The sequence below is a fragment of the Heliomarina baculiformis genome, from assembly GCF_019966545.1.
Classification (GTDB): Bacteria; Pseudomonadota; Alphaproteobacteria; order Rhodobacterales; family Rhodobacteraceae; genus Heliomarina; species Heliomarina baculiformis.
This window is the reverse complement of sequence record NZ_JAIMIC010000019.1, coordinates 1-45,475: the sequence shown is the minus strand read 5'-3', so window position 1 is coordinate 45,475 and position 45,475 is coordinate 1. Positions and strand designations below refer to the sequence as shown.

The window sequence follows — 45,475 nt, the reverse complement described above, 5'->3', positions numbered from 1 at the left end:
ACAATCCGCGCCGCCGCCATTCAGCACTGGGCTGGAAAAGCCCAGTCGCTTTCGAGCGGAAGGTGGCCTAAACGAGCACCGGGGGCGGCACAAAAACGGGACAGGTCCACCGCTCATCCTTCTCGACCTTGAGTTGCTCCCGATATTCGTGGGTGAGGTGCAACTCGTTTAGCTTGAGCGAGACGTATCGCTCATTGATGGACAGGTTCATGGAGGCATTGGCCGAGTCGATTTGTTTTGCAGCGTTCAGGATCCTCTTCTCCATAGCGACTACGTTGTTCCAACGCGTGTTCGCGATCGCCGCCTCGCATTCGTTATTGAAGGCGCGCACCGTCAGTCGCATCTGACGGTTGATCATTGTCTGCCCCTTGGAGAGGCTGCCATCGACGGTCCAATCGGTCGGGCAAATAGCGGCAGTCTTCTGCGACACCATTGCCTTTTGCTTCTCCCGGATCTGCTTAATCTGCTCCTTGAAGATCTCGCTGTCCCCGAAATCGAAGTGAGGCTCATAGACACCGAGTTCTGCGAAGGCGAGGCGCTCGTCATACACCGCGACTTGGTGCTCGAGCTTCTTCATGGTCTCGCGCTTGCTGGCGTAGCTGGATCGCAGTTCGTCGATATTCTTCGCGAACTCTTCAGCTTCAGCTTTCAACCGTCCGACCTCGGCTTCCATATCGATGATCGGCGAGTATTTCTGCTCGATCGCCTGCCGTTTCTCCTTTTCCTCCGCGAGGATCCGGGCGCGGTCTTTGGCGGCCCTGGTCTTCTCCTCATTGAGCTGGCGACCGAGGCGCTTTGCCCGCCGTCGTGCGGCCAGGAATAGAATGAGAAAAAGTGGAAAACCGATCAGGAACATCAGCACGGCGATCGGTAAAGCTATATTGGGGTCCAATTCTGGCATCAGGCACCTCTTTCTCGAACTTGGAAATGAGGCACATAAAACCCAGTCAAATCAAGACCGAAGCCGCGATTGAAGATTACGTGCGCTTCCTGCAGGCGCCATGCCGGCTTTCCACGGTGAGCTGCAGCTCAAGTTCTTCCTGCGGAGAAGGAAGCTTCTGTCTCGGTTGATGGGCAATGCACGCCCACCGAGACCGAGATGCAAGGCTCGTTAGTTTTGCAGACGCTGTCCAACGCGCCCTGCGCGAACCAGTCCAAGAAACCGCGAAGGCCTGGATTTCGCGCTAACCTTTTGAAAGTCATATAAAAAGCGGCCTCACCCCGAGCTTAGCAAGCGAAAAACTATGCGCGCGGCGAAAAACTACGCGCGCGCCTACAGCCGTTCAGAAATCGAGGTTTTCGACGTTCAGCGCGTTCTGCTGGATGAACTCTCGGCGGGGTTCGACGACATCGCCCATGAGCTTGGTAAAGAGATCGTCGGCCTCGACCATGTCATCCACCTTGACCTGCAGCAGGGTGCGGGCGTCCGGGTCGAGCGTGGTTTCCCAGAGCTGATCCGGGTTCATTTCGCCAAGTCCCTTGTAGCGTTGCAGCGACAGACCCTTGGCGCCTTCGTCGAGAATGGCCTGCAAAAGGCCAAGCGGGCCGTAGATCACCTGGTTACGGTCGCGGCGTTCCAGCGTGGCCGGGGAGCCATAGATGTCTTGCAGGCTTTGGGTAAAGCTGCCGGTCTTGCGCGCCTCGCCCGAGCGCAGCATCGGACCGTCGAGCGTACGGACCTCTTCAACACCGCGCAGGATGCGGGCCAGACGGATTCCGTGGTCCTGCGTAATACGCCCCTGCCAGCCGCGTTCGTATTCGGCGGCGATCACGTCGAGCCGCTTGGCCACCTTGTCGGCCACGGCCTGAAGATCGGCATCCACGGCGCCGGGCACAAAGGCCCCGGCAATTGCCGCCTGTTCAAGGATGTGACGGGGGTAATGGGTCGGGAAGGCTTCGAGGACCCGACGGAGCTGGCGTGCCTCGTCGATGACGCGGACCAGATCCTGACCTGTGATTTCCTCGCCCGAGCCCAGCCGCAGAACCGCGTTCTCGACGCCCTGCTGGATCAGGTAATCGTCCATCGCGGCTTGATCCTTGAGATAGACCTCGGACTTGCCACGGCTCACCTTGTAGAGCGGCGGCTGCGCGATATAGAGGTAGCCGCCTTCGATCAGTTCCGGCATCTGCCGGTAGAAGAAGGTGAGCAGCAGCGTCCGGATGTGTGCGCCATCCACGTCGGCGTCGGTCATGATGACGATCTTGTGATAGCGCAGCTTGTCGATGTTGAATTCATCGCGCCCGATCCCGGTGCCAAGCGCCATGACGAGGTTGCCGATTTCCTGGCTGCCGAGCATCCGGTCGAACCGGGCCCGTTCAACGTTGAGGATCTTACCCTTGAGCGGCAGGATCGCCTGCGTGCCCCGGTCACGTCCGGTTTGCGCCGAGCCGCCGGCGCTGTCACCCTCGACAAGGAAGATTTCGGTCTTGGACGGGTCTTTTTCCGAGCAGTCCTTGAGCTTGCCGGCAAGGAAGTTCACGTCCATCGCGGTCTTGCGCCGGGTCAACTCGCGCGCCTTGCGGGCGGCTTCGCGGGCCAGCGCGGCCTCGATGATCTTGCCGACGATGATCTTTGCCTCGTTCGGATTTTCCTCGAACCACTCGGAAAGCTTTTCGTTGACCAGACCTTCGACGGCGGGACGCACCTCGGAGGAGACCAGCTTGTCCTTGGTCTGAGAAGAGAATTTCGGGTCGGGCACCTTGACCGAAAGCACGCAGGTCAGTCCCTCGCGCGCGTCATCCCCGGTAAAGGAGACCTTTTCCTTTTTCGCGATACCGCTGGACTGCGCGTAGGCGTTGATCGTCCGGGTCAGGGCGCCCCTGAAACCGGCCATATGGGTGCCGCCATCGCGCTGCGGGATGTTGTTGGTAAAGGGCAGGACCGTCTCGTGGTAGCTGTCGTTCCACCACATCGCGACTTCGACGCCGATGTCGTCTTTTTCGCCGGTGATAAAGATCGGCTCGCTCATCACGGTGGATTTCGACCGGTCGAGATATTTGACGAATTCCCGCACGCCGCCTTCGTAGAAGAGCTCCGAGCGGAGCGGTTCCACGGGGCGCTCGTCGACCAGGATGATGCGGACGCCCGAGTTGAGGAAGGCAAGTTCGCGCAGGCGCTTTTCCAGCGTCTCGAAGGAGTATTCGAGGTTCGAGAAGGTATCGGTCGACGCGAGAAAACGGACCTCGGTCCCGGTCATGCCCTCTGCGTCGCCGACGACTTCGAGATGCTTGACCGTGTCGCCGCGTTCAAAGCGGGCCACGTGCTCTTTCCCGTCGCGCCAGATGCGCAGTTCCAGCCAGTCGGAGAGCGCGTTCACGACCGAGACACCCACCCCGTGCAGACCGCCGGATACCTTGTAGGAGTTCTGGTCGAATTTGCCGCCCGCGTGCAGCTGGGTCATGATGACCTCGGCGGCGGAAACGCCTTCTTCCTCGTGGATGCCGACGGGGATTCCGCGTCCGTTATCCATTACTGAAACGCTGGAATCCGCATGGATCCTGACGGTCACCGCGTCCGCATGTCCGGCCAGTGCCTCGTCGATGCCGTTGTCGACGACTTCGTACACCATGTGGTGCAGACCCGAGCCATCGTCCGTGTCGCCGATATACATGCCGGGCCGTTTGCGGACAGCTTCTAAGCCTTTGAGAACCTTGATGGAATCAGCGCCATATTCTTCCGGTGCGCGGTCGGTCTCGGACATCCGAAAATCCTTTTGTCATTTTGCGATTTTATACCCGGTTCTGGGGGGATTGTCACGGGCTGACCACAATATTTGGTGTATCTCCGGACGTTACGGCGCGCCCTTCCAGATAGTCGATTCAGGTGCGGTCGTCGCGTGATGGGGGCTCTGCCCCCGATGCCCGTTCCGGGCATCTCCCCCGGGATATTTTCTGACCCAAAGAAGGACCAAACGAGCGCTTTAGGCTGGGTCCTGCAGCGAGACGCCGGTGGTTTCCGAGACATGCAGATGTTGTGCCCGCGATCCCAGTTCGTCGAAGAGTTCAGCGCCGGTTCCGGTCATCCACGCCTGGGTTCCGAGGGCGCATATCTCGTCGTAGAGCGCGGCGCGGCGATCCGCATCGAGATGGGCTGCGATTTCGTCGAGAAGCAGGATGGGCGGCGCGCCGATCTGTCGCGACAGGGCGCGCCCGTTGGCGAGGATGAGCGACACCAGCAGCGCCTTTTGTTCGCCGGTCGAGCAGTCCTTGGCCTCGATCCCTTTTTCGGCATAGACGGCGTGAAGATCGGTTCTGTGCGGTCCGACCAGTGTCCGTCCGGCGGCCATGTCACGGAACCGGCTTTCAGCGATGGCCTCGGCAAGATCCTTGACGCTTTCGGGCATGCTGCCTTCGGACTGGGTGAGGTCGAGCGCCGCCGCCGGAAAACGCGTGGTGCCATCCTGTTGCGCGGCGTCGAGTTTCAAAAGCGTGTCCCGGCGGTTGCGATGGATGAGGGCGCCCGCCTCGGCCATCTGCCGTTCAAGGGCCATGTACCAATGGGGATCGCGGACCATGTCCTTGAGCAGCCGGTTGCGTTCCCGCATGGCTTTTTCGTAGTCAAGAACGATCTGGGCGTGGCCGGGAACAAAGCTCAGCACGGCCCGGTCGAGAAACCGCCTGCGACCTTCCGCACCTTCGATCCACAGACGATCCATGGACGGGATAAGCCACAGGACCCGGACTATCTGGCCAAGGGCGACCTGGCTTGCCTGTTTGTCGTCTATTCTGACCTGCCGCGCAGCCCCGTTTTCCGACCATGTCCTGATCTCGTGGGCGGCGCCGCCGGAGAGCACATCGGCCGTCAACTGCCATCCGATTGGATCGGGACGCCGGGCCATGTCGCTTGCGCTCGCGCGGCGCAGCCCACGACCAGGGGAAAGCATCGACAATGCCTCAAGGATATTCGTCTTCCCGGCCCCGTTTGCCCCGAAAATCGCGACCGGGCGTTCGTCGACGCGGATCCTGGCGATCTTGTGGGACCGGAAGTGCGACAGGGTCAGGGAGGTCACTGCCAGTGGCTTTTCGGGCGCCATCCGTCCCCCTTCTTTGGGTCTTAAAATATCCCCGCCGGAGGCAAAAGTTTTAGACGCGCATCGGCATGACGACGTAGACCGCGCTCTGATCGGTTCCTTCGCGCATCAGCGTCGGATCGCCTGCCGAGTTGAACATGAAAACGGCGTTCTCACGGTCGACCTGGCTTGCGATTTCCAGCAGGTATTTCGCGTTAAAGCCGATCTCGAGCCGTTCGTCGGAATAGGCGACGGCAAGCTCTTCCTCGGCGGCGCCGCTGTCGGGGGCGTTCACCGACAGGATCAGACGGTCTTCTTCCAGCTGCAGCTTTACCGCGCGCGAGCGTTCCGAGGAAACGGTGGCGACGCGGTCAACGGCCTTGGCAAAATCAGCCGCGTCGACTTCGAGCCGACGGGTGTTGCCCTGCGGGATGACGCGTGTGTAATCGGGGAATGTACCGTCGATCACTTTGGAGGTCAGCGTGATGTCCGGTGTCGCAAAGCGGACCTTTGTTTCCGAAACCGAGACCGCGATTTCCATGTCGTCCTCGTCGAGCAGCTTGCGCAGCTCGCCCACGGTTTTGCGGGGAACAATCACGCCGGGCATCTGTTCGGCGCCTGCGGGAAGCGGGGCGTCGATACGGGCAAGGCGGTGGCCATCGGTCGCGACGCAGCGCAGCGCCTTTCCGTCTTCGCCATCGGCCACATGCATGTAGACACCGTTCAGGTAGTAACGGGTCTCTTCGGTCGAAATGGCGAATTTCGACTTGTCGAACAGGCGGCGTAGCACCTCGGCCTTGGCGGAAAAGTTCGACTCGTATTCCGAGGTCGCCATGACCGGGAAATCTTCTTTCGGCAAGGTGGCCAGCGAAAAGTTGGACCGGCCCGCTTCGACCGTCAGACGGCCTGCGGCGGTATCGGCGTTCAGGCTGACAAGGGCGCCGTCGGGCAGCTTGCGCACGATTTCATGCAGGGTCGTCGCGGCCACGGTGGTCGCCCCGGCGCGTTCGACCTGTGCAACGGCCTTATCCACCACTTCGATATCGAGGTCGGTGGCGCGGAAATAGACAGAGTCACCCTCGGCTTCGATCAGCACGTTGGCGAGGATTGGAATGGTGTTGCGGCGCTCGACAACCGATTGCGCCTGAGACACGGCCTTGAGCAATGTGCCACGTTCGATGCTGAATTTCATGTCCTTCGATCCTCTGCAAAGGCCGGGAAGGGCAAGTTAGCGGTTTGGCCCCCCGGCACAAGGCCTTTCCTGAGTTTGTCTGTTTTAAAGGAAAGGGCGTCAAGGGGGGCAGCGATGCGATTGCGGCGAGTATGGCCAAATCGCAAACATTCTGCGGCGTTACCGCGAATTTGCCCGCCCGGACGCGTGTTCGTGGTCTTGTGCAAATGCCCCGGCGCGGGCCGGGGCCTGCAAATCAGGCCTCGAGCGCGCGGCGCAGCATTTCAACGTCTTCGGCGATCTGACCGTCGGACGCCTTGAGCTCTTCGATGCGACGCACGCCATGCATGACGGTGGTGTGGTCGCGACCGCCAAAACGGCGGCCGATCTCCGGCAGGGAGCGGCTGGTCAGCTGCTTGCAGAGGTACATTGCCACCTGGCGCGGGCGCGCGTAGGAGCGCAGGCGTTTTGGGCCGATGATGTCGGACAGGCGGATGTTGTAATATTCCGAGACTTTGCGCTGGATTTCCTCGACGGTGATCTTGCGTTCCGAGGCGCGCAAAACATCGGCGAGACAGTCCTGCGTCAGCTCCATGTCGATCTCGCGGCCGACGAGCGAGGCGAAGGCGAAGAGACGGGTCAGCGCGCCTTCGAGGACACGAACGTTGGTCGAGATGCGATGGGCGAGGAATTCGAGCACGCCATCGGTGACTTCGAGTCCGGGGTAGGTCTTTTTGTAATTGTCGAGTTTCGACTGGAGGATGCCGAGGCGCAGCTCGTAATCGGTCGGGTGCAGATCGACGACGAGGCCGCATTGCAGGCGCGACTGGACGCGGTCTTCGAGATCCTTGATTTCACCCGGGGCACGGTCGGCCGAAATGATGATCTGTTTGTTCTGGTCGACCAGCGCGTTGAAGGTATGGAAGAATTCTTCCTGCGTGCTGTCCTTGCCGGCGATGAACTGCACGTCATCGACCATCAGAACGTCGACCGAGCGGAACATGTGTTTGAAATCCATCATCTTGCGTTCGCGCAGGGCCTGGACAAAGCGGTACATGAACTGTTCGGCCGATAGGTATAGGACGTTCAGCTCGGGCTGGCGGGTCCGTAGTTCCCAGGCGATGGCATGCATGAGGTGCGTTTTTCCAAGGCCGACACCGCCGTATAGAACCAGCGGGTTGAAGGTGACGGGACCGCCTTCGCTGACGCGGCGTGCTGCGGCATGGGCCAGTTCGTTCGGCTTGCCGACGACGAAGTTGTCAAAGGTGAAACGGGCGTCCAGCGGCGCGGCGCCGAATTCGGGAGCCTGATCGTCCGAGGCGGTCGCGGCCGCAGACGGGGCCGACGGCGCGACGGCAGGATCGACGGGCTTGGCGCGCTGCTCGGGCGCCGTGCGGCGCTTGGGCGAATTTGCCGGGACCTGAAACTGGATGCGCTGAACGTCCTCCCCACAGGAGTTCAGTTCGTACAGGATAAGGTCGGAAAAGTTCTGGCCAACGTAGTTGCCCATGAAGTTCGTCGGCACATGAAAGACGGCAACGCCATCGTTCACATCCGAAAATTCAAGCGGTTCGATCCATGTTGTATAGTTATTCTGACCGACCGTCTTGAGCAGCTTTTGTCTGAGTTGTCCCCATTCTTCTTGTCTCATCTTTGCCTCATGCATCCCAAATTTCGAGGCCATTCGACCTCTTATCTCTTGTTGACCGGCGCAGAAACCGGCGGGACTCATGCACAAGCGGGGACACCGCTGACAAAAGCATGACAGCGCGTCGTCGTCGTATTGCGGCAATGACAACAAGCAAACCGAACCCGTCCGCCCAACACTGGACGGGTCATAACCGGTGCAATCATCGACGCACTATTTTACACGACAGGGTCACAATAACGATGGGCAGCCATCGTTCATGACACACTGAAAAAGCCGGATGAAATCCGTCAATTCAGTTGAGTCTCCGGCGTTTTGACCCGTTGCAGACTGGGCCTTGGTCCGGAAACAACCTGTCCCCCCAAGCATATGAATCGCTCGCTTAGTGGTAGCAATTCTGACGGCAGACCGGCAACGAAACTATGTTATTGACTCACTCTTTTCTCGGCAGAGAATCTCTTGGCCCCATGGAAACCGGCGGAAGCCGTCCGGAACCAAAAAAGGCGCTGCCGACGGCAACGCCTTATAGTCATTAATATTTCACAAAAACTTGAGCGGTTGATCGCTCAACTCAGCTGAGAGCTTTCACGCGGCTCGAAAGACGGGACATCTTCCGGGCGGCTGTGTTTTTGTGCAACACACCCTTGGTGACGCCGCGCATCAGCTCGGGCTGGGCGTCGCGAAGGGCAGCAATTGCCACTTCCTTGTCGCCGGAAGCGATCGCTTCCTCGACTTTACGGAGGTAGGTGCGAATCCGCGAACGACGGGCTTTGTTAACGGTAAAGCGCGATTCGTTCTGACGGGCGCGTTTCTTGGACTGCGGTGTATTGGCCATGTCGGCTCCCTCACATCGGGACGGTTGAAATCAAAAGCGCAAAACGTCCCGACACCGGGTTTTCATCGACCGGTCGAATCCTGCCAGAGCGGGCATCACGCGCATGTATCGGCGGCGTATAGGTCAGTTTTACAGGAAAGGAAAGCCATTTTCGCGAAGATCGCGGCGCAGGCCCGGCGGATGCCGGGGGCGGCGGTGCGCCCCCGGTCACTTACTTGTCGCGGAACTGCGGTTGCCGCTTTTCAAGGAAGGCACCCATGCCTTCCTTTTGATCTTCGGTCGCGAACATCGAGTGGAACAGGCGGCGTTCGAACAGGATGCCTTCGCGCAGGGTGGTCTCGTAGGACCGGTTTACCGCTTCCTTGGCGGCAAGGATGCTCGGCAGCGATTTCTCCGCGATCTTGTCGGCGGCGGACATCGCCTCTTCCATCAGTTTCTTGGCGGGCACGACCCGGCTCACCAGGTTCGCGCGTTCGGCTTCCTCGGCCGTCATGAAACGCCCGGTGAGGTTCATATCCATCGACTTTGACTTGCCGACATAGCGCGTAAGACGCTGGGTGCCGCCGATCCCGGCGATGACGCCGAGGTTGATTTCCGGCTGGCCGAACTTGGCGGTGTCGGCGGCGATGATGAAATCACAGGCCATCGCCAGTTCACATCCGCCGCCAAGCGCATAGCCGGCGACGGCGGCGATGATGGGCTTGCGGATCGCGAGGATTCGGTCGCTGGTATCGGCGAACAAGTTCTCGCTGTAGACATCCGCAAAGCTCTTTTCGGACATCTCCTTGATATCCGCCCCGGCGGCAAATGCCTTGTCCGAGCCGGTTATGACGATGCAGCGCACCTTATCATTGCCATCGGCCTCTTCCAGTGCATCGCATAGCTCGCCCAACAGCTGGGTATTCAGCGCATTCAGGGCGTCCGGGCGATTGAGGCGTATTTGGCAGATGTGGTCTTCTGTAGCGACGGTAATCGTCTCAAAGGCCATGAATCTTGCTTTCATTGTTCCGTTGTGAAACCGAGCCTTACCACTTGAAGCAATCACTTCAAGCTATCTTTGGCATTGCGCACAGAAGAACGACGATCTTCCCGATTGCACGATTCGCTGCACATTTGAGCGACAATCGGGGGTGCGGCAGGGCTGGCCCTCGCGTCCGTAGACGTCAAAGGAATGCTGAAAATATCCAAGTTCTCCATCGGCTTGGCGGAAGTCGCGCAACGAGGAACCGCCTGCCTGAATGGCATCCGTGAGCACCTGCCGGATGATCGGGACAAGCGCGCCGACACGCGCGGCCGAAATTTTCCCGGCTTTTCTGCGGGGTGAAATTCCGGCACGGAACAGCGCCTCGCAGACATAGATATTGCCAAGTCCCGCGACGATGCGCTGGTCGAGCAGGGCCGATTTGACCGGGGTGTTGCGTCCGTGAAACGCCCTGATCAGATGCGCTTCGTGAAAATCGTTGCCCAGCGGTTCGGGCCCGAGCACGGCGAGCAGCTTGTGGGAATCGGCGCTGGCGGTGTCCATCAGATCCATCGCGCCAAAGCGGCGCGGGTCGTTGAAGGTAATGCGCGCGCCGTTGTCCATATGCAGCACGACGTGGTCGTGCTTTTCCGGCATCGGGTGCTCATGTACGAACCGGCCCAGTGGATCGCCCGACACCATCATCCGACCGGACATGCCCAAGTGCACCAGCAGCGTCTCGCCCGAGCTCAGATCGGCAAGGATGTATTTCGACCGCCGCCGCAGCCGTTCGACGCGTTTGCCCGACAGTCGCACCGCCATATCCGGCGGGAACGGCCAGCGCAGGTCCGGCCGGTTGACCTCGGCGCGGGCGATGATTTCCCCCTCCATCACGGGGGCAAGGCCGCGACGGACTGTCTCTACCTCTGGCAATTCGGGCATGGTGCTCTTTCTTCTGGCAAGGGGGCGCATTGTGCCGCCCGGCAACGCCCTATAACAAGGGCCAAACTTTAGCGGCGGCAAGACCCATGACAGACGAAACCGACAAAACCACCCATTTCGGACGCGAGACCATCCCCGAGGGCGACAAGGCCGGGCGGGTGCAGGGCGTCTTCAACTCGGTCGCCAGCAAATACGACATCATGAACGACGTGATGAGCGTTGGCATCCACCGGGTCTGGAAAGACGCGATGATGGACTGGCTCGCCCCGCGCCCCGGGCAGCGGCTGCTCGACGTGGCGGGCGGTACAGGCGACATTTCCTTCCGTTTTCTCAAGCGGGCCGGGCATGGTCATGCCACGGTGCTGGACCTGACCGAGCCGATGTTGGTGGAGGGGCGCAAGCGCGCCGAGGCCGCGAGCATGGCGGACAGCCTCGACTGGGTGGTGGGCGATGCGATGGCGCTGCCCTTCGAGAACAATACCTTTGATGTCTACACGATCAGCTTCGGCATCCGGAACGTGACCCGCCCGCAGGAGGCTCTGGACGAGGCGTTCCGCGTGCTGAAACCGGGTGGACGGCTGATGGTGCTGGAATTCAGCCAGTTGCCGAATGACGGGCTGCAAAAGCTCTATGACCTCTACAGCTTTAACGTCATCCCGCGCATGGGTCAGATGATTGCCGGGGATCGCGAAAGCTATCAGTATCTCGTCGAATCGATCCGCAACTTTCCCGATCAGGAGACATTCCTGTCGATGGTCCGGTTGGCGGGCTTTGAACAGGCGAAATACCGGAACCTGAGCATGGGAATCGCGGCGCTGCATTCAGGGTGGAAGATCTGATGGGTCTGGCTGAGCTGGTGGCTGCCTGATGCGCGGTCCGCATAATATCATCCGCCTGATCCGTACCGGCGCCACGATGGAGCGTACCGGCGCGATGGGCGTGATCCTCGATGCCTATGACGCGCCGCCCATGCTGCGCGTTGCCGCGCGCACGCTGGGCAAACCTTTCATGTGGCTGGGCTACAAGGGCGACCCGTCGATGCCGCCCGCGACCCGCGCGCTGACGGCGCTGGGCCCGGCCTATATCAAGTTCGGCCAGATCCTGTCGACGCGGCCCGATCTGGTGGGCAATGACCTCGCGGTGCAGCTGCGCGTCCTGCAGGACAAGCTGCCGCCCTTTGAGATGGCCGAATCCCGCGCCCAGATCGAAAGCGAGCTGGGCATGTCGGTCGACGAGATCTTTTCCGAGTTCTCCGAGCCGATCGCCGCAGCCTCGATTGCGCAGGTGCATCAGGCACGGCTGGCAGATACGGGCGAAAAGGTCGCGGTCAAGGTGCTGCGCCCGAATATCGAGCGTGCCTTTCGCAAGGATGTGGACGCATTTTACTTTGCCGCGCGCATGGTCGAGCTTTTCGCGCCGGGCGCGCGGCGGCTGCGTCCCATGGAGGTGGTGGAGCATTTCGACGGCGTCGTGCGGGGCGAACTTGACCTGCGGCTCGAAAGCGCGGCAGCTTCGGAATACGCGGCCAATACCAAGGACGATCCGGGCTTTCAGCTTCCCTCGATCAAGTGGAATTTCTCAAGCCGTCGGGTGATGACGCTGGGCTGGGCCGAAGGGGTGCCGCTTGGCGACAATGACGCGCTGGATGCGGCCGGGCATGACCGGCGGGATCTGGGCGAACGGCTGCTGCGGCTGTTCCTGCTGCACGCCCTGCGCGACGGGTTCTTTCACGGCGACATGCATCAGGGGAACCTCAAGGTCGCACCCAATGGCGATATCATCACCTATGATTTCGGCATCATGGGCCATATCGATGAATACACCCGCCGGGTCTATGCCGAGATCCTGTTCGGTTTCATCCGGCGAGACTACAAACGCGTGGCCGAGGTGCATTTCGAAGCGGGTTACGTGCCCGCCGATCAGGATGTCGATGAATTCGCCCGTGCCCTGCGGGCAGTGGGCGAGCCGATCTTTGGCATGGATGCCTCGCATATCTCGATGGGCCGGTTGCTGACCTATCTTTTCGAGGTGACCGAGCGGTTCGGCATGGAAACCCGGACCGAACTGATCCTGCTGCAGCGCACGATGGTGGTGGTCGAAGGTGTGGCGCGCTCGCTGAACCCGAATATCAACATCTGGGAAGTCGCGCGGCCGGTGGTCGAGGATTACATCAAGGATTCCATCGGCCCGAAAGCGGTTCTGTCGGATCTTGGCAAGGCGGCGCTGGTGCTGGCGCGGTTCGGTCCGCGCCTGCCGGGGCTGGTGCAGAACGCGCTGATCGCGCAGGCGGAACCGCCAGCACCCGAACGCAAGCTGAGCCGCAGGATGCTGGCCTTGGTGGCTGTCTGTGCCGGTGTCGGTGGTGCGGCCCTCGCGGTTCTGCTGGAGCACCTGTTCTAGGGCGGTTCATCCAGAGGCCAAGCGACCCGGTGTCCCGGAAAGAATAAAACGTGTCCACGAACCGAGCTGGTGAATTACGTCGCTTGTACCGGACCCTTTGGGTGAAGGTCGGGTTTGAGCCCAAACTGCCATGTTCATTCGGATTCCAAGCGGCACTTAGAAACGCGCGATAACGTATGTGTAGACAGAAAATGAACCGGTCAAAAATAGAAGGATGACTTCGATCAACGCCAGTCCAAAGAAAATCACACTAAATACATCTTTCTTCGCTGGATAGTCGTTCAAGTAGATCAACGTGATTACTTTGATTGCAAACAGCACTTGGATCATAGCAGACCCTTGCAAGCCGACGGGGATCGCGGCCAGAATAGCGAGTGAAACCAGCAGGTTTCCAGCTTGAAACCAGATAAGCTTTCTGCGCGTCGAACCATTCATCTAACTGTCCCTTCAGGCTGCCGAACCGAACATCGCAACGGCCTACCCGAATGGCAACAAGGTCCGCATACCTGACCGCCGGACACCCAAAAGAAAAAACCCCCGCGCGGAGGGGGCGCGGGGAAGTTTGGTTGCCAAGGGAAGCAACGAGAGTTGGGTTACCAGTCCGAGGGGCCTTTTTCTGCAAAGGCGTTGACCAGAAAGTCGATAAAGGCGCGAACCTTGGGCTGGGTGAACCGGCCCGGCGGGTAAACCGCGTAGATGCCTTGGGTTTCGACCGGAAGGCTGGGCATGGCGTATTCGACCAGCCCTTTTTCCATCGCGTCGGCAAAGAGAAAGCTGGGCAGGAAGGCGATGCCGAGGCCCGAAATCGCGGCGTTGAGCAGCGACTGGCCGTCGTTCACGCTTAGCCAGCCGGCGGTGCGGACCTGACGCTTTTCACCCGAGGGGGCGGTCAGTTTCCAGACGTTGCCGCTCGACTGGTTGGAATAATGCAGGAGCTTGTGTTCGTTCAGGTCGTCGATCTTCTGCGGATAGCCGTATTTCTGGAAATAGGCGGGCGAGGCGATCATCGCCTTGGTGGTTTCCGTCAGCTTGCGGGCGCGCAGGGTGCTGTCTTCCAACTCACCGATCCGCACGGCCATGTCGAAACCTTCGGAAATCAGTTCGACATACCGGTTGTTCAGCACCATGTTGACGGTGATCTCGGGGAAATCTGACAGGAATTCACTGAGCACCGGCGAGAGATGATTGACGCCGAAATCCGTTGCGACCGAAATGCGCAGCAGACCCGAGGGGGCCGATTGCATCGAGGTGACCAGCGCATCCGCTTCGCCTGCATCGTTCAGTACGCGGCGGGCACGATCGTAATAGGCAAGGCCGATCTCGGTCGGGCTGACGCGGCGCGTGGTCCGGTTCAGCAGACGTGCGCCAAGCCGTGCCTCAAGGCTCGAAACGTGCTTGGAAACGGCTGATTTGGAGATGCCCATTTTCTTGGCCGCATCCGTGAAGCCGCCCTGATCTACCACATTGGCGAAGGCTTCCATTTCGGTGAGACGGTCCATCGACTATTCCTTGGTGATTTCTATCGTTCTGGAAACAGTCTATCGCCACCAATCTTGGCAAGAACGCGGCACGTCTGAGATAATATCGCGGTTTTGTGTGGATCGTTCATGGCATGGAAACAGGGGAATCTCCCTTTAATTCCATGTTTTAATTGAATTTTAAACGCTTTCGTCAGCGGTTCAAGAGGCGTGTGTCAGCCCAGAATGCTGTCAAACTCTTTTTCGCCGCGTCTGGAAACGCGGAGGATTCGGCTGTCGGGGACACGGGCGACCCAGCCGAGGTCTTCGAACCGGGACAAGAGCGCGCGCCCGAGCCGTCCGGCCAGATGCGACTGGCGCATCGACCAGTCGAGGCATTCGCGGCAAAGTGGCGCGCGGCTGGGCGGCAGCCCATCGGGGTTGAGGCCCAGGTCGCGCACGAAATCATACCCCTGTGGCGTCAGGTCCAGACCGGAATGGGTTGTCCGGAAGGCGCCGCGATCCTGCATGGAGCGGTAAAGCCGGACGCCCATCTCACCGGCCATGTGGTTGTAGCAGACACGCGCGGTGCGCAGTTCCTGATCTTTCGGGCCGGTACGCGTGCGCAATTGACCTTGAGTGGCGGCAAGACCCATCAGCCCTTCCAGCGCGCGGGCGACCTCATCCCCGGTGAGGGTGAAATAGCGGTGCCGTCCCTGCTGGCGATGCGCGATCAGTGCGCCGTCTTCCAGTTTGCGCAGGTGCGAACTTGCCGTCTGGGCTGTGACCCCGGCCTCATGCGCGAGTTCGCTCGCGGTCAGCGCCTTCCCCGACATCAGCGCGGTCAGGATATTGGCGCGGGCCGGATCGCCGATCAGCGCGGCGAGAGTCGCGATATTGGGGCCGTCTTTCATGCTTCGACGCTAATCGAAGCATCGCGAACAATCCAGATGCTAGTCAGCGGCAAGCAAGGAAAGGAAACCACTATGCTGACATGTATCATCCGCTATCAGATCGACCCGGTGAAAAAGGCGCAGTTCGAAGAATATGCGCGCAACTGGGGGCAGGCGATTCCGCGCTGCGGTGCCGATCTTGTCGGCTATTATGCCCCGCACGAAGGCTCTTCGACACTGGCGTATGGCATCTATAACGTCAAAAGCCTGTCCGATTACGAAGCCTACCGCGCCCGGCTGGCCGCCGATCCGCTGGGACGCGAGAACTACGAATTCGCTCAGCGCGAGCGGTTTTTGCTACGCGAGGACCGGACATGGTTGAAACTGGCCTCGGCCCCACATGGAGACCCCGCATGATCGCCATCATTTTCGAAGTCGAACCCGCCGAAGGCCGCAAGGAGGAATACCTTGATATCGCCGCGAGCATGCTCCCGCTGGTCGAGCAGATCGACGGGTTTATCTCGGTCGAGCGGTTCCAGAGCCTGACCACCCCGGGCAAGCTCTTGTCTATTTCGTTCTTTCGCGACGAAAAGGCGGTACAGGAATGGCGCAGCCTGACCCGGCATCGGGCCGCTCAATCCCGCGGGCGCAAGGGCGTGTTCTCGGACTACCGGCTGCGGGTGGCCCATGTGATCCGCGACTACGGGATGTTCGACCGGGAACAAGCGCCGCAAGACAGTCTTGCGGCGCATGACGAGCTATAGCGCGGCGGCGAGCCGTGTGCCCTGATTGATGGCGCGTTTCGCGTCAAGTTCGGCGGCCACATCGGCGCCGCCGATCACATGGACCTTGGTGCCCTGTGCCTCAAGCGCATCGGCAAGGCTGCGTTCCGACACCTGACCAGAGCAGAGCACGATGGTATCGACCTCGATCACGGTCGGGTTCTCGCGCGCCTCGCCAAAGCTGACGTGTAGCCCGCGCGCGTCGATCTTTTCATAGTTCACGCCGCCGACGAAATTCACGTCCTTCATTTTAAGCGCGGCGCGGTGAATCCAGCCGGTTGTCTTGCCTAGTCCCTTGCCGTGCTTGGTCTTCTTGCGTTGCAGCAGGGTGATTTCGCGCGCCGGTTCCTCGGGCTGGGGGCCTTCGGGGGCAAGGCCGCTGCGATGCTCGGCCGGGTCGGTGACGCCCCATTCCTTCATCCACAGCGGCAGGTCCACGGTCGGGCTGGTGCCTTCATGGGCGAGGAATTCGGACACGTCAAAACCGATGCCGCCCGCGCCGATCACCGCGACCTTGTGGCCGACCTTGGCATTACCGCTCAGCACGTCGATATAGTTCACCACGTTCGGCCCGTCCTGACCGGGAATTTCCGGATCGCGCGGCAGCACGCCGGTGGCGATCACCACCTCATCGAAACCGCCCAGCATTTCGGGCGTGGCGGTTGTGTTCAGCTTTACCTCGATCCCGAGGTCGGTGACCATTGCGCGATACCAGTCGACGAGGCCCCAGAATTCTTCCTTGCCGGGGATCTGCTTGGCCATGTTGAGCTGGCCGCCGATCTCGTCCGACTGGTCGAAAAGCGTGACTTTGTGGCCCCGTTCGGCGGCGGTGATCGCGGTCGACAGGCCCGCCGGACCGCTGCCCACGACGGCAAGCGTCTTGATGTCGGTGGCCGGTTCGATCGGCAGTTCGGTTTCATGACATGCGCGCGGGTTCACAAGGCACGATGTCAGCTTGCCGCCAAATGTGTGATCGAGGCAGGCCTGATTGCAGGCGATGCAGGGGGCGATATGGCTGGCTTCGCCACGTGCCGCCTTGGCCACGAAATAGGCGTCCGCCAGCATTGGTCTGGCAAGAGAGACCATGTCGGCGCAGCCGGTGGAGAGCACTTCTTCGGCAACTTCGGGCGTGTTGATCCGGTTCGAGGTGATGACCGGGATGCCGACCTTGCCCATCAGCTTCTTGGTGACCCATGCAAAGGCCGCGCGGGGAACGCTGGTGGCAATGGTGGGGATGCGCGCCTCGTGCCAGCCAATGCCGGTGTTGATGATGGTGGCCCCGGCTTTTTCGATTTCCTGCGCCAGCTGAACCACTTCGTCGAATGTCGATCCGTCGGGGACGAGGTCGATCATGGAAAGCCGGTAGATGATGATGAAATCGGTGCCTGTCGCCTCGCGGGTGCGGCGCACGACCTCAATTGGCAGGCGCATCCGGTTTTCGTAAGACCCGCCCCAGTGGTCGGTGCGCTTGTTGGTGTGGGTGACGAGGAACTGGTTGATGAAATAGCCCTCGCTGCCCATGATCTCGACCCCGTCATACCCGGCTAGCTTGGCCTTGCGGGCGGCCTCGACAATATCGGCGATCTGCTTTTCGATCCCGTCCTCGTCCAGCTCGTTCGGGGGAAAGGGCGAGATCGGGGATTTCACAGCGCTGGGGGCGACGCATTTGGGGCCAAAGGCATAGCGCCCGGCGTGGAGGATCTGCATCGCGATCTTGCCGCCTGCTTGATGCACGCGGTCGGTGACGATGCTGTGGTTTTCGATATCCGCCTCGCTGACCATCATCGCGGCGCCCGGCGCCACCGAGCCTTCGAGATTGGGGCCAATGCCGCCAGTCACCATCAGGGCCACGTCGCCACGGGCGCGCTCGGCATAGAACTCGGCCACGCGGTTCCAGTCGCCGGTTTCCTCAAGCCCCGTATGCATGGAGCCCATCAGCACCCGGTTCTTGAGCGTCGTGAACCCAAGATCGAGCGGTTTCAGTAGGTTCGGATAGGTGGCCATTGCGTGCTCCCTGTCTGCATGTCCGTTGCGAAGATTGCCGTCTCGGCCGGGTTTGTCACCTGCTACGCTGCGTCATCGACGATGTCGTTTGGTATCGTACCGGTGGAAATCGCGATCCAGATGGCGATGGCAAGCAGCGACAGGGCGAAGGCCAGCCGCACCGGAACCGAGCTTTGCCAGGACGCAAGGCGCGTGCCGATCATCGCGCCAAGCAAAACGATGGCCGAATGCACGATCAGCGCGGTCAGCACGTGTAACCCGCCCAGCAGCAGCGTTTGCAGCCAGATCGGCCCGGCCTGCGGCGAGGTGAACTGTCCGATCACTACCATGTAAAACACCAGCGCCTTGGGGTTCAGCAGGTTGGAGATCAGGCCCCGGCGAAAGGCGTTTTCGTCGCGGATCGGCGGCACGCCTTCGGCGCTTTCAGCCCAGGCACACCAGGCGAGGTAGACCATATAGCCTACCCCGGCCCATCGCAGCAGGTGATAGAGCCAGTCCGACGCTGCCGCGATGGCGCTAAGCCCCGTGGCGGCGGCGGCGACCTGCACAGACAACCCGATGGTGATGCCAAGCACGGCGATCATGCCCGCTCGCCTGCCGGTTTGCGCCGAGAGCGCGGCAAGCCAGCCCATGTTCGGCCCCGGCGTGAGTTCGATGACGAACATCGCAATCATGAAAGAGGTCCAGTTGACCCCCGAAAGAATGTCCAAATGCGGCCCCGTGGCTGGAATATCTGGCGTCTTTCCAGTCAGGCTGCCGCGAATAGGCGGGGAACAAAAGGGTTTCTTTCAGGTATTCTAGGGAAACGGCGCCCATTAACGGCAGGGACATGCCTGCCGATATTGTGCTGACACGGGCCGTTCCTATATTTTTCCTGTCCCTTGCGGGGACGAAGTCTGGAGATCGAAAGATGGGATATGTCAAGACGGCCATGCTGATGGCGGCGCTGACGGCGCTTTTCATGGGGCTGGGCTATTTGCTGGGCGGTACCGGCGGCGCGCTGATCGCGCTGGTCGTGGCGGCTCTCATGAATGTCTTTACCTGGTGGAATTCCGACAAGATGGTCTTGCGGATGCATAACGCCAAGCCCGTCGCGTCGGGGGACCGGCTTGGTCTTAACGATCTTGTGGCGCGGCTGGCCGAGAATGCAGGGCTGCCGATGCCCGCCGTCTACCTGATCGATACGCCGCAGCCGAATGCCTTTGCCACCGGGCGCAATCCGCAGAACGCCGCCGTGGCGGTGACCTCGGGGCTGATGCAGAGCCTGTCGCGCGAAGAGCTGGCCGGCGTCATCGCGCATGAGCTGGCCCATATTCGCAACCATGACACGGCGATCATGACCGTGACAGCCACCTTTGCCGGTGCGATTTCCATGCTCGCGAATTTCGCGCTGTTCTTTGGTGGCAGTCGAGAGCGGATGGGGATTGTCGGCACGCTCTTGATGATGTTCCTCGCGCCGCTTGCGGCGGCTTTGGTGCAAATGGCGATCAGCCGCACCCGGGAATATGCCGCCGACAAGGCGGGGGCGCAGATCTGCGGTCAGCCGCTCTGGTTGGCCTCGGCGCTGGAGCGTATCCAGCAGGGAGCCTCGCGCATCGACAATGTCGCCGCCGAGAACAATCCCGCCACGGCGCATATGTTTATCATCAATCCGCTGCATGGCGGCGGACGGGACAAGCTGTTTTCGACTCACCCCGCGACTGAGAACCGCGTGGCGGCGCTGAAGGCGATGGCGGCTCAAGGTTATGGTCATGAAAGCGTGCCTGAATCGGTGGCATCGCGGTCCTCCATTCCTTCGTCCGGACAACGTCGGGGACGTGGCAATGGCAACGGGCCGTGGCGGTAAGCCGCTGACGCTTGCAACGGGGCCGGGCTTGCGGCAGGTCTGGGGCGCAGATTAACGCGTCAGATCAGACCGCAGCGGAAGAGGCCGACCATGACCCCGGAAGAGATTGCCAAACTGCCTTACCGGCCCTGCGTCGGAGTGATGCTGGTCAACGAGTTGGGCGAGGTTTTCGTCGGCCAGCGCCGGGACCGCGATCAGGACGCCTGGCAAATGCCGCAGGGCGGGGTCGACAAGGGCGAAGAGGCCCGCGATGCGGCGCTGCGGGAGCTTTGGGAAGAGACCGGGGTGACCTCGGACCTTGTCGAGATCATCGGCGAAAGCGAGCTGTGGCTGCCCTATGACCTGCCGCATGAGCTGGTGCCGAACATCTGGAAGGGCCGGTATCGGGGGCAGGAGCAGAAATGGTTCCTGATGCGGTTCACCGGCGAAGATGCGCAGATCGATATTGCCACCGAACATCCCGAATTCTCGGAATGGCGCTGGCTGCCGGTGGCGGATCTTGTGCCCAATATCGTGCCGTTCAAACGCGAGGTTTATGAGCGCGTGGTCGAGGAATTCGCGCCGCTGCTTGGCGGATAAGGGCACGGAAAACCGCGGTGATCCCCGTACACAACCTGTACACACCCTGTGCATCGCGCGTGCAGCGTTTCGCTGATTGCGCCCCCCTTGTAGCTGTTGGCCGCAGGGCATAGGGTGCGACCTACCTCGGGGGGCCAAGTGGCTGAGATGCGCGAGCAGACCCGTTGAACCTGAACCAGTTAGCACTGGCGGAGGGAAGGTATGGACATCGCGCCACCCCTTGCCCTGTCGCCGCAAAAGGGAGGATGCAATGAAGTATCTTACATTTGCAGCGGGCGTATTCTGTGCCACGGGTCTTGCCGCCCAGACACCGGAACTGACCGTTTACACCTATGACAGTTTCGTCTCGGAATGGGGTCCTGGCCCGCAGATCGAAAAAGCGTTCGAAGCCGAATGCGGCTGTGATCTGAAATTCGTCAGCGCGGGCGATGGTGCTTCGCTGCTGGCGCGGCTCAAGCTTGAAGGGGCGCGCAGCGATGCGGATGTCGTGCTGGGGCTGGATACGAACCTGATGGCCTCGGCCGAGGATTCAGGCCTGTTCACGCCAAGCGAGGTCGATGTCGAATACGACCTGCCCGTCGCATGGGAAAGCGATACATTCGTGCCCTATGACTGGGGCTATTTCGCCTTTATTCACAACAAGGGCGTGACCCCGCCGCAGGATTTCCTTGAGCTTGCGAAGAGCGACATGAAGATCCTGATTCAGGATCCGCGTTCCTCGACGCCGGGGCTGGGCCTGCTGATGTGGGTCAAGGCGGCCTATGGTGAGGACGCCGCGCAGGTCTGGGCCGATCTGGCGGATAATATCGTGACCGTGACCAAGGGCTGGTCCGAGGCCTATGGGCTGTTTCTGGACGGCGAGGCCGACATGGTGCTGAGCTATACCACCTCGCCCGCCTATCACATCATTGCCGAAGACGACGACACCAAGGAAGCCGCCGCCTTTGATGAAGGCCATTACATGCAGGTCGAGGTTGCCGCAAAGCTGGCGGCCAGCGACCAGCCTGAACTGGCCGAACAGTTCCTGCAATTCATGGTGACGGATGCTTTCCAGTCGGTGATTCCGACGACCAACTGGATGTACCCGTCGGTGATACCGGGCGACGGTCTGCCCGAAGGGTTCGAGGGTCTGGTCGAGCCGCGCAAATCCCTGCTGCTGCCCCCGGCAGAGGTGCAGGCCGCAAGGGACGAGGCGCTGAATGAATGGCTGACCGCGCTCAGCCAGTAATCTCTCCGGTCAGCGGCAGGCCCGGGCTGGGCGCGGCGGCAATGGTCGCCGTGCTGATCCTTGGCCCGTTGCTGGCCGTTTTCCTGCGGGCCGAGGCCGGCGCGGGGCTGGTGCGCGCCGATTGGGCGGCGATCCGGTTCACCGTCTGGCAAGCAGTGCTTTCGGCGGTGATCAGCGTGGTGCTGGCCGTGCCGGTGGCGCGGGCGCTCGCGCGGCGGCGGTTCGCCGGGCGTTCGGTCCTGATCACGCTGCTGGGCGCGCCGTTTATCCTGCCGGTGATTGTCGCGGTTCTGGGCTTGCTTGCCGTGTTCGGACGCAATGGCTGGATCAGTCAGGGCCTTGGACTGATGGGCCTGCCGCCGGTACAGGTCTACGGGCTGCACGGTGTGGTGCTTGCCCATGTGTTCTTTAACCTGCCGCTGGCGACGCGTCTGATCCTTCAGGGCTGGCAGGATATTCCCGCCGAGCATTTCCGGCTTGCCGCACAGCTTGGTGCCGGGTCGCGGGTGATCTGGCGACTGATCGAACGGCCGATGCTGGCGCGGGTGGTGCCCGGTGCGCTGGCGGTGATCTTTGCGATCTGCCTGACCAGTTTCGCGGTGGCGCTGACCTTGGGTGGGGGGCCGCGTGCCACCACGATCGAACTGGCGATCTATCAGGCGTTTACCTTCGATTTCGATCTTGGCCGCGCGGCGTTGCTGTCGGTGGTGCAGATCGCGCTGACTCTTGGCGCGGCGCTGATCGCGCTGCGTGTCGCCTCGGGCGACGGGTTGGGCGCGGGGCTGGATCGGCCCGTGCAGCGCTGGGACGCCGCGGGGCGCGGGGCGCGTATACTCGATAGCACTTTGATCGTGGCGGCGGGGCTGTTCCTGCTGCTGCCGATGCTTGCCATCGTGGCCGAGGGCGTGCCGGGGTTGCTGCGCCTGCCCGCAAGCGTTGGTCGCGCGGCGCTGGTGTCGCTGGGCGTCGCGCTGGGCAGTACCGCCGTGATGCTGCTGGTTGCCTTGCCGATGGCGCTGGCGATTGCGGCGGGGCGTGGGTCGGTCGAACTCGCCGGTCTGTTGGGCCTTGCGGTGTCGCCACTGGTGATCGGTACCGGGCTTTTCCTGATCGTGAACCCGATTGCCGACCCGTTTGCGCTGGCCCTGCCTGTGACGGCGGGGGTGAACGCGGTGATGGGCTTGCCCTTTGCGCTGCGTATTCTTGTGCCCGCCGCGCGTGAGGTGCTGTCGGTGCAGGGGCGGCTGGCGCTGAGCCTGAACATGCGCGGGCTGACCTTTCTGCGGCTGGTGATCCTGCCCCGGATGCGGCCGCAGATTGGCTTTGCCGCCGGGCTGGTCGCCGCGCTGTCGATGGGTGATCTTGGGGTTATTGCACTTTTTGCCGAAACCGATGTGGCGACGCTGCCCCTGCAGATTTACCGGCTGATGGGAGCCTACCAGATGCAGGCGGCCTCGGGCGCGGGGCTGTTGCTGCTGGCGCTGTCGGTGGGGTTGTTCTGGGTACTGGATCGTGGAGGGCGCTGGCATGTTGCAGCTTGAACAGGTGCGCATCGACAATGGCGGGTTCGAGATGGACGCCGATTGGGCAGTCGAGCCCGGCGAAAAGATCGCGGTCATCGGGCCGTCTGGCGCGGGCAAATCGACCCTGATCGGGGCGATTGCCGGGTTTTACCCGGTGATCCGGGGTCGGATGCTGTGGCAGGAGCAGGACATCACGGCAGAGATTCCGGGAGAGCGCCCGGTGGCGATGCTGTTTCAGGACGGCAACCTGTTTCCGCACCTAAGCGTCGCGGAGAATGTCGGTCTGGGGCTGCGCCCTGACCTGCGGCTCTCGGCGGCCGAGAGGGAACAGGTGCGTCAGGCGCTGGGACGGGTCGGGTTGCAGGGGATGGAGGAGCGCCGACCTGCTGCGCTTTCGGGTGGGCAGCAGAGCCGCGCGGCGCTGGCGCGTGTGCTGGTGCAGGACCGTCCGCTGCTGTTGCTCGACGAACCCTTTGCGGCGTTGGGACCGGCGCTGCGGCGCGAGATGCTTGATCTGGTGCGCACGCTGGCGGACGAGACGGGCAAGACGCTGCTGATGGTCAGCCACGATCCCGACGACGCGCGCCGGATCGCGGATCGGATCATACTGGTCACCGAGGGCCGCGCCGATGCGCCTGTTGCAACCGGTGAAATACTGGCCAATCCGCCCGAGGCGCTGCGGCAGTATCTGGGCTAGATCCGGGCAACGTTGCGCCCTCGCGGGGCCTGTGTCATTCAGCGGCAAATATCCGAAAGGAAGCCGTTACATGGACCGAAACCTGCCCAATCTGCACGAAGTCAGCGAGAGCCGCCACGTAGAGATCACCCTCCCGGACGGGTGTATTCTGGCCGCGCGGATCTGGCGGCCGGCGGATGGCACGCCGGTGCCCGCGATCCTTGAATACCTTCCCTATCGCAAAGGCGATGGGACGCTGTATCGCGATGCGGTGCGCGCGCCTTACATCGCAGCGCGGGGCTATGCCTATGTGCGGGTCGACATACGCGGCACTGGGGAATCCGAGGGGCTGATGGTCGATGAATATACCGCGCAGGAATTGCAGGACGGCTGCGACATCATCGGATGGATGGCGGCGCAGGACTGGTGCGACGGAAATGTCGGCATGGTCGGGATTTCTTGGGGCGGTTTCAACGGCTTGCAGGTGGCGGCGCTGCAGCCGCCCGCGCTCAAGGCAGTCGTGTCGGTTGCCTCGACCGACGACCGCTATGCCGATGACGTCCATTACATGGGCGGCACCATGGTGGTCGATCAGATTTCATGGGCGTCGAACATGTTCGCGATCAATACCCTGCCACCGGACCCGGCTCTGGTGGGCGACAAGTGGCGCGACATGTGGATGGAGCGACTGAAGGGCTCGGGACTGTGGCTGAAGAACTGGCTTGAACATCAGCGCCGCGATGAATTCTGGAAACACGGCTCGGTCTGCGAGGATATCTCGCGCATCAAGGTGCCGGTTTATGCGGTGAGCGGTTGGGCGGATGGCTATTGCCGCACCGTCTTCCGGCTGATGGAGACGTTGCAGGGGCCAAAGAAAGGGCTGGTCGGGCCGTGGTCGCATAAATACCCGCATATCGGGGTGCCCGGACCGGCGATTGACTGGGCAGCGGAGGAGTTGCGCTGGTGGGACAAGTGGCTCAAAGGGCGCGAGACCGGGATCATGGAGGAACCGCAACTGCGGCTCTATATGCAGGATCATGCGGCGCCGGCAGGCTATTACACCCATCGCGAGGGGCGCTGGGTGGAGGAACCGTCGTGGCCCTCGCCGAACGTGACGCGCACCCCTTACGCGCTGGGCGCGGATGGGGTTCTGGGCGGTGAGGGCGGCGGGATGCTGTCGATCCGGTCGCCGCTGGAGACCGGGCTTGCCGGGGGCAAATGGTGTTCCTACGCCAAGCCTGGCGATCAACCGGTGGATCAGCGGCGTGACGATGCAGGCTCTTTGGTGTTTGAAACCGAGCCGCTGGCCGAGGCGCTGGAAATCGCCGGGGATGCGGCGCTTGAGCTGACCTTCACCGTGGATCGCCCGGTTGCGCAGGTGGCGGCGCGGCTGGTGGATGTGGCGCCGGATGGGGCGGCAACGCGGGTGAGCTATGGCTTGCTGAACCTCACCCATCGCGACAGCCACGAAACGCCGGAAGAGCTGGTGCCGGGCGAGGTCTACACCGCGACTGTGCCCTTCAAGCATGTGGCACAGACTTTCCGGGCGGGGCATCGGCTGCGGCTTTCGATCTCGACCAGCTATTTCCCGATTGCATGGCCCGCGCCGGTGCCCGTGACTCTGTCGGTCGATACCGGGGCCAGCCGGTTGATGCTGCCGGTGCGGGCGATCCGCCAGGAACCGACGCCGCGCGATCTGGGCACGCCCAAGGGGGCGCCGCCGATGGACGCTGAGACCCTGTCGCCTCCCAAGTTCGACTGGCAGGTGATCGAGAGCCTTTCGTCCGGGGAAGCGCGAGTGGTGATTTCCGAGGATGAGGGGCGTATTCGGTTTGCCGACAGTGGTTTGGTGACGGGCGCGCGGGTGGTCGAGACATACGGGTTCAGGGGCGACGACTGGCGGTCGTTCATGGGACATGTGGTCTGGGACATGGAACTGTCGCGTGACGACTGGCATATGACCAGCCGGACTGAAACCGAGATCACGGCGACGGCGAGCCACTTCCAGATCCGGGCGCATCTCGTCGCGAAAGAAGGCGAACGGATCGCGCATGAGGAAAACTGGGTCTGCGACATTCCGCGTGACATGCTGTAAGCGGAAGATAGCCGTCGCCCAATCAGCGCTTTATCGTACCGGTTGGTTCGATTATGATCCCGTTATCCGATCTGGGGGGATCAATGGCGGAGAAACCGGCAAACACATCCCGTTGCGAGGGTGATGCGGCGGGCAAGGTGAAGACCCGCTACCGTCGCCATGCGGCAGGAGAGGACCCGGCCAAACGGGGCCAGATCCTGAAGGGCGCGATGCAGTGCTTTATGGAGAACGGGTTCGACGCGACCAGCATGAACGAGGTCTGTCGTGCGGCGGGCGTGTCCAAGGGCACACTCTATGTCTATTTCACGGACAAGGTAGATCTTTTCGAGGCGCTGGTCGCGGAAGAGCGAGACCGGATGTTCGAGGGTATCGAAGCCCTGCTGAAGCAGGATCTGCCGTTGCGCGAGAAACTGGTGCTTTTCGGGCGGCTCATGGTCGAGGTCCTGTGTTCGGACCGGGTGATCCGGTCGCAGCGGATCGTGGCCGGGATTGTCGAGCGGATGCCCGAAGTCGGGGCGCGTTTCTACGATGTGGCGGCGCGGCGGAACAATGCCTCGCTTGCCGAACTACTGGAACGCGAGAGTGCCGCCGGGCGAGTGGATATTCCGGATATCGACCTTGCCGCGAGCCAGTTCTCGGAACTGGTCTGTGCGGGCATCTGGCGGGCAAGACTGTTCGGGAAAAGGGAAACCCCGCCGTCAACCGCCGAGATAGAGACGCTTGTGCAATCGGCGGTGGCGATGTTCCTGCGCGCCTATGAAAAGCACGCGGGGTGACGGCAAGGACAGTCGCGTGCTGCCCTTGCCGGTTTTCAGATATCAGAAGATGAAGTCGTTCGCCGACAGGTCGTCGAGGCTGGTGTCGAGCAGGACGATCAGGTTGTCGCCATCATCGCCAAAGTCATAGACGATCTTGTTGCCACGCTCGACGGCGGCGGAAAGGAATTCGTCAAAGCTGGTGGCTTCGCCATCGAAGTTCGAGAAGTCGAGGCTGTCGCGGCCCGAAGTGAAATCGGTGATCTTGTCCTTGCCGATGTTGTCCTCGAAGACGAAGGTGTCACGTCCCTTGCCACCGGTCAGCACGTCCTTGCCCTTGCCGCCGATCAGCGTGTCGGCACCTTTGCCACCGATCAGGGTGTCGTGGCCGTTACCGCCGTCTAGCGTATCGTCGCCCTTGTTGCCCTTGAGCGTATCGCCGTTGCGGCCGCCCTTGAGCACGTCGTCGCCAGCACCGCCCTTGAGCACATCGTCGCCGCGCTTGCCGGTCAGGACGTCGTCGAAACGGTAGCCCTTGAAGCTGTCATCGCCATTCGCACCGGTAAAGTCGACGCTGTCGGTTTTGATGTAACTGGCGAGGAAGTCGGAGCGGTCGGAACCATCGTCAGACATGCCGAAGAAGCCGTAGATCATGTCATGGGCGTCGTCTTCGTTGCTGATTTCAGGATCGAAAGAGACGCTGTAGTCGCTTTGGTCAAGCGCAAGGGCGCTGTTCGAGAGCGTCGCGCCATAGCCGAGATCGACGCCGCTGACCGGGCCGGACAGGGTGTGGGTGGTCATGCTGTAGACGATCTCTCCGCGCAGGATATAGGCCTGCGAGGTCGGGTCGGCGGTACCTGTGATGTCGGATTCCGCGCCCGCGTAATCGCCCTGAAGCCCGTCCGAAAAGGTGCCTCGTCCTGCCGGGGTGAACGCGGCATCGAAGGTATCGAGATATGCGAGAAAATCGGTAACGCTGTCGTTGCCGGTGGTGATGGTGATGGTCATGGCGTCTCCTGTATGGTCAGCGCCCTGATCGGTGGGGGAGTGCCAGCGACGGGAACGGACCGAAAACCTGTTTTGCCCGCGTTGCGAGGCTTTACTGAACGGGCTGGGTTCCTGTCGCGACCATCTGGGTCGCGCGGCTGGACCGCCGCCTTGCGGGGTCCGTGCCTAGCTGCTCACCGGTTACCGATTCTGACAATTTTTGTCAAGAATATGTCAGGAATTATTTGCGCCTGTCTTGAGCAGAGGCCGAAAAGCTATTGCGTGGCGATTTCATCCGCATCTTCAGGCGGTTGGCCCTTGACGGGCGGTGTCTTCTGCCCCTGTGATGACAAGAAACGGTCAGGGCTGGAATAGTGGTATTCCTGATCCACCGCATTCAGCAGAAAGAGATAGGCAAGCGGGCGCGAGAAGCGCTGGCCGGGAAAATAGGTCTCGAACAGGCCCTTGGCCTTGGTGCTGTGCGAGAAGAATTCGTAGATGCGCTGCTGCACGTGCTGGATCAGGTCGGGATCGTTCTTTGATACCAGCAGGGCATAGGGCTCATAGGAATAGGCCTTGTCCTTGACCCGGATCTCGCTACCGGGGCAGGGCCGTCCCGAGCGTCTCCACGCGCGGAGCTTGGCCACGATGATGTCGCGGTCGCCAAAGTAGATCCGGTGCGGGCGGCCTTCGCGTTCGCTGCAGAACCAGCTGATCGCATCGTTGTGCAGGCTCATCGCGCAGAAGACGTAATGCGGGTCAACCGGTTCAGGCGGGCCGAGGGTTTTCTCGGACCGGCTTGCGCAATCGGCCACCGGGTTGGCCGGATCGGAGTCGGATATCCCGGCGCAGGGGTCGATCGAATTTCCCTGTGGGTCGCTGCGGTTCCGGACATCGAAAAGGTCGATTTCGCAGGCCTGCCGGACAATTTCCTCGGAGGTCGTGTCCTTGATGAATCCGAGATAGGTGGGGCCAAGTGCGCTGCCGCTGCCGTCGCGTTCAAGGTAGGACACGCCCGAGGTGAAGACGATGGGCGAGAAGATCCCGTCATAGTCCCTTTCCTCGAGCCCGGCAGGGCGCTGGTAGCGCACGGTGATCGGATCGCAGATCACATCCACGCCCGCCGTGTCTGGATCGTCGGTGTCGGGGTCGAAACGTCGTGGCGGCGCGCCAGCCGGAGGCGGGGCCTTCAGGCGCCTGATGCGGGTATCGGCGGTGATCCGGGTCTGGTGAACCACGTATTTGCTGCTGTTGAAGATGTAATGGCAGAGGTCGGCGATATAGCCGATGTACTGCGAGTCATCGTCGCCGGATTCCATCCGGTAGGAGAATGGCTCGGCATCTTCGCGAAAGCCGAGCAATATGTCGATCCGCTGTTCGCGGTCATCCGCCTCTGCACCGGCCGGTGCCGGGACTAGGCTTGCGAGGCTCAGCGCGAGGGCTGCGGCGGCAGCGGCCTTGGCGGCGAGAGCAGCGTCGGGGCCGGTGGTTTTCCTTTCGGGGACGGCTTCCGTTGTGCGATGGGCACGGGCCCATGCGAAACAGACCACAAGGAAGGGCAGCAACGTGTACACGAGGTAATCGAGACCGAAATATTCGTAGAAGCAGGAGGTAAAGCCCTTGCCGGTTGCGCCTGACCCGCGGAAGAAATCAAAAAGGTAATATTCGCCGTAGACCATATCGCTTTCGGTGCAGGAATAGGTTGCATAGGCTTGCTCGGTCGCGTCCCATGACAGGGACCACGCGGCGGTGATCCCGTAGTAAAGCGCGACCGTCACCAGCGCGTTGAATACGGCGACGGTGATAATCGCGCCGGAACGGGTTGGCTTGGGCGACCGCGCCCATTCCACGACAAAGACCGCGCAAAGCGCCTGCACCACGCCGATCGGGGCGTATGAGGCATAGTAGAGCACGAAAGGTGTCGGCTGGCGCAGAAAGTTGAAGAACAGCTCGCGCTTGTCCTCGGATATCACGACGGAGGACAGGAAGGCGGTGCCTACCAGCCCGAGAAGCGCGATCACGCCCGCGATGCAGATGATGCGGATCACCTGCGACAGGATGCGGTAGGACAGGCGCAGCGGCACCATGTTTGTCCATCTTTGCCGGGGGCTGAGCAGGGCGCTCGTCCCGCGATGCACCTGATGATCGACGAGGAAGAAGCGCCAGTACATGACGGCTGTGATCGGGAACAGGAACAGCGAGGCGGTCTTGAGAGTCTCGACCGTGGCGGTCCAGAAGATCAGCGGCGGGCTTGGCGGCTTCCATGTCAGGGTGGGGTGCAAGTGCTGCCAGATGAAAATCGCATAGGCCACGCCGACCAGCAGAAAGACGGAAAAGGCAAGGTTTCGTTCCAGCCCCGGCGCGGCGTGCAGCTCCGGGAAGGTTTCGCGCAGAAGCCTGCGCAGGTCGGGGTTCAGCACCGCGTCGAAATCGCCGTCACGTTCCGCATAGACGGTAAAAAGCGAGGCCAGCTCATCGCGCAGTTTTTCCATCTTTTCGGTGGCTTCGCGGAATTTCTTGCGCAGCATCTGCTGGTGCGCGGCGAGCGCGTCGGTATCCTTGGATTTATGGCGGGCGATGCTTTCGCGCGAGGGTTTCTCGTAATCCTGAACGATGAGGCTTTCGAATTCGCCAAGCAGGCTCACCGCCTCGGCCATCAGCTCTTCCTGCAGGGGGGCGAGTTTCTGGCGGATGCCGGTTTCGGGCCAGTTGCCGATGCGCTCGTCCTTGAGCCATGACACCATCAGCTCGATCTCGTCGCGCCGGTTGTAGAACTTGATCGGGTCTTCGGTGACGCCGAAATGGGTATGTATCCAGGCGGGCACCTCTTCGGGCACCGGTTCGACGCCATCTTTGGTTTCGCGCCGCAGCATCGGGGTTTTGTCGTAGTAACCGCCGCTTTGCAGCCGGGCGATGAAATTGCGCGTATGCGCCTCGATCCTTGTAGGGATGCCCACAAGCTGGTGGGTGGCGATGCGCAGCCATTCCTCGGGGACCTGCAGAATGCGGAACAGCGGCAGGAACCCGGCAAAGCCAAAGGCCAGCGTCAGCGGCCAATTTGGATTGTCGAGGTCGATGTTGCTGGTGTCCATCTGGATACCGGCCACCGGGCTCATGTTGAGCAGATGAAAGATAAGCTCTCCGAAAAAGGTGAGGCTGAGATAGACGAAGAGGATGCAGGAGACATAAACGAAATAGGCGCGCCCCATCGGGCTGCGGGCGCGCAGGTCGGTCGGTGCCAGATGCTGCATCACCCGGTAATCGAGCGACTTCTGATCGTAGGAATGTTCGCGAAATCGCCGCCAGGCAAAGATCATGATAATGATCGACCCGGCAATGAATGCGAAAACGAAATCCCAATTAAAAGTCAGGCCAGAAAAAGGGACATCCGGCGCGAGTTCATTCTTGAGAAGATTGTCATTCCACAAAGAAGGAACAAGCCCTTCGGGCCAGATGTCCCTGAAAGCGTTTTCCATTTAACCACCCCACTGCGATGAAATAGCTGTGGGAACCTAATTATAACCAGCAATCATCCGCATTTCTGCTGTTTTGGATTACACGGATTACCCGCCTGAGCGCCCCCGCCTGCGACTGTAATTGACGCTGCAGCAAGAACGGTAACCACGAACAATGCGATAGAAAATTTCTTCATGATTCCCTCCAAATACTATTACAGCATACCAAATTCCGCCGAAAATTACAACTTTAGGTAATTCTGGCTTGACTTGAGCAACTTGAGCGGGATTTGCGCTTGCGATCCGACAGTTTAGGGAAGCTGGACCCACGGGTCACCACGCACGGGCGACGCCGATCCCGAAGAAAAGCTGGCCTGCGGATTCCGTTGCGGGGCTGTTGGCGGCATCGTCGATCAGGCGGCTATAGAGGAGGCCGGCGCCGACTGCCCATTCCGTGCTGACGGGCTGTACAAAGTAGATCGATGCGCGAATGTCGCGCCAGCCGGAACCGGGAAGGAACTCTCCGATCCCGATCAGGGCAGCATCGGTGGCGTCGACGCCGAAATAGGTATTCATGTACTGCCCCGACCCCCAGCTTGCGGCCAGACCGAGACCGAGCGCCCCGTAGCGGCCCGCTGGCAGCCAGCGGCGGATGCTGACATCGGCGACATGGCCATCATGTACGCCGGTGACGTCCTGAAGGATACCCCCGGCAAAGCGCCAGCGGTTTCTCGGGTCATCGCTGCTGGTTTCAAAAGCGACAAAGCCACCGAGATCGAGCGACATCGAGATATCGGAAAGACCGCTTTCCGCATCCGAGCGGCCAAAGCGCAGGATACCGGCGGGGCCGATGCGCCAGTTCGGATGGTCGAGCAGGTTGATGCTGAGGTAGTTCGCTTCGAGGCTGGCATATCTTTCGCCGAAATTCAGCCGCCCGGCGGGTGCGATGGCCCATGTGTTGTCGTCAGCCCCCGCGTATCGTGGCCCTGCTCCGATGCCGAGCGCGAAGAATTGGGGGAAGCCCGGAATCTCGATCCCGTTCCCCTCGGCATGGGCGGCTCTGGTTAGGCAAAGCGCCGCCGCAAGAGCAAGACCGCCGATGACGGAACAAGTGGCGCAAGCCTCGCGGCGGTTGTGTGAGATGCTCATGAAAACCTTTTCAACGGGGCGGTTTGCGGCTGCGATGATTCAAAAAGATTGCCGAATGTCGGGGACATATTTACAATTCTAGGTTGAGTGTGTGTGGGGTTCAATGCGCTTGTCCAACGTCTTGCTGCGCGGTTGCCGGTCTGGTGCGGGCAGCGGGTTCATCTTGTTGAGTGGGAGTTAGAAATGTCTGTCACGAACAACCAGTTTCATCCGCCTGTGCATGTCGGGTCCGGGCTTCGGGCGCTGGGCCTTTGCGGCGTGATTGCTGCGGCCACCTTAGCGCCCCAACGGGCTGTTGCGGTCGAAGGCGGGGCCGGGTTCTATATTCTCGGGTCACGGACCACGATGGGCGGGGCGGTGCCACCGCCCGGCACCTATTTCATGCAGCAGTTCTATGGTTTCGATGGCAACTCGACCACGAATGTCACTGGCGCCAACGGTAATCTGTTGCTGGATTTCGACGCTTCGGCCTTCGTATCTTTGTCGACGGTGATCTGGGCGCCTGACATGGCGCCGATCATGGGCGGACGCCCCTATTTTCTTGCGGTTCTGCCGGTTGGGAACAAGTCGGTTTCCGCGTCGGGAATTGTGACCGGTCCGGGCGGAGGGGTTTTGTCGGGCGCGGTCAGTGACGACAATACCGTGATCGGCGATCCGGTGTTGGGTGGCGGGCTTGGCTGGGGCGCGGGGCCGTGGTTCAGTTCGCTGAACGTGCTGGTGAACGTCCCGGTCGGCGAATACGATGCGTCGCGGGTCGCCAACGTCGCCTTTAACCGCTGGGCCACGGATATCACCGGTGCGCTCACATGGATCGATCCGGCCAGCGGCTGGCAGGCGGATCTGGCGCTGGGCGTTACCTTTAACGGCAACAACGACGACACCGATTACCACTCGGGCGACGAGTTCCACCTGGAAGCCGCGGTGATGAAGACCTTTGCCAATGGCCTTTCGGCGGGGCTTCAGGGCTATTATTGCGAACAGATCAACGGCGACAGTGGCAGCGGTGCGGTGCTTGGCGATTTCGAAGGTCAGGTTTCGGCCATCGGTCCTGCCATCGCCTATACCGCCGAGATCAGCGGCATCCCGGTCAGTTTCGAAGCGCGGTTCTTCCACGAATTCGACGCGAGAAACCGGATCCCCGGCGACACCTTCCTGTTCAACGTCAGCTTTCCGCTGGGGCTGTGAGCCGGGTCAGAGGTCGTCTTCCTCGTCGGTGACGTCGATGCCGAGCTTGTCGAGCGCGTCTTCGAGATGCTCGGCTAGGCTCGGGATGCCCGAGAGGTAGCGCTCGGTCGGGGCGGAGGCTTCGAGCCGGGCCTCTTCCTTGGCGTCTTCCAGTTCCTCGGGTTCGAACGAGCCGCGTCCGATCCACATCAGAGCGACGAGGTTCAGGTTCTCGTCATCGTTCAGGCCCGAGATATAATCCGCGAGCTTGACGCTGTCGGGACCGTATTCCCGGGTGAGCGCGATGACCCTGACGACTTTTCCGGTGCTGATTTCAAGCATGATGACCCGCCTTTTCCCAGGGCAGCATGTTGCGCGCGCCCCGTGATTTCAGAACAGCACAGGGGGCGGTGACGTTCAAGGGCGTGCGGTGAATGCCCGGTATGTGAGAGTAGGGGAGCGTAAACGAAGATTTTATGCCGATCGGCGGGTACAGACCGTGAAGGATCATGGTCTTGTCAGCTCATCTTGTGTATCGGGCGACCGAAAGCTTCCCGTTGCAGAAGACACCGAAAGACAAGATCAGGCATGACCGATTTTTCCCGTCCCACTCTGCGTGAGCGCGCCGCGCAATTCACCGACAGTCGCGCGTTTCAGAACTTTATCCTGTTCGTGATCCTGTTCAACGCGGGCATACTTGGCCTCGAAACCTCTGACACCGCCATGCAGCGGGTCGGGCCGTTGATCAAGCTGTTGGATCGTATCTGCCTTGTCATTTTTGTCGTGGAAATCGGTCTTAAGTTCTTTGGCCGGGGCCTCGGGTTTTTCCGGCGCGGGTGGAGCGTTTTCGACTTTGTCATCGTCGCGATTTCGCTGATCCCGGCCGCACAGGGGCTGAGCGTGCTGCGTGCTCTGCGCATCCTGCGACTGCTGCGCGTGATCTCGATGGCGCCGTCGTTGCGACGGGTGGTCGAGGGGCTGTTCAAGGCGATCCCCGGCATGGCCTCGGTTTTCGTCCTGATGGCGGTGATTTTCTACATCGGGTCGGTGATGGCGACCAAGCTGTTCGGCGACAGTTTCCCCGAGTGGTTCGGAACGCTGGCCCAGTCGGGCTATACCCTGTTCCAGATCATGACTCTGGAGAGCTGGTCGATGGGGATCGTGCGTCCGGTGATGGAGCAGTATCAGCAGGCGTGGCTGTTCTTTGTCCCGTTCATAATTGTGACGACTTTTGCGGTGGTGAACCTACTGGTCGGCCTGATCGTGAACTCGATGCAGGACGCGCATCATGAGGAAGATAGCGAAAAGACCGACCTTTACCGGGACGAGGTTCTGGCCCGCCTTGCCGAACTTGAGGCGCTGATCCGGTCGGAAAAGGACAGTTCCAAAGCGGACGCAGGTCAGCGCTGACCCCGTGCGTACTGCTCCGTTCGGGCGGGTGTGACGCGCTGCGGGTCAGGGCGATAGGATGGCGGCGCGGCGTTGGCCGAACTGTCTATTTGCCGCGCCTGACAAGGACGACCATAGAGGTTGGAAGAACCGCAACCTCGGCCATCAAACGCCCCTTGCCAAACCCCGATCAGAAAAGAAAGTCGCTTGCGTCGAGTTCCGACATATTTACGGATTTCAGAACGATCTTGTTCGTCCCGGCATCGATCACGACGTCGTCACCGTCCTGCGACATGTGGTTGTTTGACAGATCCCGGAAGTTCTTGATCGGCTTTACGCCCGACAGGTCGATGTCTTCCTTGTCGTTCAAAGCGTTGAAGTCCTTGATCACGTCCCGACCGAATTTACCCTTGAAGATAAAATCATCCGCGCCGCCAGAGCCGCGCATCTTATCGTTGCCCTTGCTTCCGACGATCCTGTCGTTGCCGGATCCGCCAATAAGGTTATCGTTCCCGTTCCCGCCGATCAGCACATCGGCCCCGCCATTACCTTTCAGGAGGTCGTCGCCGCCGCCGCTTTTGAGCTTGTCTTTGGATGACCCGCCGAACAGCTTGTCATTCCCGCCGCCGCCTTTCAGCGTATCTTTCCCCGATCCGCCAAAAAGCTTGTCATCGCCTTTCGCGCCTTTGAGCCGGTCGCGCGCAGCGCCGCCGCGCATGATATCGTCCGCCTGGGTGCCTGTCCGGTTGATTCCGGGCATAGCGGTTACAGAGATGTCCGCGCCATACTCGCTCATCGGGACCTCTGCGATGCGGAGACCGTCGCCCCAATACATGGCCGCAAAAACACTCTCAGCCTTCGGGTCGAGCGCATAGAACAGGTATTCATCGCCGCCCTCGTCGATTGTGTAATCGGAAGTGACGGTAATGAATCGCCCGCCGGTATTGATGTAGGACACCGGGCCAAAACCCGAGGACTGGCTGGTCAGAAGGTCGGTCAGCCCGTCGCCGTTGATGTCAGCGGGCTGGAGCCGCATGATCCATTCCTGCCCGGTATCGAACCCCGGCAGGAATGTGTCGGTTTCGTCGGTAAAGCTGCCATCGTCCTGCTGGATCAGGACCTGAATGGCACCGCCCTCGTAATTGTCCCCGGTCTGGCTGAACAGGATGTCGAGGCGTCCGTCGTTGTTGAGATCGGCGGTTTTGGTGCTGACGGTGATCGAGTCCTTCTGGAAGCGACCGATCGGCAATTCCTGTTTCTCGACAAAGTCCTGCGCGTCATCATCCCAGGTCATGACTCTGGAAACGGACCGCGCGTCCATACCGAGGATCAGCTCCGGTTGGCCGTCCTTGTCCAGATCAGCGATGTAGGATGACGTGTATTTGTACTGGAACAGGCCAAATAGTTTTTGGTCCAGTTTCTTGCGCTGGAACGTGCCGTCTCCGGCCCCGAGCAGCAGGTAGGGATCAATCTCTTTATTACCGAAAACAGTGCCGACATAGATATCCAGATTGCCGTCGCCGTTGACGTCACCGTGAGTGACCGAATGCGTGAAGTCCGAAAGTCCGGGCAGACTTTTAGTGGCGTCTGTAAAGCCGCCTCTGCCGTCCGAAAGGTACAGAAGGTTCGGTTCGCCCTCAAAAGGTTCGGTATCGTAGCCGCCCGCCCCAAGATAAATGTCGAGATCCCCATCGCCGTTGAAGTCGGCGAATTCAAAATCGCTGATGCTGTTCTGGACCGAGGGGCCGGGCAGCCGTTTCAGACTGAGAGTGCCGGTGCCGTCGTTATACAAAATGAACGGCGTTGTTTCGATTTTTTGCGTGGGAGGAAACGACCCGATGGTCACAACCACGTCCATGTCGCCGTCCTGATCTATATCGACCCCGGCCAAGTTGACTGTATCGGTTCCGCTAAGAAAGGATGGTTGGAAAATCTGTGCAGGATAGTTCGTCATATTATGCCGGTAGAGTAGCTTTTATACTTTGAGGCCTCTCTCAGAAGCCCCTTCAATAATTGAGGTGATATAGTTCACTCCTGACCGTGCATGGAATTGAGAAATCGGGCAAGAATTAATTGGATTTTTCCATTTGAGATCAGGTGCCGTTATTGATTTGAATTGTTAAAGTCTGATTAATTCACGCGTTCCATCCAAGTTGAAAGGGTGTGAATTCGGGTCGCTGTGCATTCGAATCTTGTGTCATGAACAAGCAGGAGCAGGCATGACAATTTCGAGCCCGCACCCGATTGGAAAGCACAGGCGGATGCGTCGCGAATGTCGTGGGGGATGCCTTGGCGCTGCAACTTCGTTGGAGTGATCTGCAACGCCACAAGCCGCGCAGATTGGTCAGTTTTCCGACGAAGCCCACAATGGCCGGTCCTGCCGCAGGCGTACCCTGCAGGTCATTGCTATGTTACGAATTTTCGTGATTTTTTGGTGCCCAGGAGAGGATTGCGTGTTGGAATTTTTATATTTTATATCAAAGTGTTAGTTCTTGGTAAAGTGGTCTTGTGGACTCATTTGTGGACCGGAGCGAGTGTCGCGAAGCGAGAGCTAAATATGGTTTTTACTCCTCGGAAGCGATTGAAGTTCCAAGTTGGCTTTGGCGGATGCGCTGTTCGTCGTAAGTTGTTGTAGTGTGTGACCGGTCCCGAATAAGCGATCCAGATCCAAAGTTTTCTTGCGTGGATCCCCTGCCGACAAGCCGACCTTGTTTTGCAACGGTTCCACCCGTCGTTTGCCTCCAAAACTTATTATCCTAGGGGCGAAGTTCCTTCCGGAGGCAGCTGGCCTGCGGTCAGTTTAGCTGTTCTGCCTTCTTCCATGTGGTTGAGGGAGGATGCTATGGGTTTGGATTATGAATCCACGACCCGGTGCGTTTCCGAGATTTCCATTGTAGGTAGCGCAAGTCCCTGTATAAGTTAAAAAAATGCGAGCGAATGGATCAGGGCTTGCGGAAATGACACAGCGTCATGTCTTGCTCCGGTTTCCTGTTCGCCTACAGGCTTTGACTTTGGTTCTTGAAAGGGTGCGAACTTGAAATTGACTATTTTTGACGGCCTCGGTTTTGGTTTTCGCCTGCGTGACACCATCTCTAATCCTTTCAAGGATGCGCTTGACGTTGATTACACTCGAATCAACGATGACGTTGCATATGGTGCTTGGGAGGGGTTCGCTACCGTTACTCAGTGGCAGCCCAACGGCAACTATTTTGGCAACGGGTTGATGTGGTGGCTGTTGCAAGAATTTAATTTGGTCGAAGATGCTCTGCCTTTCCAAAGCGTGATGTCCTACAACTTGGCTCATTCATCTTACAGCGGTTACTCGTATAGCGATTCCGACCTTTATCGAGATAACGAAGCTGATTTCATCTTTCGGGTGAACACGTCACATGATGATATTATCACCGGGAATAAATACCGAGATGTTGTCAATGCTGGTCGAGGTGATGATAGGGTCAGTGGGATGAATGGTAGCGACAAACTCATTGGAAATGCTGGTCGCGATAGCCTGTACGGCGACGATGGCAATGATAAGCTTTTCGGTGGGGGCGGGAATGATCTTCTAAGTGGTGGGGCCGGTCATGATGTCTTGAAGGGTGGTAAAGGGGATGACAAGCTGATCCTATCCGGAGGCAGCGACAAGCTATTTGGTGGTGTTGGTTCCGATACCTTTGCATTCAGCTTCTCTTTTACGACGGTACAGGGTCAAAAAGGAAAAACAGTTATAAAAGATTTTGATGTAGATGAGGATTATATCGATCTCGGCAATCTTGAAGATGTGCAATATGTCGAAGTGAACCGTGGCTTGGTGATTAAAGGCAATGCGAGCAATGAGTTTGTAAAGGTGCTTTTGTTGGATATCGAGCAGTCTGATCTAACCATAGATAATTACATTCTTTAGAGTCTCTTTTTGAGGCCTCGAACTGCTGATTAGTCAATCTCTCTAATATACTTGCGGCCTAAATGTCGCAAGTTTAGCCATTCCGATAGCTGTAAACGGTGTTCTGAAACTACTCTTGTAAGCATTTTTGTGGATGCCTCGTGTGTCATTCGGATTCTAAACAGCCGAGGTAATGCAACGCCAATTTAACGTCAAAAGGCGGTCATCCCTGGAGAGTACTCGGGAACCTGGTACGCGGTCGGTTCCCTGGGGGAGCGCTGCTAGGTCAGCGGTGCCAAAGCGAATGAACGCTCATGGCTTCGCTTTCGATAACATAAGGTAATGTGGTGCGTTTTTTTGATCAGTTTTGGCTGTCCACTAGAGTTTTGCCATTGTTAATGATCCGAAACACTGACCTCTCAGACATTCCAAGGCGCTGGGCGGTTTCCCGTTTGCCATATCCTTGAGCCAGCATCGCAAGGACTTCACTCGACCTCATTCGCGCTGTCGGTTTCCGGCCTTTGTACTTACCTTTAGCCTTGGCCTTTGCAATGCCTTCCCGTTGACGTTCCAGCATCATCTCCCTTTCGAACTGGGCCACTGATCCAAGAACGTTCAGCATCAGCTTGCCTGTGGCGTTCGATGTATCCAGTCCAAGGTCGAGAACACGTAGCCCAATCCCTCTGTCCGAAAGCCCCTCTACGATTTCTCCCAAGTGTCGAACTGAACGGGCCAGACGGTCCAGCTTGGTTACGACCAATAGGTCACCCTCCCGACAGAACCGTAGAGCCTCCTCAAGGCCCTCTCTGGGTGCAACAGAGCTTATCTGTTCCTCCCACACCCGTTCGCATCCAATGGCCCTCAGTGACTCTGTCTGGGCCTCCAAGCCAGCTTTCTGTTCAAGGGTCGAAGTTCGTGCATAGCCTACCAACATGGTACGCCCTCCTGTGTGTCAGTGATGTCTATGATTTTGTGGCGGACCGTCTGCCAAAATGCAGAACCGATCCATAAGGCGTACAAAGCGCCACCTTCAAAGACATGACACAGGGGCAAGGTCTATTGGCAGGTCCAAAGGCTCAGGGCGACAGGAAGTAAGAAAGTTTCTCCTCTACGGGAAGGGGGTGGGGGTTTGAGAAAACTGAGTTCAAAAATGGGGGCTATTGTTGGAGTTATTGTTTGTTTATTGATGAGTTTTCTTTGTTGCTGGAAGAGGCGTCGAACCTCCTCTGAGCTCGCGACAGTTAACCGTGAGCGCATCCAAGCTTTCATTTAAAGATTGTTTAGAGTGGACATTCGGGCCGAGCGCAGCAAACGTCGGGTTTGAAGACCCTCTACGACCTTACGACGCTGTGCAGCATTTGGCTCGAAGGGCCGTGCCTGATCGAGTGAAACAGGCCTGCAAATGAGAACCTGAAGGCCGCAGCAAAGTGGTACAGGCCCACCTTTAAAGCCAATAATTCGGGACTGCTCGCCTTGCTGGCATACCCCGCCTTTCAATCTTGGCAATTGACATCGCGATGGACTGTGCGGTTCCGTCCCGCTTTGCCCCAAGGGTGCTCATTCTTCTAGTGCCTTCGGCAACAGCAATTCCGAGTCCAGCTGTTCCGGCAGCGGCAAGTGGCCCGCCCCAATGTGCCCCTAGTGCTGCAAGGCCGATAGTTGACGCCGCCTCAAACGCGAAAAGTGTTCCAGCGGTGAAGCGTTCGCGGCCAATTATTTTCTTGATACTAGTTAGCTCTTCGTCGATGCGCCTTCGCACGTCTTCCAGGCGTTCGAGAAGTGTTTCTTGGTCTTTCACTTCCAAGTCCAAGTTTTTCTCTCTGGAAATGTCTTCAAGATATCGCCAGACCAGCCGCCGAACCCCCTCATATTCTTGGCGTATCGAAAAGAAGTCATGAATATTGCAGCTTCCTACATTGTTTGGAACAAACAAATCCATGGTGGTCTGCAGGAGCTTAAACCGATCTGCGCGATGCGTCTGGTCTCCGTCGAAGAGGTGATTTGTATAGTTGATGCCACCAAAAGTGATGCTTGGAAGACCATCAATCGTCGAAGCCTCGCGCGCCATTCTCGCCAACACGAAATCTGCTAAAATAGGATGGCACAAGACCCCGTTGTGCTCAATTACGTCACCGGTATCTGGGTTTCTAAAATGTCCGACTCGTAAGGCCATACCTTCAGAGAAGAAAATGTCGCGGAAATTCGGCGGGAATTTTTCCTCGGCAACATACTTCCAGCCTTTTTGAGACCAACGCACAGCTATCTCGTCGTCTTGACCTGAGCTTACCTGACCGTACTGGTCGAACTGAATCGGTGTCAGTTGCCCTTCTTGCGCAGTTTTTTTAACCAGCTTTGCAATAAGGTTCTCTGTCGCCTGCGCCACCCCATCTTTGTCCATCCACCCTGAATAACGGTATGTTGGATCTTTCATTTCGACCAAGTTGTCGTCCTTGCACAGGATCTCGGCGATATGCTGGCGACGCTGTACCCCGGATTGATCAACATTCGGAACAATCAGAGAAACCTTGTCGCAGAATAGAAGGAGCGAACGCAGCCGTTCTTGGCTTGGCGTATAATGCGGATAATAGAGCAGAGTTTCAATTCCTGTGATTTTCTAGAGTGGCCGAGCAGGACAAGGCGCTTTGGCTTCACTCTAAGACGATTGTCGAGCTGCGGAAACACCGTAACCCTTTTCCGGCGCCCGAAAGAGTGATGGGCGTGCCGTTTTTTGGATGGCGGACGCGTTTGGACGTCGGAAGAGAGGCTGGCGCAACGGATGAACGGTCCCAGCCTTGAACGGACGTGTTGCAGCCAACGTCACGCAGCGGCCCGTATCGAAAAATTTAAGCGAAGCCGTCATTCGCTGTGGGCGCGAAGAGGTCGGTAGCTCTCAACTAAGCAGACGTAGATGCGAGTTGTAATGGATCGCGCCAGATCGCATAAGTCTTTGCTATCATGTCGTGTTTGCTGCATCCTCCCAGAAAGTTCTAAAAAATAAAGGTTATTTCATGGTATTTCCTGTGGAGATCACTGCCAGCATTCAACTCACGGACGGTACGCAGAACATCTCCATCCACCTCCACGAAGGCATAACTGTTCTATTGGGGCCCAACGGTTCTGGAAAGACGCAATTGATGCGGGCCGCCAAGCGGAGTTTGGAACAGCTGATGAGACAGCAAGGGCCGAATGAAACACCGCCGGTGAACAAGAAAGTTCGGTTCGTCTCAGCCGGACGCATTGGAATGCTCGAACAGTATCGTGCAGATTTTGACGGCCACAGGTCCGGAAATCCACAATATGATGAAGCTCAGTATGGCTCAAAAAAAGATAGCTCTCGGCGGCACAAATACGAGACGCTGCAAGGTGACATCCTCACGCTCTCGCAACGGCCAGACATACTGGTCAAAATTCGTGAAAGACTGCGAAAGCTATTTAAAAGGGATATGCTAGTCGAATGGGACGCCGGGCGTTTGAAGCTCTCATTTTCGCGACTGGATGGGCCCAATTCCACCTACTCCTCTGGTCGAGAAGCATCTGGCCTAATGCATTTGGTTGGGTTGCTAACGTCAATATATGACGACGAAGTCGGAGCACTTATCATCGATGAACCTGAGGTGTCTATGCACCCTCAGTTACAAGCATTTCTATTGCAAGCGATGACGGATATCGCTGGATTTCCTGAAGTGGGGAACAACAAGAAGATCATCTTGCTATCGACACACTCAACGGAGTTCGTGAAGCTTGATAGCCCAAGTGACATTCCACAACTCGTCTTTTGCTCGGATTTTGGAGTGTCTCCTGTACAGATTGCACCAGATACCGGTGAACTCCAAAATCGGAAGATTCGGGAACTTGTCAGTCGGATGGGTCAGGAGCACAAGCTCTCGCTGTTCGCGAGATCACCCGTGCTCGTGGAGGGGCCTTCGGACGCGGTAATATGTGGGGCGCTCGCATCCAGGCTTAAAATCCACCTTGAAGCAGGCGGCTCTCAAGTGCTCCCTGTGATTGGGAAAGGCGAGTTCCCAGTGGTTCTCAAACTCTTCACGCTAATGGGCAAGGCTCCAGTGGTTCTCGCAGATTGCGATGGCCTCGCTGACGGAACAGAGTTGGTGAACAGTTTTTTGAATACGCAAGCTGGAAACGCAACGGCAACTGCTCGCGGATTTGGTTCAGGGACGGAACTGTCACGAAACGTCTACGGTGACTTCTGTGGCCTTGTGGAAAATTCTTGGGACGAGATTGCTCGAATAGCACAACAGACCGGCTACTATATCAACGGCGACCCAAGCCGCGAAGAACAACGCAGACGTCGTGCCGCCCTTGTAGCGCTTCTGTCCCAATCGGCTGAGCATTTGGCCGCGTTGCCAGAACACTGGTCGGCGATCCGAGCGCGATTGGATGTCCTGCTTTCCGTACTGGAAGAGTTGGGTTGCTTCATTCTCCGTCGGGGCACAATCGAGGACTACTACTCCAACACTGAGCTTACAGAGTTCATGACCAAGCCAGACGCGGCGGTCAACGAAGCTCTTAGCATCCAAGATGCATCAGAAGACGCACTAGAACAGGCCTTTGGTGACGCGATCCGTTGCCTGAGAGCTGCGTCATCCTCCAAAAAGCTGAACGAGGGTGAAGCCCTTCTTGACCTATTGCTTGCATGTGTCGCACCGCTTCAGGCACGGTTGAAAGCTGGAGCGAATTCGGGAGATGCCAATCAACTGGCGCGGACCTTTATTGGAGAAGCTGCTCAGCTCTTCGATTTCGCGTGGGAGGCAGATGCAATCAAAGTGGGCCTGCATAGCCAGATACTTGATGTCCAAGGCTTTCCCGTTTCAGTTAGAGTCGACGAAGACGCTGTGGAAGTGTGTTCCCGTATCCTACTGGACTCCTGAGCAAAAACCGTAACCTAGGAGCCAAGTTTTCACCGGGTAATGGTGCATATTTTGCCGTGGTTTGGTAACGTTTTTGCGTTGCAGGAACCGGATGCTTTTTCCACGTTGCGTGAATTTAGCAGTGTGCAAACTTCTTGCCCTGCAGCGAACGTCTCCTTGGACGGGCCGTAGCGCGGCATGTTAAGCTATCTTTAAACTGCGGCATTGGACCGGGCCTCGCCGGTCGGAGCATGCGGTGGTCCCGACTTTGCAAATTTCGCTCCCTGCACATCGCGGACTTTCATGCAATGCGCGGCGACGGTCGGCTGCACGCCCGACCTGGATACGCGGCTTATCCAGTTAGTTTACATGCTCTCAAACTCCACCGTCGGTGCGAAATGCTGCACAATCCACAGCTTGCTCGAAGGTCTCTTCAACTTTCCGGTCGGATTTTCGTTCTGGAGCTTAAGTTGCGGAAATGCGTTTCGAGAGGCACCAAATCAAATGGCCAAATCCTTGGAAAACTTGCACCGAGGATATCGTGAACATCCGACAAAGTTACCAAACCTCCCGCTACGCCTGACTTGATGCCCCGAGCAGCCATCATGTGGGCAAGCCTCAGGCTTCTCTAGCTCCGTCAGCAAGTCCGGTTGCTGTGTTGACTTTGCCGCCTTCTTGGACCGCTTTTTGAAATCCCAAGGTGCCTCAACGCTATTGGCCGACCAGATGCCTCTACGGTTGGCCTGAGCGTCTCTAAGAGCCCACAGATACCGCTCGTCCGGTCCAAAATGCTCCAGAACCCAGGCCCAGCCGTTTAGGACCATTTCCAGTTCCACATTCCGTGTGACGTTTACACCGCCACCGAATGAAGCGGCCCTGTGTCGACAATCCGTTTCGGCTTCGAAGTCGGCTGATGAATAGGTTCGTGTCAGGTATGGTACACAAACTATTCGCCCGTAAGCGTCGAACGAGCTTCCTACGTCCATCTTGGTCAGGACAGCTAGACGCAGGCTATGACCTCCAATGAGGCGGGTCAGGAAGTCCTTTGCCTCTTGGCCTCCGGGTTGACCCATCTCTGGTGCATCGATGAAGCCGAAGCGCACCGCAACCTCTGTGGTCTTGGTGCTCCCTGAACGGCCTTTCCAATTCGGAACTACAACCTTGGCTAGGATACCATCTCCATCAAAGATCCTGCTGACTTGCGCTTCGACGGTTGGTGCCGCTGGTTCTTCTGGAGCGATCAAAAGTGTTTCGATGTCGGTCATTCGGTCTTGGACGCAGTTGCATTTGTTTTGACGGTAGTTGCCGAAACGGGCTATTTCGTGGCGACGATCAATAGGCTTGGGCGTCCGGGTGGCGGACAGGATGGTATACGGACGTGAGCTAAGGAGGGTTTTAGAAGCCTTTTAGGCGGCCCACGCTTGCTTTAAATTGCCCAGCGCCGCTCTTAGCGTTCATAGTTATGCGAGTGCGAGTGGATATCCCTAAAGGCCGCTATAGCCATCAAGGCCGAACCAAGACACGGTGTTATCATGGTATCAATTGCCAGTAGGTTGATCCAAGGCTCCTTGTTAGCCTCTTTGAAGGGGTGGAAACTTCTGAACTGCTCTTCGGGCGCTCCGGGGTTATCGGCTACCGATCCCTTAGCGTTCATAGTTATGCGAATGGATTACCTATGGATGACTTTAAGTCTGCTTAAAGGGTAAGCCTCCGGGGGCGGCCGTCTGAACTTGTGTTCGCTCCGATGGTAAGTCCGCCCTTATGTCCGACTTTATCAAC

General features: G+C 59.2%; 36 protein-coding genes and 1 riboswitch. Of the genes, 15 read left to right on the top strand and 21 right to left on the bottom strand.

All coding sequences use genetic code 11. The features are described 5' to 3' along the window. Window positions 1-67: 67 nt before the first annotated feature. The 8 genes from MF268_RS23900 to mutM all read right to left on the bottom strand — a co-directional run bounded on the left by MF268_RS23900 (window position 68) and on the right by mutM (window position 10,566). The gene (locus MF268_RS23900) at window positions 68-901 is read right to left on the bottom strand and encodes an SNIPE associated domain-containing protein (RefSeq protein WP_238373234.1); all 834 of its coding nucleotides are present in this window, start codon (window positions 899-901) and stop codon (window positions 68-70) included. 382 nt (window positions 902-1,283) lie between these two features. Beyond that, window positions 1,284-3,701 (bottom strand): DNA topoisomerase (ATP-hydrolyzing) subunit B, encoded by a 2,418-nt coding sequence (gene gyrB / locus MF268_RS23895; RefSeq protein ID WP_238373233.1) that lies wholly within the window; start codon window positions 3,699-3,701, stop codon window positions 1,284-1,286. Window positions 3,702-3,920: 219 nt separating this feature from the next. After that, window positions 3,921-5,033, bottom strand: a complete 1,113-nt coding sequence (gene recF, locus MF268_RS23890) for a DNA replication/repair protein RecF (RefSeq protein WP_238373232.1) — start codon at window positions 5,031-5,033, stop codon at window positions 3,921-3,923. Between the two features lie 49 nt (window positions 5,034-5,082). Beyond that, a complete protein-coding gene (dnaN, locus tag MF268_RS23885; RefSeq protein ID WP_238373231.1) occupies window positions 5,083-6,201 on the bottom strand; it encodes a DNA polymerase III subunit beta in 1,119 nt (372 codons plus the stop codon). Between the two features lie 235 nt (window positions 6,202-6,436). Then, the gene (dnaA, locus tag MF268_RS23880) at window positions 6,437-7,831 is read right to left on the bottom strand and encodes a chromosomal replication initiator protein DnaA (protein WP_238373230.1); all 1,395 of its coding nucleotides are present in this window, start codon (window positions 7,829-7,831) and stop codon (window positions 6,437-6,439) included. Window positions 7,832-8,399: 568 nt separating this feature from the next. Continuing rightward, the gene (gene rpsT, locus MF268_RS23875; protein WP_238373229.1) at window positions 8,400-8,663 is read right to left on the bottom strand and encodes a 30S ribosomal protein S20; all 264 of its coding nucleotides are present in this window, start codon (window positions 8,661-8,663) and stop codon (window positions 8,400-8,402) included. 211 nt (window positions 8,664-8,874) lie between these two features. Further along, window positions 8,875-9,651, bottom strand: a complete 777-nt coding sequence (locus MF268_RS23870; RefSeq protein ID WP_238373228.1) for an enoyl-CoA hydratase — start codon at window positions 9,649-9,651, stop codon at window positions 8,875-8,877. Window positions 9,652-9,714: 63 nt separating this feature from the next. Beyond that, entirely contained in the window at window positions 9,715-10,566 is an 852-nt protein-coding gene (mutM, locus tag MF268_RS23865) for a bifunctional DNA-formamidopyrimidine glycosylase/DNA-(apurinic or apyrimidinic site) lyase (RefSeq protein ID WP_238373227.1), read from the bottom strand. Between the two features lie 86 nt (window positions 10,567-10,652). On the opposite strand from mutM, the gene ubiE reads away from it, so the two are divergent. After that, complete coding sequence (ubiE, locus tag MF268_RS23860; RefSeq protein WP_238373226.1) at window positions 10,653-11,405, top strand: bifunctional demethylmenaquinone methyltransferase/2-methoxy-6-polyprenyl-1,4-benzoquinol methylase UbiE; 753 nt, start codon at window positions 10,653-10,655, stop codon at window positions 11,403-11,405. A gap of 28 nt (window positions 11,406-11,433) precedes the next feature. Further along, entirely contained in the window at window positions 11,434-12,966 is a 1,533-nt protein-coding gene (ubiB, locus tag MF268_RS23855; protein WP_238373225.1) for a 2-polyprenylphenol 6-hydroxylase, read from the top strand. 156 nt (window positions 12,967-13,122) lie between these two features. Here ubiB and MF268_RS23850 read toward each other — a convergent pair whose 3' ends face one another. From MF268_RS23850 to MF268_RS23840, 3 genes are all read right to left on the bottom strand, one after another. After that, window positions 13,123-13,401 carry a hypothetical protein gene (locus MF268_RS23850; RefSeq protein ID WP_238373224.1) on the bottom strand — a complete coding sequence of 93 codons (279 nt, stop codon included), beginning with the start codon at window positions 13,399-13,401 and terminating at the stop codon, window positions 13,123-13,125. Window positions 13,402-13,559: 158 nt separating this feature from the next. Continuing rightward, the gene (locus tag MF268_RS23845) at window positions 13,560-14,465 is read right to left on the bottom strand and encodes a LysR family transcriptional regulator (RefSeq protein ID WP_088635609.1); all 906 of its coding nucleotides are present in this window, start codon (window positions 14,463-14,465) and stop codon (window positions 13,560-13,562) included. Between the two features lie 194 nt (window positions 14,466-14,659). Continuing rightward, window positions 14,660-15,337 (bottom strand): ArsR/SmtB family transcription factor, encoded by a 678-nt coding sequence (locus MF268_RS23840; RefSeq protein ID WP_238373223.1) that lies wholly within the window; start codon window positions 15,335-15,337, stop codon window positions 14,660-14,662. Between the two features lie 72 nt (window positions 15,338-15,409). Here MF268_RS23840 and MF268_RS23835 point away from each other — a divergent pair, with 72 nt between their 5' ends. Beyond that, window positions 15,410-15,733 carry an NIPSNAP family protein gene (locus MF268_RS23835; RefSeq protein ID WP_238373222.1) on the top strand — a complete coding sequence of 108 codons (324 nt, stop codon included), beginning with the start codon at window positions 15,410-15,412 and terminating at the stop codon, window positions 15,731-15,733. Further along, window positions 15,730-16,080, top strand: a complete 351-nt coding sequence (locus MF268_RS23830) for an antibiotic biosynthesis monooxygenase family protein (protein ID WP_238373221.1) — start codon at window positions 15,730-15,732, stop codon at window positions 16,078-16,080. Before MF268_RS23835 ends, MF268_RS23830 begins: the two co-directional genes overlap by 4 nt. Here the strand turns inward: MF268_RS23830 and MF268_RS23825 are convergent. Next, window positions 16,075-18,102 (bottom strand): NADPH-dependent 2,4-dienoyl-CoA reductase, encoded by a 2,028-nt coding sequence (locus MF268_RS23825; protein WP_238373220.1) that lies wholly within the window; start codon window positions 18,100-18,102, stop codon window positions 16,075-16,077. The genes MF268_RS23830 and MF268_RS23825 overlap by 6 nt on opposite strands. Window positions 18,103-18,164: 62 nt before the next feature. Continuing rightward, entirely contained in the window at window positions 18,165-18,812 is a 648-nt protein-coding gene (locus MF268_RS23820; RefSeq protein WP_238373219.1) for a LysE family translocator, read from the bottom strand. A 200-nt stretch (window positions 18,813-19,012) separates the two neighbouring features. On the opposite strand from MF268_RS23820, the gene htpX reads away from it, so the two are divergent. The 7 genes from htpX to MF268_RS23785 all read left to right on the top strand — a co-directional run bounded on the left by htpX (window position 19,013) and on the right by MF268_RS23785 (window position 26,825). Next, window positions 19,013-19,948, top strand: a complete 936-nt coding sequence (gene htpX, locus MF268_RS23815) for a zinc metalloprotease HtpX (RefSeq protein ID WP_238373218.1) — start codon at window positions 19,013-19,015, stop codon at window positions 19,946-19,948. Between the two features lie 90 nt (window positions 19,949-20,038). Further along, window positions 20,039-20,527, top strand: a complete 489-nt coding sequence (locus tag MF268_RS23810) for an RNA pyrophosphohydrolase (protein WP_238373217.1) — start codon at window positions 20,039-20,041, stop codon at window positions 20,525-20,527. A gap of 117 nt (window positions 20,528-20,644) precedes the next feature. Then, window positions 20,645-20,741, top strand: a riboswitch (TPP riboswitch). Window positions 20,742-20,777: 36 nt separating this feature from the next. Beyond that, window positions 20,778-21,755 (top strand): thiamine ABC transporter substrate binding subunit, encoded by a 978-nt coding sequence (thiB, locus tag MF268_RS23805; RefSeq protein ID WP_238373216.1) that lies wholly within the window; start codon window positions 20,778-20,780, stop codon window positions 21,753-21,755. Beyond that, entirely contained in the window at window positions 21,731-23,296 is a 1,566-nt protein-coding gene (locus tag MF268_RS23800; protein ID WP_238373215.1) for a thiamine/thiamine pyrophosphate ABC transporter permease ThiP, read from the top strand. The genes thiB and MF268_RS23800 overlap by 25 nt, the downstream gene beginning before the upstream one ends. Further along, window positions 23,283-23,975 (top strand): thiamine ABC transporter ATP-binding protein, encoded by a 693-nt coding sequence (locus tag MF268_RS23795; protein ID WP_238373214.1) that lies wholly within the window; start codon window positions 23,283-23,285, stop codon window positions 23,973-23,975. The genes MF268_RS23800 and MF268_RS23795 overlap by 14 nt, the downstream gene beginning before the upstream one ends. Before the next feature lie 70 nt (window positions 23,976-24,045). Next, window positions 24,046-26,049 (top strand): CocE/NonD family hydrolase, encoded by a 2,004-nt coding sequence (locus MF268_RS23790; protein ID WP_238373213.1) that lies wholly within the window; start codon window positions 24,046-24,048, stop codon window positions 26,047-26,049. An 83-nt stretch (window positions 26,050-26,132) separates the two neighbouring features. Next, the gene (locus tag MF268_RS23785; RefSeq protein ID WP_238373212.1) at window positions 26,133-26,825 is read left to right on the top strand and encodes a TetR/AcrR family transcriptional regulator; all 693 of its coding nucleotides are present in this window, start codon (window positions 26,133-26,135) and stop codon (window positions 26,823-26,825) included. A gap of 42 nt (window positions 26,826-26,867) precedes the next feature. On the opposite strand, the gene MF268_RS23780 is transcribed toward MF268_RS23785, so the two are convergent. The 3 genes from MF268_RS23780 to MF268_RS23770 all read right to left on the bottom strand — a co-directional run bounded on the left by MF268_RS23780 (window position 26,868) and on the right by MF268_RS23770 (window position 32,395). After that, window positions 26,868-27,812, bottom strand: a complete 945-nt coding sequence (locus MF268_RS23780) for a calcium-binding protein (RefSeq protein ID WP_238373211.1) — start codon at window positions 27,810-27,812, stop codon at window positions 26,868-26,870. 254 nt (window positions 27,813-28,066) lie between these two features. Then, entirely contained in the window at window positions 28,067-31,267 is a 3,201-nt protein-coding gene (locus tag MF268_RS23775; RefSeq protein ID WP_238373210.1) for a type 2 periplasmic-binding domain-containing protein, read from the bottom strand. A gap of 312 nt (window positions 31,268-31,579) precedes the next feature. Next, entirely contained in the window at window positions 31,580-32,395 is an 816-nt protein-coding gene (locus tag MF268_RS23770) for a MipA/OmpV family protein (protein WP_238373209.1), read from the bottom strand. Window positions 32,396-32,578: 183 nt separating this feature from the next. Here MF268_RS23770 and MF268_RS23765 point away from each other — a divergent pair, with 183 nt between their 5' ends. Then, a complete protein-coding gene (locus tag MF268_RS23765) occupies window positions 32,579-33,580 on the top strand; it encodes a SphA family protein (RefSeq protein WP_238373208.1) in 1,002 nt (333 codons plus the stop codon). Between the two features lie 6 nt (window positions 33,581-33,586). On the opposite strand, the gene MF268_RS23760 is transcribed toward MF268_RS23765, so the two are convergent. Beyond that, window positions 33,587-33,901 carry a DUF3775 domain-containing protein gene (locus MF268_RS23760; RefSeq protein WP_238373207.1) on the bottom strand — a complete coding sequence of 105 codons (315 nt, stop codon included), beginning with the start codon at window positions 33,899-33,901 and terminating at the stop codon, window positions 33,587-33,589. Window positions 33,902-34,147: 246 nt separating this feature from the next. Here MF268_RS23760 and MF268_RS23755 point away from each other — a divergent pair, with 246 nt between their 5' ends. Continuing rightward, window positions 34,148-34,969: an ion transporter gene (locus tag MF268_RS23755; protein WP_238373206.1), complete on the top strand. Its 822-nt coding sequence runs from the start codon at window positions 34,148-34,150 to the stop codon at window positions 34,967-34,969. Between the two features lie 169 nt (window positions 34,970-35,138). Here MF268_RS23755 and MF268_RS23750 read toward each other — a convergent pair whose 3' ends face one another. Next, window positions 35,139-36,902, bottom strand: coding sequence for an FG-GAP-like repeat-containing protein (locus MF268_RS23750; protein ID WP_238373205.1), 1,764 nt, complete (start codon window positions 36,900-36,902; stop codon window positions 35,139-35,141). A 1,080-nt stretch (window positions 36,903-37,982) separates the two neighbouring features. Here MF268_RS23750 and MF268_RS23745 point away from each other — a divergent pair. Beyond that, window positions 37,983-38,849, top strand: a complete 867-nt coding sequence (locus tag MF268_RS23745; RefSeq protein ID WP_238373204.1) for a calcium-binding protein — start codon at window positions 37,983-37,985, stop codon at window positions 38,847-38,849. 340 nt (window positions 38,850-39,189) lie between these two features. Here the strand turns inward: MF268_RS23745 and MF268_RS23740 are convergent, their stop codons facing one another. Together MF268_RS23740 and MF268_RS23735 are read right to left on the bottom strand one after the other, a co-directional pair. After that, on the bottom strand, window positions 39,190-39,762 hold the full coding sequence (locus MF268_RS23740; RefSeq protein WP_238373203.1) for a recombinase family protein: 573 nt from the start codon (window positions 39,760-39,762) through the stop codon (window positions 39,190-39,192). 510 nt (window positions 39,763-40,272) lie between these two features. Further along, window positions 40,273-41,268, bottom strand: a complete 996-nt coding sequence (locus tag MF268_RS23735; RefSeq protein ID WP_238373202.1) for a DUF677 domain-containing protein — start codon at window positions 41,266-41,268, stop codon at window positions 40,273-40,275. A 568-nt stretch (window positions 41,269-41,836) separates the two neighbouring features. On the opposite strand from MF268_RS23735, the gene MF268_RS23730 reads away from it, so the two are divergent. After that, entirely contained in the window at window positions 41,837-43,717 is a 1,881-nt protein-coding gene (locus MF268_RS23730) for an ATP-dependent nuclease (RefSeq protein WP_238373201.1), read from the top strand. Between the two features lie 479 nt (window positions 43,718-44,196). Here MF268_RS23730 and MF268_RS23725 read toward each other — a convergent pair whose 3' ends face one another. Further along, a complete protein-coding gene (locus MF268_RS23725; RefSeq protein ID WP_238373200.1) occupies window positions 44,197-44,961 on the bottom strand; it encodes a thermonuclease family protein in 765 nt (254 codons plus the stop codon). Window positions 44,962-45,475 lie beyond the last annotated feature (514 nt).

Bases quoted from the DNA above. Each gene is read 5' to 3' on its own strand.
- recF (WP_238373232.1), bottom strand. From the start codon at position 5,033: ATGGCGCCCGAAAAGCCACTGGCAGTGACCTCCCTGACCCTGTCGCAC.
- MF268_RS23810 (WP_238373217.1), top strand. From the start codon at position 20,039: ATGACCCCGGAAGAGATTGCCAAACTGCCTTACCGGCCCTGCGTCGGA.
- thiB (WP_238373216.1), top strand. From the start codon at position 20,778: ATGAAGTATCTTACATTTGCAGCGGGCGTATTCTGTGCCACGGGTCTT.
- dnaA (WP_238373230.1), bottom strand. From the start codon at position 7,831: ATGAGACAAGAAGAATGGGGACAACTCAGACAAAAGCTGCTCAAGACG.
- MF268_RS23730 (WP_238373201.1), top strand. From the start codon at position 41,837: ATGGTATTTCCTGTGGAGATCACTGCCAGCATTCAACTCACGGACGGT.
- MF268_RS23795 (WP_238373214.1), top strand. From the start codon at position 23,283: ATGTTGCAGCTTGAACAGGTGCGCATCGACAATGGCGGGTTCGAGATG.
- MF268_RS23785 (WP_238373212.1), top strand. From the start codon at position 26,133: ATGGCGGAGAAACCGGCAAACACATCCCGTTGCGAGGGTGATGCGGCG.
- ubiE (WP_238373226.1), top strand. From the start codon at position 10,653: ATGACAGACGAAACCGACAAAACCACCCATTTCGGACGCGAGACCATC.
- gyrB (WP_238373233.1), bottom strand. From the start codon at position 3,701: ATGTCCGAGACCGACCGCGCACCGGAAGAATATGGCGCTGATTCCATC.
- MF268_RS23790 (WP_238373213.1), top strand. From the start codon at position 24,046: ATGGACCGAAACCTGCCCAATCTGCACGAAGTCAGCGAGAGCCGCCAC.
- MF268_RS23900 (WP_238373234.1), bottom strand. From the start codon at position 901: ATGCCAGAATTGGACCCCAATATAGCTTTACCGATCGCCGTGCTGATG.
- MF268_RS23845 (WP_088635609.1), bottom strand. From the start codon at position 14,465: ATGGACCGTCTCACCGAAATGGAAGCCTTCGCCAATGTGGTAGATCAG.
- rpsT (WP_238373229.1), bottom strand. From the start codon at position 8,663: ATGGCCAATACACCGCAGTCCAAGAAACGCGCCCGTCAGAACGAATCG.
- ubiB (WP_238373225.1), top strand. From the start codon at position 11,434: ATGCGCGGTCCGCATAATATCATCCGCCTGATCCGTACCGGCGCCACG.
- MF268_RS23870 (WP_238373228.1), bottom strand. From the start codon at position 9,651: ATGGCCTTTGAGACGATTACCGTCGCTACAGAAGACCACATCTGCCAA.
- MF268_RS23725 (WP_238373200.1), bottom strand. From the start codon at position 44,961: ATGACCGACATCGAAACACTTTTGATCGCTCCAGAAGAACCAGCGGCA.
- MF268_RS23800 (WP_238373215.1), top strand. From the start codon at position 21,731: ATGGCTGACCGCGCTCAGCCAGTAATCTCTCCGGTCAGCGGCAGGCCC.
- MF268_RS23780 (WP_238373211.1), bottom strand. From the start codon at position 27,812: ATGACCATCACCATCACCACCGGCAACGACAGCGTTACCGATTTTCTC.
- dnaN (WP_238373231.1), bottom strand. From the start codon at position 6,201: ATGAAATTCAGCATCGAACGTGGCACATTGCTCAAGGCCGTGTCTCAG.
- MF268_RS23835 (WP_238373222.1), top strand. From the start codon at position 15,410: ATGCTGACATGTATCATCCGCTATCAGATCGACCCGGTGAAAAAGGCG.
- MF268_RS23850 (WP_238373224.1), bottom strand. From the start codon at position 13,401: ATGAATGGTTCGACGCGCAGAAAGCTTATCTGGTTTCAAGCTGGAAAC.
- MF268_RS23765 (WP_238373208.1), top strand. From the start codon at position 32,579: ATGTCTGTCACGAACAACCAGTTTCATCCGCCTGTGCATGTCGGGTCC.
- htpX (WP_238373218.1), top strand. From the start codon at position 19,013: ATGGGATATGTCAAGACGGCCATGCTGATGGCGGCGCTGACGGCGCTT.
- MF268_RS23760 (WP_238373207.1), bottom strand. From the start codon at position 33,901: ATGCTTGAAATCAGCACCGGAAAAGTCGTCAGGGTCATCGCGCTCACC.
- MF268_RS23750 (WP_238373205.1), bottom strand. From the start codon at position 36,902: ATGACGAACTATCCTGCACAGATTTTCCAACCATCCTTTCTTAGCGGA.
- MF268_RS23740 (WP_238373203.1), bottom strand. From the start codon at position 39,762: ATGTTGGTAGGCTATGCACGAACTTCGACCCTTGAACAGAAAGCTGGC.
- MF268_RS23830 (WP_238373221.1), top strand. From the start codon at position 15,730: ATGATCGCCATCATTTTCGAAGTCGAACCCGCCGAAGGCCGCAAGGAG.
- MF268_RS23770 (WP_238373209.1), bottom strand. From the start codon at position 32,395: ATGAGCATCTCACACAACCGCCGCGAGGCTTGCGCCACTTGTTCCGTC.
- MF268_RS23755 (WP_238373206.1), top strand. From the start codon at position 34,148: ATGACCGATTTTTCCCGTCCCACTCTGCGTGAGCGCGCCGCGCAATTC.
- MF268_RS23825 (WP_238373220.1), bottom strand. From the start codon at position 18,102: ATGGCCACCTATCCGAACCTACTGAAACCGCTCGATCTTGGGTTCACG.
- MF268_RS23840 (WP_238373223.1), bottom strand. From the start codon at position 15,337: ATGAAAGACGGCCCCAATATCGCGACTCTCGCCGCGCTGATCGGCGAT.
- mutM (WP_238373227.1), bottom strand. From the start codon at position 10,566: ATGCCCGAATTGCCAGAGGTAGAGACAGTCCGTCGCGGCCTTGCCCCC.
- MF268_RS23775 (WP_238373210.1), bottom strand. From the start codon at position 31,267: ATGGAAAACGCTTTCAGGGACATCTGGCCCGAAGGGCTTGTTCCTTCT.